Below are 57523 nucleotides of genomic sequence, written 5' to 3' on the forward strand. Positions count from 1 at the left end.
CCCCCACGAAGGACCGGCGGAAGACCAGGTCCTCCACCGGGTACCCGGTCAGCATCATCTCGGGGAAGGCGACCAGTTGGGCGCCGGCGTCGGCGGCCCGGCGGGTCCAGCTGCGGACCAGTTGCGCGTTGCGGGCGAGGTCGCCGACGGTCGGGTTGACCTGTGACAGGGCGATACGCAGGGTGGGCATGTCCTCATCTTGCCCCAGCCCGCCGGGGGCGACACGGTCGGCGGCCGGAGACGCCGGCCACCCCGCAGGTCACCGCCGGGCCCGGGGCGGCGGGACACCGCAGGACGGGTCCGGGTGGGTCGCGTAACGTCGGCGTAACCAGGCACGTGAAGACTGGTTCGTCAGGCCGCACCGGCCCCGCCGGAGGCGGACAAGAGTGTCGCGAGGGGTGGAAGTGGACCGTCAGCAGGAGTTCGTCCTCCGTACGCTGGAAGAGCGGGACATCCGGTTCGTCCGGCTGTGGTTCACCGACGTGCTCGGCACGCTGAAGAGCGTCTCGGTGGCGCCCGCCGAGCTGGAGGCGGCCTTCGAGGAGGGCATCGGCTTCGACGGCTCGGCCATCGAGGGCTTCGCCCGGGTCTTCGAGTCCGACATGGTCGCCATGCCCGACCCGACCACCTTCCAGGTCTTCCCGTTCGAGGGCGGGGTCAGCGGCGAGAGCGCCCGGATGTTCTGCGACATCCTGCTCCCCGACGGCGGGCCGTCCTGGGCGGACCCCCGGCACGTGCTGCGCCGGATGCTCTCCAAGGCGGCCGACAAGGGCTTCACCTTCTACACCCACCCGGAGATCGAGTTCTTCCTGCTCGAGAACGGCCCGCAGGACGGGTCGCTGCCCACCCCGGTCGACACCGGCGGCTACTTCGAGCACACCACCCACGCGGTGGCCCGGGACTTCCGCCGGCAGGCGGTGCTGGCGCTGGAGCGGATCGGCATCTCGGTGGAGTTCAGCCACCACGAGGTGGCGCCCGGGCAGCAGGAGATCGACCTGCGCTACGCCGACGCGCTGACCACCGCCGACAACATCATGACCTTCCGGCACGTGGTCAAGGAGGTGGCGCTCTCCACCGGGGTGCAGGCCACCTTCATGCCGAAGCCCTTCACCGACCAGCCCGGCAGTGGCATGCACACCCACCTGTCGCTCTTCGAGGGGGAGCGCAACGCCTTCCACGACGGCGGCGACCCGATGAAGCTCTCCAAGGTGGCGCGGGCGTTCATCGCCGGTCTGCTGGTGCACGCCCGGGAGTACACCGCGGTCACCAACCAGTGGGTCAACTCGTACAAGCGGCTCTTCCCGCTGGCGCTGCCGGACCGGATCACCGAGAGCCCGGCGTACGTCTGCTGGGGGCACCTCAACCGGTCCGCGCTGGTCCGGGTGCCGGCGTACGGCAAGCCGAACTCGGCCCGGGTCGAGGTCCGTTCGCCGGACTCGGCGGCCAACCCCTACCTGGCCTTCGCGGTGCTGCTCGGCGCCGGCCTCAAGGGCATCGAGGAGGGCTACGAGCTGCCGCCGGGGGCCGAGGACGACGTCTGGTCGCTGACCAGCGCCGAGCGGCGGGCGATGGGGTACGAGGCGCTGCCGGAGAACCTGTCCGAGGCGATCGACGTGATGGCCAACTCGGAGCTGGTCGCCGAGGTGCTGGGCGAGCACGTCTTCGACTTCTTCCTGCGCAACAAGCGGGCCGAGTGGGAGCAGTACCGCCGCGAGGTCACCCCGTACGAGCGGCAGCGCTACCTGTCCCTGTAGCGCCGTCCCCACCGCCGGCGGCGTACGGGGCTGCCGGTGGTGGCGCGCTGCCGCTATCGTCTCGATCACCAACGCCGCCGGCACCCCCGCCGGCCGTATGAGGTCGGGAGGCAGTCGGTGCTGGAGGATCTGTTCAGCGGGGCCTGGCAGAGCGTGGTGTTCGGGGTCGTCGGGGTCGGCCTGCTGGCGGCCGGTTTCCTGCTGGTGGACCTGCTGACCCCCGGCCGGCTGCGCGACCTGATCTGGGTGCAGCGCAACAGCAACGCGGGGCTGCTGCTCGCCGCCAACCAGCTCGGCATCGCCGGCATCGTGTTCACCGCGATCCTGACCAGCTACAGCGACTTCGGCAAGGGACTCGCCTCCACGGTGGTCTTCGGGCTGGTCGGGCTCGGCATCATGGCGCTGGCCTTCTTCGTGCTGGACCTGCTCACCCCGGGCCGGCTGGGCGAGATCATCTGCTCCGACGAGCCGCACCCGGCAGCCCGGGTCAGCGCCGCGACCCACTTCGGCGCCGCGCTGATCGTCTGCGCCTGCATCGCCTGAGCCGGCCGGCGTCGCCTGAGCCGGGCCGGCGTCGCGTGGGCTGGCCGGTTGCGTCGTACCGGGGACGTAGGTTCCGGGAGTGAACCGCACCGACCGTCTCTACGCCCTGGTCGAGGAGCTGCGCGCGGTGTCGCCGCGCCCACGCAGCGCCCGCTGGCTGGCCGCCCGCTTCGAGGTGAGCAGCCGCACCATCGAGCGCGACATCGGTGCGCTCCAGGAATCCGGCGTGCCGATCTGGGCCGAGCCGGGCCGTACCGGCGGCTACGTGCTCGACCGCGTCCGCACCCTGCCGCCCGTCAACCTCACCGCCGGCGAGGCGGTGGCGATGGCGGTGGCCCTGCACCGGCTGCGGGGCACCCCGTTCGCCGCGGCCGCCGGCGCCGCGCTACGCAAGCTGGTCGCCGTGATGTCGCCCGCCGACGTCGCCGACGCGCACCGGCTCGCCAGCCGGGTGCACCTGATCGGCGACGGGCCGGTGGCGCCCGTCCCGGCCACCGTCGCCGACGCGGTGCTCGCCGGGCGGGTGCTGCGCATCAGGTACGCCGACCGCGACGGCGCCGACTCGCTGCGCGACGTGGAGCCGTTGGGCTATCTCGGCAACCCCCGACACTGGTATCTGCTGGCCTGGTGCCGGCTGCGCGGTGGCGTCCGCGCCTTTCGCACCGACCGGATCCGCGCGGTGACCTCGCTGACCGAGCGGGTGACCGAGCGCGAGCTGGACGCCGACTGCCTGGACATCCCGCAGGAACGCGTCCGCCAGCTCAGCCTGGTCTGACCGACGCCACCGGCGGGCCGGTCCGCACAGATCGGCTCGGAAACACCGACAGGGGGTTGTCGCGGACGGCCGCGAGGGTGGTTCCTGACGGCGCCGGCCGACCGGCCGGCGCGCGGAACGGGAGGCCAGACATGACCATCATCAACGCCGTCACCTGGTTCGAGATCGGCACCGAGCAGCCTGACGAGGCCCAGCGGTTCTACGGCGACCTGTTCGGTTGGAGCTTCACCGAGGAGGGCGCCGGCGGTGCGTCGTACCGGACGACCGAGGGTGGCGCCGGGGAGGGCATCGGCGGGGCGATCCGTGGCACCGGTGGGGTCGGGCCGAACTACGCGATCTTCTACGTGCAGGTCGCCGACGTCGCGCAGACCTGCCGGCGGGCCGAGGCGGCCGGCGGCAAGGTGCTGGTGCCGGTGAAGACGAACGACAACGGGCTCACTCTCGCCCACCTGCTCGACCCGGCCGGCAACCACGTCGGCGTGTTCGCGCCGCCGCCGGCCGCCTGACGGGCCCTCGATCGAGCGGCAGCAGGGGCGGGCGCGCCGGGCCCGAACCGGCGGGAAGGGCCGCCCGCACCCGACGGGCGCGGAACCGGCCCGCACCGGCGGGAGCCCGGCCGGGCTCCCGCCGGCCGGGCCCGCGAGCGCAGCGTCGGCGCGGTGCCTGCCGGCCCCGGGCGGGCACCGTGGGGGCGGTGCCTGCCGGCCCCCGGCGCGCAGCGTGGGGGCGGTGCCTGCCGGCTCCCGGCCGCTCCGTGGGGCGGTGCCCGCCGGCCCCGCTGCGGTCACTTGCCGGGCGTACCCGCGGGTCCGCCGTGGCCGCCGTGGCCGCCGCGCATGCCGGGGCCCGGGAAGACGCCGGCCTCCGCCGCCTTGGTGATCGCGTCGGCCTGCTCCTGGGTGAGCTTGCCGTCCTTGACCGCCTGGTCGAGCCGCTCCTTGAGCCGCGCCTGCTGGTCCTCGGTGGACGGGCGCTCCGGCCGGTCGGCCTTCTGCTGCTCGCGCACCTTCTCCAGGGCCGCGGTCACCTTGTCGGTGGAGACCCCGAGCTCCTTGGCCAGCGCCTCGGCGAACTCGGCCTGCCGGTCGGCCCGCTGCTGCTGGCGGTCCCCGTTCTCGGTGGCGCTGGCGCTCGGCGTCGAGCCGTCGCCGTCGGCGGCGAAGGCCATGGTCGGCGCCGCGATCCCCACGCCGAGTACGCCGGCCGTGGCCAGCCCGGCCAGCAGGTGCTTCTTCCTGATCGTGCGGTTCATGCTCTCCTCCTCGGTTGGTGATGCAATGACCTCACCGACAGTGACCAGCCCGGCTGGGCGAGACCCGTGGCGAGGCTGTCAGCCAGCTGGAAATCCGGCTCCGGGACCGGACAATCCGGTTGCATCGGCGCTCCGAGGTGGGCAGAGTCGCCCTCGTTCAGCGCCGGCCGCGCCATCTGGTGGCCGGTCGACCGACCACGGAGAGGCAGATCTCGTGACCGACCCCACGATCCGGGAGATCCCGCTGACCGACCCGGGCTCCGGCCCGTACGCCGTCACCACCGGCCCGGACGGCGCCCTGTGGCTGACGCTGGTCCATGCCGGCGGCATCGCCCGGCTCGGTCCGGAGGGCGCCGTGCGGACCTGGTCGTTGGGGGCGCCGGAGAGCCGGCCTCTGATCATCACGCCCGGCCCGGACGGCGCGCTCTGGTTCACCCGCTCCGGCGACGACCGGATCGGCCGGATCACCACCGACGGCGAACTGAGCGCGGTGGCCCTGCCGAGCGGCACCGCGCCGTGCGGCATCGCGACCGGCCCGGACGGCGCGCTCTGGTATGCCGCGATGGGCGCGGACGCCGTCGGCCGGGTCGACACCGACGGGACGGTGACCACGTTCGCGCTGCCGGTGACCGGGGCGTACGCCTCGATGATCGCCGTCGGGCCGGACGCGACGCTCTGGTGCACGCTCAACCAGGCGAACGCGATCGCGCGGGTCGGCCTGGACGGGTCGGTCACCGTGCACCCGCTGCCCACCGAGGGCGCCGCCCCGGTCGGCATCACCGCGGGCGTCGACGGTGCCCTGTGGTTCGTGGAGATCGCCGCCGGCCAGCTGGGCCGGATCAGCCCGGACGGCCGGGTGGAGGAGTTTCCGTTGCCGGACCGGAGTGCCCGCCCGCACGCGATCGTGGCCGACCCGGCCGGCGGGGCGTGGTACACCGAGTGGGGCGCCAACCGGATCGGTCACGTCGACTCCGCCGGCCGGATCGAGACCTACGACCTCCCGACGCCGAACTCGGAGCCGCACGGCCTCACCCTGGCCCCCGACAACACCGTCTGGGTCGCCCTGGAGACCGGCCACCTCGCCCAGCTCACCCCGTAACGTCGGTGATCAAGAGGTTCGCGTCAGGATCCGCGCCGTCGATGACGCGAAGCTCTTGATCAACCCGCCCGCCCGGGGAGGGGGAAAGGGGGGTCAGCGGACGGCTGGGGTGGTGGTGAGGGTGGCGGTTTCGGTGTCGAGGGTGGCTTCGGTGCCGACGGGGACGGTGAGCTGGCCGACACCGTGGCCGATCGGAAGGCCGCCGAGGATCGGGACGCCGAGGTCGCCGAGCCGCTCGCCGAGCACGTCGGCGATGCCGACCTCCCAGCCGTCCGCGCAGTTGGTGAACTGCCCGACGGCCACCCCGGCCAGGCCGTCCAGCGCGCCGGCCCGGCGCAGCTGCGTGAGCATCCGGTCCACCTTGTACGGCGGCTCCTGCACGTCCTCGATCAGCAGCACCGCCGCGCTCAGGTCCGGCATGTCCGGGGTGCCGAGCGAGGCGGCGAGCAGGCAGAGGTTGCCGCCGAGCAGCGGGCCGGTGGCGCGGCCCGGTACGCGGACCGCGAAGGTCTCCTCCTCGGCGACCGCGGCCACGGTCACCGGTTCGGTGGTCATCAGCGCGGCGTGCAGCGACTCGGCCGAGCGCAGCGGGGTGCGCTCGTCCAGCCAGGCCGCGCCGGGCCCGTGCACGCCGGCCAGCCGGGCCCCGCGCCAGAGCGCGAACTGCAGCGCGGTGATGTCGGAGAAGCCGGCCACCACCTTCGGGTCGCGCCGGACGGCGGCCATGTCGACGGCGTCCACCACCCGCTGCGCCCCGTAACCGCCCCGGGTGCAGATCACCCCGCGTACCTCCGGATCGGCGAACGCGGCGTTCAGGTCCGCCGCCCGCAGCTCGTCGGTGCCGGCCAGGTAGCCGTGCCGGGCGTACACGTGCGGGGCCAGCACCGGGCGCAGCCCCCACCCGGTGAGCAGCTCGACGCCGCGGGCCACCCGCTCCGGTCGGGTCGGCCCGGACGGCGACACCAGCATCACCGTGTCGCCGGGGCGCAGCACCGGCGGTCGGACGACGGCGGGCTGCTCGGGTGGGCGGTGATGAGGCACAGCGGCTGAGCCTAGTCGGGGCCGGCGGGCCACCCGCGACGTACCGCTGGGGAGCGAGGCAGCAAACCACTGGGCGGGCCATCGGCGAACCGGTGGCAGCACGCCGGTGGAGCCGTTCGGTGCCCGGGCGACCCACCGGCTAGCCTCGACGGCGTGGCAACCGCGCTGGTGATCGAGAACGACCCGACCGACGACCTGCGCCGGCTGGGTGAGTGGCTGGCCGAGGCCGGCCTCGAGCTGTGGGTGGTGCGTCCGCACGCCGGGGACGAGCTCCCCGCCGACCTGGAGGGCTACGCGGCGCTGGTGGTGCTCGGCGGCGAGCAGCAGGCGTACCCGCGGGCGGACGGCTCACCCGACGCGCCCTGGTTCCCGGCCGTCGAGGGGCTGCTGCGCAAGGCGGTCCGGCACCGGGTGCCCACCCTCGCCGTCTGCCTCGGCGCGCAGCTGCTCGCCACCGCTCACGCCGGTCAGGTCGAGCGCAGTCCGTCCGGGCCGGAGGTCGGGCCCGCGGTGGTGGGCCGGCGCGACGCCGCCGAGACCGATCCGCTCTTCCGCTACGTGCCGCTGATCCCGGACGTGCTCCAGTGGCACTCCGACGAGATCACCGAGCTGCCGCACGGCGCCACCCTGCTGGCCGCCTCCACCCGCTATCCGCACCAGGCGTTCCGCCTCGGCGACCGGGCCTGGGGTCTGCAGTTCCACATCGAGTGCGACACCGAGATGATCGCCGACTGGGCCACCGACTCCACCCTCCTGGCCGAGCTGGGCTACGACCCCGAGGCGGTGGTGGCCGCCTGCGCCGCGGTGATGGTCGACGTCGAGGAGGTGTGGCAGCCGTTCGCCGCCCGGTTCGCCGCGCTGGCCCTCGGCGAGCTGGACGACGGCGCGGCCCGCCGCAGCCTGCCGCTGCTCGGGCACTGATGAGCCGGCCGACCAGCGCACCCGGGCGGCTCGCCCGGTACGGCTTCGGCACCAGCCAGGGCGACGGCGGCGCCCGCGCCGCCGACCTGCTCGGCCCGGACGGGCTGGACCTGTGGCGGCTCGACGCGCAGGAACCGGTGGACGAGCCGGCGGCGGAGCTGCTCGCCGCGCTCTCCCGGGCGGCGGACCCGGACCTGGCGCTGCGCCAGCTGCACCGCATCGTCGAGGCCGAACGCCGCGCCCGCGCCGGGGCCGGTTCGGAGCTGCTGGACGCGCTGCACGCCGATCCGGGGCTGCGCCGACGCGTGGTCGCCGTGCTCGGCGCCTCGTCGGCGCTCGGCGACCACCTGGTGGCCAATCCGGACCAGTGGACCGTCCTGCGGACCGGGCCGGACGGGTGCGCCCCGGTCGCCGACGGGCGGCTGGAGCCGGCCGGCGACGGCAACCCGGTCGCCGCGCTGCGCCAGGCGTACCGGTTGGCGCTGCTGCGCATCGCGGCGGCCGACCTGACCGGCGGCCGGGCGCTGGAGCAGACCATGGCCGCGCTCTCCGCGCTGGCCGACGCCACCCTGGCCGCCGCGTGCGAGCTCGCCGTGGGGGAGCTGCCGGAGGGTACGCCCCGGCCCCGGCTGGCCGTGGTGGCGATGGGCAAGTGCGGCGGTGACGAGCTGAACTACGTCTCCGACGTCGACGTGATCTTCGTCGCCGCCGAGGACGACGACCTGACCGCGGCCACCACGGTCGCCACCCGGTTGATCCACATCTGCGGGCTGGTCGCCTGGCCGGTGGACGCCGCGCTGCGCCCGGAGGGCAACCGCGGGCCGCTGGTGCGTACCCTCGCCAGCCATCTCGCCTACTACCGCCGCTGGGCCCGGACCTGGGAGTTCCAGGCGCTGCTCAAGGCCCGTCCGGCGGCCGGCGACCTGGCGCTGGCCCAGGAGTGGATCGACCAGCTCGCCCCGCTGGTCTGGCGGGCCGCCGAGCGCCCGGAGGCGGTCGAGGACGTCCGGGCCATGCGCCGGAGGATCATCGACATCATTCCGCCGAAGGAGCTGGACCGCGAGATCAAGCGCGGCCCGGGCGGGCTGCGCGACATCGAGTTCGCCGTCCAGCTGCTGCAACTGGTGCACGGGCGCGTCGACGAGTCGCTGCGCGTGCCGGGCACCATCCCGGCGCTGGGCGCGCTGGTCGCCGGCGGCTACGTGGGGCGGGCCGACGGTGAGGCGCTGCTGCGCGGCTACCGGTTCCTGCGTACCGTCGAGCACCGCCTGCAGTTGCAGGGCCTGCGGCGGACGCACACCGTGCCGGCCGAGCCGGCCGGGCTGCGCTGGCTGGCCGCCGCGCTCGGCTACGCGGCCACGCCGGGGCGCAGCGCCGTCGAGGAGTTCCGCGCCGAGTGGGTCACCCACGCGAGCGAGGTACGCCGCCTGCACGCGAAGCTGCTCTACCGGCCGCTGCTGGAGTCGGTGGCCCGGGTGCCGGCGGACGGGCTGCGGCTCACCCCGGAGGCCGCCCGGCGCCGGCTGGAGATCCTCGGTTTCGGCGACCCGGCCGGGGCGCTGCGTCACCTCCAGGCGCTCACCGGCGGGGTGAGCCGTACCGCCGCGATCCAGCGCACCCTGCTGCCGGTGCTGCTCAGCGAGTTCGCCGACGCCCCGGAGCCGGACCGCGGCCTGCTCAGCTACCGCCAGGTCTCCGACAAGCTCGGCAGCACCCCCTGGTATCTGCGGCTGCTGCGGGACGAGGGTCCGGTGGCCCGCCGGCTGGCCCGGGTGCTCTCCTCCTCCCGGTACGCCGCCGACCTGCTGGCCCGTGAGCCGGAGGCGCTGCGCCTGCTGGCCGAGGAGAACGAGCTGGCGCCCCGCCCCCGGGAAGTGCTCCACGAGGGCTTCGCGGCGGCGGCGGCCCGGCACACCGACCCGGTCGAGGCGACCCGGGCCATCCGTGCCCTGCGCCGCCGGGAACTGGTCCGGATCGCGTGCGCCGACCTGCTCTGCCGGGCCGGCTCGCTGGCGCCGACCCCGACCCGCCCCGACGGCGCCGGCCGACGGACCTCCGGCCTGGCCGACGTCACCGCGGTGGGTACCGCGCTGGCCGACGTCACCGACGCCACCCTGGCCGCCGCCCTGCGGACCTCCCGGGGCACGCAGCCGACGGTGCCCGGGCTGCGGTTCGCGGTGATCGGGATGGGTCGGCTCGGCGGCTACGAGTCGAACTACCTCTCCGACGCCGACGTGCTCTTCGTCTACGACGCCCCGGCGGGAGCGGACGAGCGCGCGGCCAGCGCCGCCGCGCACGGCGTGGCCGAGGAGCTGCGCCGGCTGCTCGGTGTGCCGGCGCCCGACCCGCCGCTCGGCGTCGACGCCGACCTGCGCCCGGAGGGCCGGCAGGGACCGCTGGCGCGCAGCCTCGCCGCGTACGCCCAGTACTACGCGCGCTGGTCGCGGGTGTGGGAGGCGCAGGCGCTGCTGCGGGCCCGCTTCGTCTGCGGCGACGCCGACCTGGGCGCTGAGTTCGAGGCTATGGTCGACCCGGTCCGCCACCCCGTGGACGGGTTGACCCGCGAGCAGATCGTGGAGATCCGCCGGATCAAGGCGCGGGTGGAGAACGAGCGGCTGCCCCGCGGCGCCGACCCGGCCACCCACACCAAGCTGGGCCGGGGCGGGCTCGCCGACGTCGAGTGGGCGGTGCAGCTGCTCCAGCTCCGGCACGCCGGCGCGGTGCCGGCGCTGCGGGGCACGCGTACCCTCGACGCGCTCGCGGCGGCCCGGGACGCCGACCTGCTCGACCCGGCGGACGCCGACGCGATGGCGGCCGGTTGGTCGCTGGCCGCGCAGGTCCGCAACGCGCTGATGCTGGTCCGCGGCCGGGCCGGTGACCAGCTGCCCCGGCACGGGGTGGAGCTGGCCGGCGTGGTACGACTGCTCGGTGCCGACGACCCGGGCGAGTTCCTCGACGAGTACCTGCGGACCGCTCGCCGATCCCGGGCGGCGATGGAACGGGTCTTCGACGCCTGACAGCCGCCGCACCCTGCTCGGCACCCTCGTCGCGTCGGTGCTGCTGGCCGGTGCGTTCCTGCTCGCGCCGCCGATGGGCACCGACCTGTCGGCGCAGGTGGCGCGCGCCCGATTCGCCGAGGAGAACGGTCTCGCCCCGGTCGACTTCTCCTGGTACGGCGGGGCCACCCAGTTCGGCTACAGCCTCTACACCCAGCTGCTCGGCGCGGCGCTCGGCGTACGGGTGGTCGGTGCGATCGCGGCGGTCGTCGGCGCGGTGGCGCTGGCCTGGCTGCTGCTGCGCGGCGGCGCCCGCCGGCCGCTGCTCGGCGGGTTGCTGGGCGCCGTGGTGCTGGTGGGGAACCTGGTCAGCGGGCGGATCACCTTCGCCGTCGGCCTGACCCTGGGGCTGCTCGCGCTCTGCGCCGTCAGCGCCGCCCGCCCGCCGCGGTGGGCTCGCCTGGTGCTGGCCGGGGCGCTGGCGGTGCTCGCCACCTGGGGCAGCCCGGTGGCCGGCCTCTTCACCGGCCTGGCCGGGGGAGCGATGCTGCTCACCGACGCCTGGCGACAGGGGTGGCGGTCGCGTCCCCGGCCGAGGGCGGAGAGCCTGGTGCTCTGCCTGGCCCCGGTGCTGGCGATCGCGCCGATGGCGCTGCTCTTCGGCAACGGAGGTCGGCAGCCGTTCACCGCCGAGTCCATGCGGATCAACGTCGCGCTCGCCGTGGTGGTGCTCGCGCTGGTGCCGGTCCGGGTGCTGCGGGTCGGCGCGGGGCTCACCGCGCTGCTCCTCGTGGCCGCCTACTACCTGCCCAGCCCGATCGGCTCGAACGCGCTGCGCCTGCCGATGCTCTTCGCGCTGCCGATCGTCGCGGCGTTCGTCACGCTCGGCACCCGGTGGCTGGCCGCCCTGCTCGCCGTACTGGTGTGGTGGCAGTCGCCGGTGATGACCAGCGACCTGGCCCGGGCGGGGTCCGCGCCGGTGCACGCCGCGTTCTACCAGCCGCTGCTCGACGAGCTGGACCGCCGGGCGCCGGTCGGTCGGGTCGAGGTGGTGCCGCTGCGGGACCACTGGGAGAGCGCGTACGTGGCGGCGGCGGTGCCGCTGGCCCGCGGCTGGGAGCGGCAGGTCGACGTGGAGCGCAACCCGCTCTTCTACGGCTCGGGGCCGAGCGCCGAGGACTACCGGGACTGGCTGCGCCGCAATGCGGTCAGCTTCGTGGCCGTGGCGCCGGAGACCCCGCCCGACCGGTACGCGCAGGGCGAGGCGGCGCTCGTGCTGGCCGGGCAGCCCTACCTGCGGGAGGTCGCCCAGCCCCAGGGCTGGCGGCTCTATCAGGTGCTCGACCCGGCGCCGCTGGTCTCCCCGCCGGCCCGGCTGGTCGAGTCGGCCGGCGCGGGCGTCCGGTTCACCGTCGACGCGCCGGGCGACGTGCTGATCCGGGTGCGCTGGACCCGCTGGCTGTCCCTGCGGGGCGCGCCGGGCTGCCTAGACCCGGGGCCCGACGGCTGGGCCACCGTGCGGGCCACCGCCGCCGGCAGTTACACCGTCACCAGCAGCCTGTTCCCGACCGGGCGCTGCCGCTCGAACTGAAGCCGCTCCGGCTCGTCGCCGGTGCCCACCTCCGGAACGCGACCGCCGTACTGGCAGCATGTCCGGCGTGCCTCACCACCTCGCGCGCTGGACCGGCCTGGCGGGAGCGGCGCTGCTCGCCGTGGCCGCCGTCCTCGGCGGAGCGCTGCCCGACGGAAACCTGCGCCCCACCCCGGTCAGCATCTGGCAGGGCCCGAACGGCCCGCTGATCCTCTCCTGCTGGCTGGTCGGCACCGGCCTGCTGGCGTACGCCTGGTGGTCGCTGCGGGAGGCGGAGCTCTCCGCCCGGTGGGTCCTGGTCACCGTCGCGCTCTGGCTGCTGCCGCTGCTGTTCACGCCGCCGCTGGGCAGCCGGGACGTCTACGCGTACGCCTGCCAGGGCGCCAGCTACGCGGGTGGGATCAACCCGTACGAGCAGGGCGTCTCCGCGTTGCCGTGCCCCTGGCTGGACAGCATGTCGTTCATCTGGCGGGACACCCCGGCCCCGTACGGCCCGCTCTTCGTGGTGCTCTCCGGCGCGGTGGTGTCGGCGACCGGCTCGCTGATCGGCAGCATCGCGCTCTTCCGGCTGGTCGCGGTGGTCGGGGTGGCGCTGACCGCGGCGAGCCTGCCGGTGCTCGCCCGGCGCTGCGGCGTACCCGCCGGCCGGGCGCTCTGGCTGGCGCTGGCCTCCCCGCTGGTGGCGGTGCACCTCGTTTCCGGGGCGCACAACGACGCGCTGATGGTCGGGCTGCTGGTGGCCGGCCTGGCCGTGGTGGCGGCCCGGCCGGGCCGTACCGGCCCGCTGCTCGCCGGGGGTGTGCTGCTCGGCCTGGCCGCCGCGATCAAGGTGACCGCGCTGGTCGTGGTGCCGTTCGCCGCGCTGGCCGCGATCGTCGGCGGCTACTCGATCCGGGCGCTGCTGCGCTACGGCGGCTGGGTGGTCGGCGGCGCCCTCGGCGTGATCGTGGTGGTGACCTTCGCCGCCGGGCTCGACTTCGGCTGGATCAGCGGGCTGGAACAGGGCGGGCTGGTGGTCGCCTGGACCTCACCGTCGACCGCGGTCGGGCAGACCGTCGGCTACCTGGCGTTGCCGTTCGGTTGGCACGGCGACCCGCTGCCGGTGACCCGGGGCATCGGCATGGCGGTGCTCGCCGTGCTGCTGGTCTGGCTCTGGTGGCGGGCGCGCACCCGGGATCCGCTGCGGTACGCCGGCTTGGCCCTGGCCGCCACGGTCGCGCTGGCCCCGCTCTTCCACCCCTGGTACTGGACCTGGCCGCTGACGGTGCTCGCGGCGACCACGCTGCGCACCCGGTGGGTCGCGTTGGTCGCGCTGATCTCGTCGTTCCTGGTCCTCGCGGACGGCACCGGCCTGCCCCGATACACCAAGACAGTCGGTGCCCCGCTGATGACGCTGTTGGTGATCGTGCTGGTGGTCCGCTTGGTACGGTCGGCTCGGGCGGCCCGCCGGCCGGTCGCCGTCGACGCGGGCACGGACTGAGGAGGTCGTCGCCGGTGACCGGACCCGGCGCACGGCCCACCCCGGCCGCCCGACCCGACCCGCCCGTGGCGGCCGACGGTGCCCGGGCCCGGCTGGCGCGCTACGCAGGTCTGGCCGGCGCGGTGCTGCTCGCGGTCGCCGGCTACCTGGGCGGCGCGCTGCCCGCCGCACCGCTCGGGACCACCCCGGTCAGCATCTGGCAGGGGCGGCACGGGCCGCTGATCCTCGGGGCGTGGCTGCTCGGCACCGGGCTGCTGGTCGGCGCCTGGTGGTCGCTGCGCCGGGACGCGCCGTCGACCGGCTGGGCCTACCGCACCGCGGGGCTCTGGGCGCTGCCGCTGCTGATCACCGCGCCGCTGGGCAGCCGGGACGTCTACTCGTACGCCTGCCAGGGCTGGGCGTACGCGCACGGCGTCGACCCGTACGCGACCGGGGTGGCCGAGGCGGGCTGTCCGTGGCTGGACACGGTGCCCTCGATCTGGCAGGACACCCCGGCCCCGTACGGTCCGCTCTTCGTGCTGCTCGCCGCGCTGGCGGTACTGCTCGGCGGCGATCTGAGCGGCACCGTCGTGCTGCTACGGCTGGTCGCCGTGGGCGGGGTGCTGCTGGCCGCGCTCTGCCTGCCCGGGCTGGCCCGGGCCGCCGGCGTACCGACCCGACGGGCGGCCTGGCTGCTGCTGGCCTGCCCGCTGGTCGGCGTCCACCTGGTGGCCGGCGCGCACAACGACGCGGTGATGCTCGGGCTGCTCATGCTCGGCCTGCTGGTGCTGGTCCGCTTTCCGGGCCGGCCCCGGGGGCTGGTGGTCGCCGGGGTGCTGCTCGGGCTGGCCGTCGCGGTGAAGGCGAGCGCGGTGGTGGTCCTCCCGTTCGCCGCGCTGGCGGCGGTGCTCGGCCGCTACACCGTACGGGCGCTGCTGCGCGACGGCGGGTGGCTCGCCGGCGGGGTGCTCGCCGGGCTGGTGGCCACCTCGCTCGTCTCCGGCCTCGGCCTGGGCTGGGTCGGTGGGCTGACCCACAGCGGGGACTCCGAGCAGTGGACCTCACCGCCGACCGCGGTCGGTTTCGTCGTCGACTACGCCGGGGCGCTGCTCGGCCGGAAACCCGACGCGGTCCCGGTGGCCCGGGTGGTGGCGCTGCTGCTGCTCGTGGCGGTGCTGGCGGTGCTCTGGTGGCGGGCCTGGGTGACGCTGCGCCGACTCAACGACGCCCGACAGCGGGTGGCCCGGCTGGCGGCGGCCCGCCCACGGGTGACCCTGCTCGGCGCCGGGCTGGCCCTGGCCGCCACGGTCGTGCTGTCCCCGGTCTTCCACCCCTGGTACGCCACCTGGCCGCTGGCGCTGCTCGCTGTCGCGGCGACCCGGACCACCTGGTTCGTGCTGCCCTGCGCGGTCGCGTCGTGCCTCACCCTGCCGGACGGCACCAACCTGGCCCGCTTCACCAAGGCCCCCGGCGCGATCGCGATGACCGCCCTGCTCCTCACCCTCCTGACCCTGACCGTCACCCGCCATCTACGCGCAGCCCGCACGCCCACCCCCGAAGCCCCGTCCGGTTGATCATGAGCTTTGCGGCGGAATCCGAGATCGACACCGCCGCGAACCTCATGATCAACGTGCGGTCGACGGGGGGCGGGTTGGGCGGCGGCGGAGGGCGAGCGCCAGCGCCAGCAGCGCGGGGCCGACCACCCCGATCATGACGGCCGTCGCGGCGAGCTCGGACCAGACCGCGACGGTCATGCCAACCCCGTTCAGCGCTCCGGCCAGCGGCTGCAGCGCGAGCAGGCCGATGGGGGTGAGCAGGATCAGCGCCGCCCAGACGCCGCGGTGGTCGGCGCGCAGGGCGAGCCCGGCGGCGAGCAGCAGCGCCACCGCGAGCAGCGCGACGGCGGCACCCGGCAGCACCGGCACCGCCGTCCAGACGTAGTAGCTCCCGGCGAAGGTCTCCGGGGGCAGCAGGTGCAGGTTGGTCCCCGCGAGGGCGACGACGCCGACGGCGATCAGTGGCACCGCCCGCAGCGGCGCCGGCAGCGCGTCCGGTAGGCCGAGCGCGACCAGGCCCAACGCGACCTGCGGCAGCAGGACGAACAGTGGCGGGCGTGGTAGGCCGACGAGCGGGGCGGCGGGGACGAGGGTGAGGGTGACGAGCAGGGCGACCGCGACGGCGCGCCGGGCCCACCGGCCGGGGGTCAGGGCGTGCACCGCCGCGGCGAGCAGCCAGGCGATCCACGCTCCGATGCCGAGCGAGACGAACGGCCCGGCGGCCGGCACTCCGACGTCGGCCGGGGCGGGGCGTAGCTCCAGCAGCGTCCAGGCCGCGGCGAGCGAGGTGGCGGTGAGGAACGCGAGCAGCGCCGCGAGGTGTACCCCGGGGGCGAGGTCGGTGGCGCCGGTGGCGCGCAGGCGCTGGCGGAGGCCGCCGCGCAGGAGGTCCGCGGCGTCGGCGGGCGAGGGCCAACGCCGGCCCGGTGCGGCCAGGTCGAGGTACGTCCCGACGATCTCCGCGCCCCGGGCACGGCGGTAGTCGGCCGGGTAGGCGCGCAGCAGGCGAAGGTAGCGCCGCTCCAGGTCGCTCATGCCAGCCCTCCGGCGGTGCGCGGCGCGGCGGGGCGGGCGGCGCGGGAGCGTTCGCGCAGCCGGGCGGTGGCCGCCTCGACGTTGCGGCGCAGCCGTTCGGTCTCGGCGGTGAGCGTGGCGTCGCCGGCGGGGGAGAGGCGGTAGTAGCGGCGCAGTCGGCCGTCGACCACCTCCTCCCGGTCGACGTCCACCAGGCCGGCGTCGACCAGCCGGTCGAGCGCGCCGTAGAGGGTGCCCGGGCGCAGTGCTACGCGCCCGTCGGAGAGGGTGGCGACCTCCCGGATCAGGCCGTAGCCGTGCATCGGCGCGGCGGCGAGCGCGGTGAGGATCAGAAAGGTGGGTTCGCGCAGCGGTGTGTCCACCGGACCAATATATCGGCTGCGAAGATATATCGGGGGGCGTTACAAGACGAGGGGCGGAAATGGCCGGGCCGGCTCCGCGTGGTGCGGAGCCGGCCCGGGCCGGGATGGAGTGGGTGCTCAGCAGTCGTAGTACATGGCGAACTCGTGCGGGGTCGGGCGCAGACGCACCGGGTCGACCTCGTTGGTCCGCTTGTAGTCGACCCAGGTGGAGATCAGGTCCGGCGTGAAGACGCCGCCGTCGAGCAGGTAGTCGTGGTCGTCCTCGAGCGCGTCGAGCACGGCCGGCAGTGAGCCCGGCACCTGCTTGACGTCGCCCCACTCCTCCGGCGGGAGGTCGTAGAGGTCCTTGTCGATCGGCGCCGGCGGCTCGATCTTGCTCTTGATGCCGTCCAGGCCGGCCATCATCATCGCCGAGAAGGCGAGGTAGACGTTTGCCGACGGGTCCGGCACCCGGAACTCGACGCGCTTGGCCTTCGGGTTGCTGCCGGTCACCGGGATGCGGGTGCAGGCGGAGCGGTTGCGCTGCGAGTAGACCAGGTTGACCGGCGCCTCGAAGCCCGGCACCAGCCGGCGGTACGAGTTGATCGTCGGGTTGGTGAAGGCCAGCAGCGACGGGGCGTGGTGCAGCAGGCCGCCGATGTACCAGCGGGCGGTGTCCGACAGGCCGGCGTAGCCGGTCTCGTCGTAGAAGAGCGGCTCACCGTTCAGCCAGAGGCTCTGGTGGGTGTGCATGCCGGAGCCGTTGTCGCCGAAGAGCGGCTTCGGCATGAAGGTGGCGGTCTTGCCGTTGGCCCAGGCCTCGTTCTTCACGATGTACTTGAAGAGCTGGAGCTGGTCACCGGCGTGCAGCAGGGTGGAGAACTTGTAGTTGATCTCGGCCTGGCCGGCGGTGCCCACCTCGTGGTGCGAACGCTCCACGCTGAAACCGGTGTCGACCAGCCGGCGCACGATGCTGTCGCGCAGGTCGGCGTAGTGGTCGACCGGCGGCACCGGGAAGTAGCCGCCCTTGTACGCGGTCTTGTAGCCGCGGTTGCCGCCCTCCTCCTCACGGCCGGTGTTCCACGCGCCCTCGATCGAGTCGATGTAGTAGAACGCCTGGTTCGCGGAGGTCTCGTGGCGGATCGAGTCGAAGATGTAGAACTCGGCCTCGGCCCCGAAGTAGGCGGTGTCCGCGATGCCGCTGGCGGCGAGGTAGGCCTCGGCCTTCTTGGCGACGTTGCGCGGGTCGCGGGTGTAGGCCTCGCGGGTGAACGGGTCGTGGATGAAGAAGTTGAGCGCGAGCGTCTTCTGCGCCCGGAACGGGTCGATGAACGCGGTGGCGACGTCCGGGAGCAGGAGCATGTCCGACTCGTGGATCGCCTGGAAGCCGCGGATCGACGAGCCGTCGAAGGCGAGGCCGTCGGTGAAGAGATCGTCGTCGACGGACTCCACCGGCAGGTTGAAGTGCTGCATCACGCCGGGCAGGTCACAGAAACGTACGTCGACGAACTTCACGTCCTCGTTCTTGAGGTATCGCAGCAGTTCCTCGGGATTGGCGAACACACGTCCTCCTGGCACGTCCACTGGGTGGCTAGGCTGTTGGCGACGCTATGACCAGGCGGTTGCCCGGCCGTGTCTCCTATGTTTCTGCCGTGTTACGTCCCTCGCGGAGCGTCATTCGTACTGCTCCCGGGCCGCAGGCCGGCCTGGCGGCGGCGTCGGCCTGTGCCATTCTAATGACGAATATTGCTATTAGTCTGAATTGGCGCGCCACGTCGACGCGGCCGGTCCGCCCGTCCTCGGATCCCCTGGATACCCTTGACCGCTGTGACCAACCCGCGTGATCAGCACCCGGTGCCGCCCGCCACCGACCCCGCCTTCACCCCGCCCAGCCTGGGGCGGCGGTTCGGGGCTCTGGTGATCGACTGGGTGCTCTGCATCCTGGTGGCCAACTTCTTCGCCGACCCGGTCCGCGACGGTTGGGCCCCGGTGCTGGTGCTGGTCCTCGAGTACGCCGTCTTCCTCGGCCTGTTCGCCCAGACGCCGGGCATGTACATCACCCGCGTCCGCTGCGTCGCCTGGCTCGACGGCGGCCGGATCGGGCTGGCCCGGGGGCTGCTGCGCGGCGTGCTGCTCGCGCTGGTCGTACCCGCCCTGATCATGGACGAGCACCGCCGGGGCCTGCACGACCGGCTCACCGGCTCGGTCGTCACCGCCGCTCCCGCCCGCGCCTGACCGCGCCTCGCTCCGCCGCGACGGCCTGCTGCCCGCCGCGTCGGTCAGTGCAGGCAGCCCCGAGCCCTCGGGGATGCCTTCGTCGCGGGCGGAAACGGCGAGAGCCGGGCCCGACCGGGCCCGGCTCTCGCACGACGTACGACCGGGGTCAGCGGCCCCGGGTCTGGCGGAACGCGCCGCGTGCCGGCCGCATGTTCTTCGGGATCGCGCCCTTGGGCAGCTGCGGCCGGGCGGTGAGCGCCTTGAGCCGCTTGTCGAGCGAGTTGACGTCCTTGCCGCTGAGGCTGCGGGGCAGCCGCATCAGCGTCATCCGCAGCTTGCGGATCGGCAGCTCGCCCTCCTCCTGCCCGATCACGTAGTCGTGCAGCGGGGCGTTGCCGATGACCTTGGCCAGCCGGCGCTTCTCCTGGCCGAGCAGGCCACGGACCCGCTGCGGGTTCCCCTCGGCCAGCAGGATCACGCCCGGCCGGCCGATGACCAGGTGGACCATGTCCATCTGGGTGGTGGAGCTGACCGCGGGGGTCACCCGCCAGTCACCCCGCATGCTCTCCATGATCTGCGCCGCCGCGCCGGGCTGCCCCTCGGCGGCGTTCATCATCGCCTTGTTGGACCGCAGGTTGAGCACGATCAGCACGGCGAGCAGGGTCAGCAGGATGCCGATCGGCAACCAGATCCAGCTCCAGAGGATCACCGCGACCACGGTGAGCGCGAGCGGGATCAGCACCGCGCCGGCGGCCAGTGGCGCGAACCACCGGTCCTGCTTGGCGGTGAACTTGAACACCATCCCGATCTGCTTCAGCCGCTGGCCGAACGAGACCTTCTCCTGGGGCTTTGCCATGCGGCCAAGTCTAGTGGGCGGCGCTCGTCGAAGGTGATCCGCGCCCGGGGTAGCGGCCGGCTGAGTACCTTACGTCCGCCGAGCGGCCGGTAAGGGGCCGGTAAGGAGGTGGTGACGGCCGAGGATGAGGCGCCGTCCCCATGCCCCGGCACCACCTTCGGGCGAAGAGTCAACGTCAGAAGTTGACCGCATCGCACGACAGGAGCCAGACATGTTCGGCAACGACGCAGACTTCCTGCTCTCCCTGCACCGCACCCACGCCGCCGAGCTGCGCGCCGACGCCGCCGCCGACCGGCTCGCCCGGTCGGTGCCGCGCTCCGGGATGCGCGGCTGGCTCGGCCGCCGGCGTCAGGTCGGCCGTACCGACGCCCGCCGGTGAGCGCCCCCGCCACGGTGAGCGCCCCCGCCGCGGTGACCGCTGGCCCGGCCGCCCCCTCGGCGCGAACCGGGCCGGCCGACGGCGGCCAGCCGCCGGCCGCCACCGTCGTCGACGCGGCCGAGCGCGGTGGTCCGGGGGCCGGCGGCCGGCCGATCGACGGAAACGGTGCGGGCGCGGTCCATGGCATGCTCGGTGCCGTGACCGCACGCGCCGCCAGCACCGTCCTCGTCGGCCGCCGGCGCGAGCTGGCCGCGCTGCGCGACGCGCTCGGCCGGGCCCGCGCCGGAGAGCCCACCGCCGTGCTGGTCGGCGGCGAGGCCGGGGTGGGCAAGACCCGGTTGCTGGAGGAGTTCCGCCGGCTGGCCGTCGACGCCGGCGCCCGGCCGCTGGTCGGCCAGTGCCTCGAACTCGGCGAGGCCGGGCTGCCCTTCGCCCCGTTCGCCGCCGCGCTGCGCGAGGTGCTGCGCAGCGACGGCGCCGAGGTGTTCGCCGGGTACGAGGCCGAGTTCGCCCGGCTGCTGCCGGAGCTGGCCCGGGTGCCGGCGGTCGTCGGCGCGCCGGCGCCCCTTCCGCTCACCGACGCCCCGCGCGGTTACCTCTTCGACCTGGTGGCCGAGCTGTTCCAGCGGCTCGCCGACGCCCGGCCGCTGCTGCTGGTGATCGAGGACCTGCACTGGGCCGACCGGTCGACCCGCGACCTCATCGGTTTCCTGGTCCGGGCCGCCCGTCCCGGCCGGCTGCTGCTGGTCTGCACCTACCGCACCGACGAGCTGCAGCGCGGCCATCCGCTGCGCCCGTTCCTGGCCGAGCTGGACCGCGCCCGCGAGGTCGAGCGCATCGAGCTGGCCCGGCTGGACCGGGACGGCACCGGCGCGATCCTCGCCGACCTGCTCGGCGCCGAGCCGGCCGCCCGCGCGGTCGACGACATCCACGACCGCACCCAGGGCAACCCGTTCTTCATCGAGGAGTTGGCCGCGGCCGGCGACCCGATCGGCTGCGCGACCCTGCCGGACACCCTTCGCGACCTGCTGCTCGCCCGGGTCGACCGGCTGCCCGATCCGGCCCAGCGGGTGCTGCGGATCGCCGCCGCCGGCGGCACCCGGTTCGCCCACCAGCTGCTCGCCCAGGTCGCCGGGCTGCCCGAGGCGGAGCTGGAGGACGCGCTGCGCGCCGCCGTCGCCGCCCAACTGGTGGTGGCCGACCCCGAGGGCGGCTACGAGTTCCGGCACGCGCTGGTCCGGGAGGCCGTGCACGACGAGCTGCTCCCCGGCGAGCACGCCCGGCTGCACGCCCGGTTCGCCGCGGCCATCGAGGCCCAGCCGCACCTCGTCGTCGCCGGCCGTGCCCCCGCCGAGATCGCCCACCACTGGTACGCCGCGCACGACCACCCGCGCGCCCTGGTCACCGCCCGCGCCGCGGCCCGCGCGGCGGCCGACCGGTACGCGTACGCGGAGCAGAGCCGGCTGCTGGAGCGGGTGCTGGAGCTGTGGGAGCTGGTCCCCGACGCCGCCGACCGGCTCGACATGGATCACCTCGCGGTGCTGGAGGAGACCCTCGACGCGACCGTCACCGCCGGCGACTACCAGCGCGCGCTCACCCTCGCCCGGGCCGCACTGGCCGAGGTCGACTCCGCGGCCGAGCCGCTGCGTGCCGCCCGGCTGCTCGACCGGCTGGGTCGGATGCTGTCCATGCTCGGCAAGAGCGACGGCGCCGCCGAGCTGGCCCAGGCGTACCGGCTGGTGTCCGGGGTGCCGGACGGGCCGCAGCGGCTGGAGCTGCTCGCCGCCGTCGCCTCCCAGCTGGCCCGGATCGACCCGGTGGACGGCGTCCGGATCGCCACGGACGTACTGGCTGCGGCGGAGGCCGCCGAGGTGGACACCGCGCTGCTGCCGGTGCAGCTGGCCGTGCTGTGTCACCGCAACGACTCCGCCGACCTCGGGCTGGCCGAGATTCGCCGCGCCGAGGCGGTGGCCCGCGCCACCGACGACGTCCCGACGCTGGTCAGCGCGTTGGTCTACATCTCCGACGTGCTCTTCGAGCTGGGCCGCTACGAGGAGTCCGCCCAGGCCGCCGCCGACGGGGTGGCCGAGGCGCGCCGGGTCGGCATCAGCCGCTCCACCGGCGCGTACCTGCTCTCCAACCGGGCCGAGGCGCTGCTGGCCCTGGGCCGGTGGGCGGAGGCCGAACGGGTCTGCGCCGACGCGGCCCGGATCGACCCGCCCGGCGTCGCGGGGCTGCACTGGCTCCAGCTGCGGGCCGGGCTACGGCTGGCCAAGGGCGATCCCGGCGCGGACGAGGCGGTCGTCCGGGCGCTGAGCTTCCTCACCCGGCCCTACCTGCACCCGCACCTGCGGCTGCCGGTGGACGAGCTGCGGGTGGAGGCGGCCCTGGCGGCCGACGACCGGGTCGAGCTGCGGCGCGCGGCCGAGGCGGCCCTGGCCGACGACTCGCTCCCGACCTACCCCCGGTACGCCTGGCCGTTGCTGGGCGTCGCGGCCCGGGCCGCCCGGCAGCTGGACGACGCCGGGCTCGCGGCCCGGGTCACCGCGCTGGCGGCGACGGTGCCGGTCCGCTTCCCGGCGGAGCGGGCGTACGCCGCCCAGGTCAGCGCCACCGTCGTAGCCGGGCCCGACCCGCTGGCCGCCTGGCGCGCCGCCGTCGCGGCCTGGCGGACCGACGGCCAGCCGTACCCGCTCGGCCGGGCGTTGCTGTCGCTGGCCGAGGCGGCGGCCCTGGCGGGGGAGCGGGACGAGGTGGCCGCCGCGGTGCAGGAGGCGGCGGCGCTGGCCGACGCCCTCGGCGCGAAACCGCTCGCCGAGCAGGCCGCCACGCTGGCGCGCCGGGTCGGGCTGCGCGGCGCGGCCCGGGGCCGGCCCGGTGCGGACCTGCTCACCGACCGGGAGCGGGAGGTGCTGCGGTTGGTCGCCGAGGGGCACAGCAACAGCCGGATCGCCGAGCAGCTCTTCATCTCCCCGAAGACGGCCAGCGTGCACGTCTCGCGGATCATCGCCAAGCTGGACGTCACCAACCGGATCGAGGCCGCCGCCCTCGCTCACCGGCTCAACCTGCTCGCCGACCCCAGCCCACGCTGAGCCCGCGCCGGGCCGCGCCGCGCCGGCTGCCGGGTCAGGCGCGGGACAGGTAGATGCGGTAGCCGTCGACGGTGACCAGGTCGAGGCTGCCGGGGCTGCTGCGCATCCGGTCGTCCAACCGGGACGCCAGCGGCGAGCCGGCCGGCGCCACCCAGGCCGGCACCGCCGAGTCCGCGACCGCCCGCCGGTACGGGGCGTACCGGTCGAAGCCGGGGCGCAGCTCGTCGTCGACCACCGCGCAGATCACGTCCTCGCCGCTGGCGAAGGTGAGCCGGTTGCAGGTCCAGTAGCCGGCGTAGACGTGTCGGACGCCGAGCCCCCGCAGGGTGCCGACCAGTTCGGCGTGCCGGGCCTCGGCGGCCCGCGCGGCCGGTGCGGTGCCGGCCGCCCGGTAGGTCGCGTAGCCGGCGGTGAGCAGGGTCGCGGTCAGCACGGCGGCCGCGCCCACCGCCGCGAACCGGGCGGGCCGGGAGCGTGCGCTGTCCAGCCGGTCACGAGCGGTGCGCCACAGCGGCCAGAGCAGCGCGGGCAGGGCCACCAGCAGGCAGGACAGGTAGCGCGAACTCTCCACCGGGGTGAGGCCGGCGGCGCTGCTCAGCACGTACGCGGCGAGGGTGGCCGCCGCGGCCGCCACCAGGGCGAGCCGGACCGCACCGGCGACCCGCCCGGCCACCGGACCGCCCGGATCGGTCCCGGGGGCGGACGGCGACGCCGGGGCGCGCAGCGCCCGCCAGGCGGTCACCGCGCCGAGCCCGAGCAGCACCGGCAGGGCGACCGCCCACCAGAGCTGCCAGGTCGCGCAGTGGCTCGGCGAGCAGAAGCCCATGCCCAGCGGCGGGCCGAGCAGCAGACCGCCGTGCAGCCGGTCCGCCCAGCCGGCCGGCACGTCGCCCCCGCCGGCGGCCAGCACGGCGTCGAGCGGATTGCGGCCGGTCGCCAGGCTCTGCCCGAGCAGCGGCGCCGCGCCGACCAGGGCCGCGACGACCAGCAGCGCGCCGGCCCGGCCGAGCAGCTCCCGCCCACGGAAGGCGAGCAGCACCGCGCCGGTGCCGAGCACGTACGGCAGCACGAGGGGGTCCACCCAGAGCATCAGCCCGGCGAGGAACCCCCAGGCCGCCCAGCGGGGCAGCCGGCGACCGGCCCGGCGGGCGCAGAGGTCGAACGCGAGCAGGGCCAGCCCCACCGCGGCCGGGTTCATCTCGGGGTAGCCGCCGCCGGCGATCAGCTGGTTCTTGATGATCCGGTCCGAGCCCAGCGCGAGCAGCACCACCACCAGCAGGGCGAACCACCGGTCGCCGGAGAGCCGCAGGGTCAGCCGCCAGGCGAGCAGCACGAAGAGGGCGTACAGCGCCAGCGTGGGCAGGCGCAGCCCGAGCACCGACGGCCCGGTCAGCGCGAGCACCGGCGCGGCCAGGTACGCCTCCAGCGTCCCCATGTACGCCTGGCCGTAGAACCAGACCGGGAACTCCTGCCCCCGGGCGATGTGCAGCGCGGCCAGGCCCATGGTGGCCTCGTCGCTGTTCGTCGGCGGAGCTGCGGACAGCAGCAGGACGAGCCGGTAGGCCACCCCGGCCAGCAGCGCGAGCACGGTCAGCGCCCCCGCCAGCCGGGCCCGGGCGGACCCGAGCAGCGCGCGGGGGGCGTCGCGTGGCTCCTGGCGTACCCCGGCGGTCATGGCCCGATCATGGCACCCACCCGCCGGCGGACCGCGCAGCGGTGCGGCGGGTCAGCCGGCGGTGACCGGGCTGGCGGCGCGGGCGTCGAGGGCCTGGCGGTAGAGCCGGCCGGCCCGGTACGACGAGCGCACCAGCGGCCCGCTCATCACCCCGGCGAAGCCGATCTCCTCGGCCTCCTCGCGCAGCTCGACGAACTCCTCCGGCTTCACCCAGCGGGTGACCGGGTGGTGCCGGGCGCTCGGGCGCAGGTACTGGGTGATGGTGATCAGCTCGCAGCCGGCCTCGTGCAGGTCGCGCAGCGCCTGGGAGATCTCGGCGCGCTCCTCGCCCATGCCCAGGATCAGGTTGCTCTTGGTGACCAGGCCGTCGGCGCGGGCCTGCCGGATGACGTCCAGCGACCGGTCGTAGCGGAACGCCGGCCGGATCCGCTTGAAGATCCGCGGGACCGTCTCGACGTTGTGCGCCAGCACCTCGGGCCGGGACCCGAAGACCTCGGCGAGCTGCTCGGGGACCGCGTTGAAGTCCGGGATCAGCAGCTCGACGCCGCAGCCGGCCTGCAACGCGTGGATCTGGCGGACCGTCTCGGCGTAGAGCCAGGCTCCGCCGTCGGGCAGGTCGTCGCGGGCGACACCGGTGACGGTGGCGTAGCGCAGGCCCATGGTGACCACCGACTCGGCGACCCGGCGCGGTTCGTCGGCGTCGAACTCGGCCGGCTTGCCGGTGTCGATCTGGCAGAAGTCGCACCGACGGGTGCACTGGTCGCCACCGATGAGGAAGGTGGCCTCGCGGTCCTCCCAACATTCGTAGATGTTGGGGCAGCCGGCCTCCTGGCAGACGGTGTGCAGCCCTTCGCGCGAGACGAGCCCACGCAGCTGGGTGTACTCCGGTCCCATCGTGGCCTTGACCTTGATCCACGGCGGCTTGCGCTCGATCGGCGTCTCGGCGTTGCGCGCCTCAATCCGCAGCATGCGCCGCCCCTCGGGGGCGGGCGTCGCGGTACGCGCGGCCGGGCCGGTCGTCGGCGCGGAGTGCTCGATCGTCACGAAAGCGAGCCTACGCCGGACGGCGGCCGTCGATGTACGCCAGGCGACCGGCGTCACGCCCAGGGGCCTGTGACGCCGCACACCCGGGCGGTGCGAAACGGCGTCACATTCGGCGGGGGTGGGTGCTAGGGTCGCCGGCAACAGCGACGACGGAGCCGAGTAGCGCCCCGCCCCGCCAGTGCAGAGAGCCGCCGGTGCTGAGAGGCGGTCTGGCGCCGGGGCCGCGAAGACCCTCCCGAGCTGCGGGAAGAACGGCTGCGGGAGACCGCGCCCAGTAGAGCCCGCCCGGCTGGCCCCGGTCATCAGGCGACGAACGAGGCTCCCGTCCGCGGGGGCGAAGGTGTGGTGGCACCGCGAGGACCCGCTCGCCCACACCTCCCGGGATCGCGTTGCGATCGATCGAGGAGGTAACCGCCGTGCAACGCATCCTCTCCACCCAACTCACCCACCATGTCGGCGAGACCGTCCGGATCGCCGGCTGGGTGCACCGCCGCCGGCTGCTCAAGTCGGTGGCGTTCCTGATCGTCCGGGACTCCGCCGGCCTCACCCAGGTGGTGGTCACCGACCCGGCGGTCCGCGCCGAGGTCGAGGCGCTGACCGAGGAGACCGTCGTCGAGGTCACCGGCACGGTGGTCGCGCGCAGCGGCGACGCCGTTCCCAAGGTCGCGACGGCGACGACGCCCGCCGGGGTCGAGCTGACCGCACCGACGGTACGTCCGCTCGGCCCACCCGCCGTGCCGCCGCCGTTCGACCTCTACCGGCCGGCGCTCACCGCCAGCCTGCCCACCCAGCTCGACAACGCGCCGACCGCGCTGCGGCACCCGTCCCGCTCGGCGGCGCTACGCGTCTCGGCGGCGGCGGTGGCCGGTTTCCGGGCCGCGCTGGACGCTCGGGACTTCGTCGAGATCCACACGCCCAAGGTGGTCAGCTCGTCGACCGAGAGCGGGGCGAACGTCTTCGCGCTGGACTGGTTCGGCCGGCCCGCGTACCTGGCCCAGTCGCCGCAGTTCTACAAGCAGCTGATGGTCGGCGTCTTCGAGCGGGTCTACGAGGTGGGCCCGGTGTTCCGGGCCGAGCCGCACGACACCGTCCGGCACCTGGCCCAGTACACGTCGCTCGACGCCGAGCTGGGTTTCGTCGCCGACCACCGGGACGTGATGGCCGTGCTGCGCGACGTCGTGGCCGGGATGCTCGGCGCGGTCGCCGAGCGGGGCGGCGGCGCGCTGGCCACCCTCTCAGTCGAGCTGCCGGCGGTGCCGGCGCAGATCCCCGAGGTGCACTTCACCGAGGCGCTGAAGATCGCCGGCGCGCCGGCCGACGAGCCGGACCTCGCTCCGGCGCACGAGCGGGCGCTCGGGGAGTGGGCCCGCCGCGAGCACGGCTCGGACTTCCTCTTCGTCACCGGGTACCCGATGGCGAAGCGACCCTTCTACACCCACCCGGACCCGGCCAGGCCGGCCTACAGCAACGGCTTCGACCTGCTCTTTCGGGGGCTGGAGCTGGTCACCGGCGGGCAGCGGCTGCACCAGCACGCCGACTACCTGGCGGCGCTGGCGGCCCGGGGCGAGCCGGTCGAGCCGTACGCCGGCTACCTGGACGCGTTCCGGCACGGGATGCCGCCGCACGGCGGCTTCGCCATCGGCCTGGAACGCTTCGTCGCCCGCCTCACCGGCGCGACCAACATCCGCGAGGTAACCGCCTTCCCCCGCGACCTGCACCGCCTAACCCCCTAACCCCCAACCCCCTGACCCCCTGACCCCCTGACCCGCCCCCCGCCCCACCCCCCGCTCGGACCGTGTCGATCATGAGGTCGGCGGCGGTGATGGAGATCGACATCGCCGTCAACCTCATGATCAACCGCGTAGGCGCGGGGGTGGGGCGGGGCGGGGTCAGGTGGGGGTCAGGCGGGGCCGAGGAGGTCCCAGCGGTTGCCGGCGATGTCGCGGAAGACGGCGACCTGGCCGTACGGCTCGGTGCGCGGTGGGCGGACGAACTCGACGTCGGCGTCCCGCATCCGGCGGTAGGTGGCCGCGAAGTCGTCCACCTCGAGGAAGAAGCCGACCCGGCCGCCGACCTGGTTGCCGATCGCGGCGGTCTGCTCGTCGCCGTCCGCGCGGGCGAGCAGCAGGCCGGTCTGCGCGCCGGGCGGGCGGACCACCACCCACCGCTTGGGCCGGCCGTCGGTGGTCAGCGATGGCTTGTCCTCGACCAGTTCGAAGCCGAGCACGTCGGTGAAGAAGGCGATCGCCGGGTCGTACTCGGCGACCACGACGGTGACGAGGTCGACCCGCATGCGGCTCACTCGGCGGTGTCGGTGACCAGCGTGGCCAGGTGGCGCTCCACCACCGGCAGCACGTCGGCGACGGTGACCGGGCGGCCCAGCTCGGCGGTGAGCGAGGTGACGCCGGCGTCCCGGATGCCGCACGGCACGATCCGGTCGAAGAAGCCCAGGTCGCAGTCGCAGTTGATCGAGAAGCCGTGCAGGGTGACCCCACGGGCCACCCGGATGCCGATCGCGGCGACCTTGCGGGCCGGCCCGCGGTCGTCCTCCGGCACCCAGACGCCGCTGCGCCCGTCGATCCGGCCGGCGGCCAGCCCGAACTCGGCGCACACGTCGATCAGCATCTGCTCGGTGCGCCGCACGTAGGCGACCACGTCCACCGGGTCGGGCAGCCGCAGGATCGGGTAGCCGACCAGCTGCCCCGGGCCGTGCCAGGTGATCTTGCCGCCCCGGTCCACGTCGACTACGGGGGTGCCGTCAGTCGGCCGGTCCCACGGCTCGGTGCGCTTGCCGGCGGTGTAGACGCTCGGGTGCTCCAGCAGCAGCACGGTGTCGCCGCGCTCGCCGGCCACCACGGACTCGTGCAGCCGACGCTGCTCGTCCCAGGCTGCCCGGTAGTCCAGCAGGCCGGCGCGTACGGCCGTCAGGCCGGAAATCGTCGTGGTCACGGCATCCAGCGTAGTCCCGCGACCGGCTTGGATCGCTGGTGAGCCGCCTCACCAGCGGGGCCGGTCAGGCCGGCGGGATGCGCCAGAGCCAGACGTCGTCGACCCGCTGCGGCTGGCCGAGCAGCATGGTCGCGGTACGCCGGACCGCCTCCTCGTCGACGTCGAACTTCGCCCCGTGCACCCGGTCCGGGAGGACCACCGCCTCGACCTTCCAGTAGGCCAGGTCGGCGCGGACCTCACGCATGGTCCCGTCGGTGACGATCGGCACCAGCCCGGTCTTGCCGGCCTGGTCCATCAGCGCGCTGAAGGTGCGGGGCACCGGGCCGATCCGGCCCCGCCCGTCCGGGCCGCCGGGGCCGAGGAAGAAGCCGGCCGGGATGCGGAACTCGCCCTGCCGGTGGGCCAGGGCGTACGCCTGCCAGCGCTGGCCGTCCGGGTAGATGTCCACGGCCACCGGCACCGGGGTGAGCACCCCGCCCGCGGAGACGTGCTCCCGCCAGGTGCCGGCGGTGATGAACCGCGGGATCGGCTCCCGCTCGTGGGTGAGCAACGGGGTGGGCAGCAGCGGTAGCAGGGCCACCGCGAAGCCGAGCGCCCAGGCCAGCTCGGTCGAGCGGTGCCGGGGCGGCGCGGCGCGGAGGTGGTCGACGGCGTACGCCAGCAGCAACCCGATCACCGGAGCCACCACCAGGGCCAGCCGGGCGGGCAGCGCGGCGTTCACCACCGGCAGGTGGCCGAGCAGGTCGAACGGCATCGGCACGTCGGTGCGGTCGCCGTCGACCTTGGCCACCGGCCCCCAGGAGAGCACGCTGAAGACGACCGCGATCACGCCCAGCGCCCAGAGCGTGGCGCGGCGGCCCGGGTCGGCCCGTCGCCAGAGCACCACGAAGCAGAGCACCGCGAAGAGCAGCAGCGGCAGCCCGAAGAAGGAGTTCTCCTCGGTCGGGTTGGGCGCCAGCGAGGTGCCCAACCCGGCCTCGCCGGCCAACGAGCGCCGCGGGTACGCGCCGAACGCGACGATGTCCTCGGAGTGGATCACCGGATCGAAGCCGGTGCCGTGGAACCGTTGCGGGCCGGCGAAGTGCAGCCAGAGCGGATACGCCAGCAGCGCGCCGGCGACCAGTGCGGTCACCCCGAGCCCGCGCAGGAAGTTGGGCAGGGCGGCCCGCGCCTGCGCCCGGCGGGCGGGGTGCAGCGACCAGACGGCGACGAAGACGCCGAGCGCGAGGGCGGTGAAGAACAGCCCCTCGGCGGCGATCGAGAAGGCGACCGCGACCAGCAGGCCGAGCACGATGCCGTCCCGCAGCCAGTGCCCCGGTCGGCGCAGCGCGAACAGCCGCCAGATCAGCAGCGGCACCAGCCAGCCGGCGGTCCAGTTCAGGTGGGCGTTGGCGTGCGACACCATGCCGGGGGAGTAGGCGATGAAGAGCCCGCCGACGGCGGCGGCGAGCCGGCTGCGGACCAGTTGCCGGGAGAACAGCCAGTACCAGGCGACCGCGGTGGCCGCCAGGTTGAGGGTGAGGATCACCAGGAACGTCACCGGCGGCCCGACCAGGTAGGTCAGCGGTGCGAAGACCACCGCGTACACGGTGATCGAGGTGTTCACCGCGAGGTTGACCCCGTCCGGGACGTTGATCAGGTAGGTGAAGAACGGGTTCTCCCCGTGGGTGAGCGCGTTGCCGCCGAAGGCCAGCAGCCACTCGAAGAGCGCCTGGTCGCTGGAGTTGACCGTGACGGTCCGGACGTTCGGGTCGCGCCACAGCCCGCTGGTGACCCAGACGGCCAGCGCGAGCGCGGCCAGCACCACGATCAGGTCGGCCCGGCGGTCCCGGGTGGCGCGTGGCCGGGCGGCGGGCGCGGGCCCGGTGGCCAGGGACGGGGAGGTCGGCACGCAGCGGACGTTACCAACCGGACCTGGACTCGCCGGTCAGACACGGAACCTTCGGGCGGACATCCCGCCGAGCGGAGGCCGAACCGGACACACATCCTCACATCCGTAAATGTGTGAGCGTGGCCCATGTCACACCGCTGACACGCCGACGTAACGTCGCGGCAATTCGCAGGTGACCCAGTTCACAATTCGCCCCGGGAGGCCGCCGTGCGCCGCTCCTCATCCCTGCTCACCCGACTGATCGGCGTGGCCGCCGGGCTGGTCCTCGCCGCCGTGGGCGCCGTCGTCGTCGCCGCACCCGCCCAGGCCGCCAGCCTGACCCAGGTTTCCAGCTTCGGCTCCAACCCCGGCAACCTCGCCATGTACGCCTACCGGCCGGACAACCTGCCGGCCAACGCGCCGGCCGTCGTGCTGCTGCACGGCTGCACCCAGAACGCCTCGGGCTACTTCACCAACTCCGGCTGGCGCAAGTACGCCGACCAGTGGCGGTTCGCGCTCATCGTGGCCGAGCAGAAGTCCGGCAACAACGCCAGCAGCTGCTTCAACTGGTTCGAGACCGGGGACACCGCCCGGGGCCAGGGCGAGGCGCTGTCGATCAAGCAGATGGTCGACCACGCCAAGGCGAACTTCGGGGTGGACGCCTCCCGGGTCTTCGTCAGCGGCCTCTCCGGCGGTGGGGCGATGAGCTCGGTCATGCTCGCCACCTACCCGGACGTCTTCGCGGGCGGCTCGATCATCGCCGGCATCCCGTACCGCTGCGCCACCAGCATGGTCAACGCGTTCAGCTGCATGAACCCGGGCACCGACAAGTCCCCGGCCGCCTGGGGCGACCTGGTTCGCGGCGCGTACTCCGGCTACACCGGGCGGCGGCCCCGAGTGGCCATCTGGCACGGCACCTCGGACACCACGGTCGCGCCGATCAACGCCACCGAGTCGCGCGACCAGTGGACCAACGTGCGCGGCATCTCGCAGAGCCCGACCAGCACCGCCTCGCTGCCCGGCGGCACCAGTCTCGAGGTGTACGGCAACGACGAGGTGCGCCTCTACCGGGTCTCCGGGATGGGCCACGGCACCCCGGTCGACCCGGGCACCGGCGCCGAGCAGTGCGGCAGCACCGCCGCGTACTTCCTGGACACCATCTGCTCGACGTACCGGGACGCGGTCTTCTTCGGCCTGAACGGCGGCGGGACCAACCCGACGCCGACTCCGACCGCCACCCCGACTCCGACGCCGACCCCCACGACGCCGCCGGTCTGCGTGACCGCCAGCAACTACGCGCACGTCAGCGCCGGCCGGGCCCACCAGTCCGGCGGCTACGCCTACGCCAACGGCTCGAACCAGCAGATGGGCCTCTACAACACCTTCTACACGACCGCCCTCAAGCAGACCGGCCCCAACTACTGGGTGATCGGCTGCTGACCCCGACCCGGATACCGGCCCTGGTGATCAAGAAGTTCGCGTCAGATTCGGCCCCCGGCCTGACGCGAGCCTCTTGATCACCGCGGCAATGGGGGGTCAGTCCGTGAGGGCGGCGTGCAGGGCGCTCGCCAGGTCGGGGTGGCGGTAGGGGAAGGCGGCGCGGGTGAGGGCGCCGGGGAGCACGCGGGAACTGGACAGCGCCTCGGTGGCGAAGCCGCCGAGCACCACCTTCAGCGCCACCGCCGGGATCGGCATGATCGCCGGCCGGTGCAGCTGCCGGGCCAACTCCCGGGTGAACTCGGCATTGGTCACCGGGGCCGGGCCGACCATGTTCACCGGGCCGGCCAGGTCGTCGGTCTCCAGCAGGAACACCACCGCGTCCAGGAAGTCGGCCATCGACATCCACGGCCACCACTGCCGGCCGCCGCCGAGCTTGCCGGAGACGCCCAGCCGCATCGGCAGCAACTGCGGCTTGAGCATCCCGCCGGCGCGGTCCAGCGGCAGGCCGATCCGCAGCCGGGCCACCCGGACGCCGGCGTCCTCGGCCGGCCGGGTGGCGGCCTCCCACACCCGGCACACGTCGGCGAGGAAACCCTCGCCGGCCGGCGCGTCCTCCTCCACCGCGCGGTCGCCGGTGTCGCCGTACCAGCCGACCGCCGACGAGTTGAGCAGCACCGCCGGCCGGTCCTGCGCCGGCAGGCCGGCGATGGTGATGGCCAGCGTGGTGGTGCTGTCCACCCGGCTGGACCGGATCAGCTGCCGGTACTCGGCGTTCCACCGCCGGTCGCCCACGCCCGCGCCGGCCAGGTTGACCACCGCGTCGGCCTGGGCCACCACCGCCGGGTCGAGCTGCGCGGCGGACGGATTCCACTGTCGCTCGTCGGAGGCACGCGGCGGGCGGCGGACCAGCCGGGTGACCTGGTGGCCGTCGGCGGTGAGCCGGTCCACCAGCCGGGTGCCGAGGAAGCCGGACACGCCGGCCATCAGGATCCGCATGCCTCCATCTTCGTGCAGGCCGGCGCCGGTGTGCGCGTCGGAGGGCCAATGTCACGGGAAGCGGGCGACGGCTCGATTTTCTGCCGGCCGGCCCGGCACCTGACGAAAGCCCATGTCATCGGCGGTCACCGGCGCGGAAAAAGGCGGCGGGCGGCATCCCGCGCGAATTGTGTTTTCCCAGGTCAGAGGGAAGGTGAATGCGTTGTTCGCATTTGCCCGCGGGGGTGGAATGAATCAGCATGAGTCATCCGGACGGCGTCCCCCATTGGTGGGGAGGATGTCCCCTGCCCGCCGCCGGGTCGATTCCCGAGGAGAGGCCATGCCGATTTTGGTCACCGGAGCGACCGGAACCGTCGGAGGCAGCCTGGTCCGGCAGTTGGTGGCCGCCGGTCACGAGGTGCGCGCGCTGACCCGGGATCCCGCATCCCCGGCGGCGGCCAGCCTGCCCCGCCAGGTGGAGGTGGTGCCGGGCGACTTCGCCACGCCCCGGACGCTGGTTCCGGCGCTACGGGGAGTGGAGCGGATGCATCTGGTCGCGATGGACGGCTACGGGCCGCTGACGACCGGCCCGGAGATCCTGGAGCTGGCCCGGCAGGCCGGCGTACGGCGGGTCACCCACCTCGGCCACAACGATCCCAGCCGGGACGACGACGACCCGATCGAAGCGGATCATCGGCCGCTGCACCGGGCCATCGAGAACTCCGGTCTGGAGTGGACGCACCTGTTCCCCGGCGAGTTCATGGCCAACACCTCGGAGTGGGCGCAGAGCATCCGGGCCGAGGGCGTCGTCCGGGCGCCCTTCGGTGACTGGAGCAGCGCCATGGTCCACGAGGCGGACATCGCCGCTGTCGCCCTCGTCGCGTTGACCGAGGACGGCCATGCCGGGCGGACGTACTGGCCCACCGGCCCGGAGCCGGTCCGCCGCCGCGACGTGGTCCGGATGCTCGGCGAGGCGATCGGCCGGGAGGTCCGGTTCGACGAGCTGACCCCGGAGCAGGCCCGCGAGCACTGGCAGGGCTGGTATCCCGAGGAGGTCATCGAGTGGTTCCTCACGATGGGGGAGCACCCTGACGGCAACGCCTGGGTGGCTCCCGACGTCGAGGAGGTCACCGGCCGTCCCGGGCGCACGTTCCGGCAGTGGGCCGCCGACCACGCCGACGACTTCCGCTGAGCGGGCGGCCACCGCGGCCCGCTCAGCGGCGAGCGGGCCGCGGCCGCCGCGTCGGGTGCGGCGAGCTCAGCGGTGACCGGGGCAGGTCGGCGGCCCGGGCGGTCAGCCGGCGTGCGCCGGGCGCAGGTCGGCCAGCAGCCGTTCGACCTCGGCGAACGCGTCGTCGCCGAGCGGGCCGAGCGCCAGGGTGGCGAAGTTCTCCGTCGCCTGGGCCACCGTGCGGGCGCCGGGGATCGGCACCGTCCGTGGGCTGCGGGCCAGCAGCCAGCCGAGCGCGCCCTGAGCGAGGGTACGGCCGTCGGCGGTGAGCGCCGCCCGGACCTGCTCCACCCGGGCCGCCCACTGGGGAGTCGGCCGGCCGTCGGTGAACCAGACCAGCCACTCCGGTGCCCTCCCGCGCACGTCGTCCGCCCCGACGGCGCGCGTCGAGCCGGTGAGCAGGCCCATTGCCAGCGGACCCCGGTTGAGGCTGGCCAGGTCGTGGCCGTCGCAGACCGCCAGCATCGCGGCGTTGTCGGCCAGCAGCGACTGGTCGTGCTGGATCGCGGCGCAGTGCGGGCCGGCCGCCGCGAACGCCTCCGCCGAGTCCGGGTGATCGGTGCTCCAGCCGTACGCCCCGATCTTGCCCTGGGTGACCAGGTCCTCCAGGGTGTCGACCAGGTCGAGCGCGGCGGGCACCGGCAGGTCGTTGATGTGCAGCTGGTAGAGATCGACGTGGTCGGTGCCGAGCCGGCGCAGCGATTCCTCCAGGCTCCGCACCGCGTACGCCGGGCTGGCGTCGGTGTCGATCCACTGCCGGGTCGCCTCGTCGGAGCGGTTGCCGAACTTGGTGGCGATCACCACCCGGTCCCGGCGGCCGGCGAGCGCCCGCCCGAGGACCCGCTCGCTGTGCCCCGCGCCGTAGTTGCTGGCCGTGTCGAAGAGGGTGACGCCCGCGTCGAGCGCGGCGTGGATGGTCCGGATCGATTCGGCGTCGTCGACCTCGCCCCAGCCGAACGGCTGCCCGCCGTCGCCCCACAGTGGTCCGCCGATGGCCCAGCAGCCCATGCCGATCGCGCTGACCTCGATCCCGCTGCGGCCCAGTCTCCGTGTCGTCGTCATGCGCCCAGCTTCCTCGTTCGAGTGCGCGCGAAGTCAAGCCGGAACGGGCGCCCGTTCCGGGAAGCCAGGGGTACGGGCGGCTGCCGGCCTGATCGACTCCGTGTCGCCGGTATGGCGGTGTCCCGGGCGCGTCGGATACCGCCAGGCCGGCGTCCTGGTGTGGATCAAGTCGGAATGATCTCGAGTCGATCACCGGTGCCGAGTGCCACGCTCGTGTCGGTCAGGTGACGGCGCCGGCCGATCCGGCGGTCGTCGGACGGACCTCGATGACGATCGGGCGCGCGCCCAGGCACTGCGGGGCGAAGTGGGCCACCACGTAGTCCCAGGTCGCCTTGGCCTCGCCGTAGCTGAAGGTCGGTTCACCCTGCAGGTAGACGTTCAGCAGCCCGCGGGGGATGGCCCAGCCACGCCACCAGCTGTTGGTCTTCGGCGAGTACATGATCCGGTCCACCCCGTCGGTGTGGCAGAGCCCGAAGTAGTGGCCGAGTTCGTGGATCGGCACGTACTTCCAGAGCTGGTCCGGGGTGTTGTCGATGAACGAGACGCCGGAGGTGCTCTTGCCGTCCAGCCCGCAGGCGCTGTCGTGCAGGTTGTTCGCGATCCCGCGCAGGCCGTCGGTGTAGCGGAAGACGCCGGCGGCGACCGGATGGCAGAGGTCGGCGGTGGCGCCCGCCGGGTCGGCGGTCTTGTTCCGGCGGCCGAGCACGTCGGTCAGGAAGCCGGTCAGCGCGAGATGGGTGTTCGGCCGGTCGTACCCCGGGTGGACGATGTGGGCGGCGGCGGTGACCGGCCGGGTCTCCTTGTCGAAGTCCAGCATCAGTGCCAGCTCGCGCCCCTTCTCGCTGGCGGTCGAGACCTTGGTGTCCAGGGCGCCGTCGCGCATCGGCAGCACGATGAACGGCGGGCCCTGGGCGCCCCGTGAGCTGAGGTAGGTGTCCAGGTCGTCGGCGGAGATCGGGTTGTCGAACTCCCCGCCGCCCCCGCCGCCCAGCACGGTCCCCTTCTTGAGGGTCTTGTAGCGCTTGCGGTTCCAGAAGCCCTCGTCGTACTCGAAGCCGCAGAGCGCCCGCAGGTTGATCGCGCCCTGCTCGTGCAGCACCACCAGGTTCGGCGCGGTGGGGTCCGCGTCGGTCATCGCCTCGGAGTCGAGCACCGTGCGGTACGCGGTGGCGTGCAGGCGAAGCCCGAACGCGCCGTGGTCGAGGCGGATCGCCGCCTTGATGTCGGTCAGCGTGTCGCCGGAGTACTTCGCCTCCAGCAGGCCGCGTACGTAGCGGCGCAGCCGCTCCTTGTTGATCTCCTCGATGATGTAGTCGAACGTGTCGCCGAGGAAGACGATCCGGCCCAGCCGGATGAGCCCCAGCAGCGCGCCGATCACCATCCGCAGCAGGCCGTCGAGGATCCGCCGCCAGTCGAGCGTCACGATGCCGACGACGACGTCCCACAACCCGCCGACGATGTCGACGAGCGCCTCGACGACCACCCCGACCAGCTTGCAGACGGTGCGGATCACCCATTTGCCGACGATGACGACCACCCACCGGATGACCTTCACGAAGTACGTGACGAACCAGCAGACCCAGCCGCGCGGGTCGTACCAGGGGTAGTCCTTGCACTTCTTCTCCTGCCGCTCCTCCCATTCCTCGACGGGCTTGGAGACCTCCTCCTCGACCCATTCGGTGATTTCGGTGCAGACGAGTGCCATGAGAGATCCCCTCCTTCGGGTCAGGAGGCTGAATGCAGGGAGCGCAGTCGCGCGAGCAGGCGCCTTCGGCTCCAGGCCAGGCCGAGGAGCTTGTCGGCGACCGCCGTCGTGAGACAGCCGGCCGCGGCCACGGCGACGGCCCGGCCGCCGCTCGGCCCGATCAGGACGGCCGCGGCCCCGGCGGCGACGAACGCCACCGCCGCCCAGGTGCAGCCGCAGTCGTTGAACAGGTGCCGAATCGCCCTGGCCGCTCGGTCACGCTCGGTGTCATCGAGCCCGGGCATCGTGACGGTGACCCGGTCGAGATGGGGGCGCTGTAGCCACGAGACCAGCGTCTCCGCCCGATCGAGATCAGCTTGGTCGGCGATCTCGATGTTCACGGTGTGTCACCTTTCCACGACACCTCCAATGTGGGCGTGGGGTGTCGTGGCGTCAAGGGACCGATCGGCTGGCCGTGTGTCGGAAGTGCGGTAGTCAGGACGTCGAGGGCCGGCGGTCAACCCAGTCGGTGATGAGCTGGCGCTCGGCGAAGAGCCAACGATCGCCCTGCCGGACGAAGGTGTCGTGGTACCGGATCGACATGACCATGAGGGTGCGCTGCCCATCCTCGGTCCAGAGGTGGTGCGCCAGGCAGTAGGTCTCCCCGGTGGCCCGGTCACCGTCGAGCTTCACGGTGCTCTGGCCGTTGAAGTGGGTCGTCCGCTCGTAGTTCGCCAGCCCACCGAAGGCGGCCGCCAGCTCGATCCGACCGGTCAGCGCCTGCGTCGGCTCGGTGCTGTCGGGTTCGCCGTCGTACACGGCGACGCGGGCCTCGTCGGTGAAGAGCGCAGCCTGCCCCTCGGCGTCGCGCCGGTCCGCGAGACGGGCGTAGGCGTCGACCAGGTCACGGATCGCGAGCCGGTCAGCTGCCTCGTCGGAAAGTTGTCGGGGAGTGCTCATGGTGGGTCCTTGTGGTCTGCGGGTGAATGAGCCGGTGGCACGTTGCCAGGGACGATACTGGCCCATACAGTTCTAGACCGGCCAACACGGACTACCTGGTACGCCCACAATCTCCGCCTGTGACCCCCGATCCTCGGCGGGCGAGCCTCAGCCGGCGGCGGTGAGGTCCGTGGTGGCGGCCAACTCGGTCACCACGTCCACCACCCGGTGCAGCGCGGGCGAACGGTTCTCGGGCAGCCAGACCATCTCGGTCGGGGTGAACTCCCCGGTCAGCGGTACGAACACCACTCCGGTACGGCGGAGGTTGTGTGCCGAGAAGCCGAGCCGGGTGATCCCGACGCCGGCCGCGACGAGGCCGAGCAGCCCCTGCGCGCTGGCGTCCCGGGCGACGATGTCGGGGACGAATCCGGCGGCTCGGAACTTCTCGTCGAACACCCGGTGCCAGGGTTCCCAGGAGCTGCGCGGGGTCATCACCCAACGTTCGTCCGCCAGCTCCGGCAGGGTCAGTTCGGCGCGTCCGGCGAGTGGGTGACCCTCGGGCAGAACGACGCACACCTGTTCGGTGGCGAGCGTCCGGGAGGCCAGGCCGGGGACCTGCGGCGGACGGGTGAACGCGAGGTCGTAGCGGCCGTCGAACAGGCCCTCGACCAGCGGCCCGACGGTCGTTTCCTCGGTGACGAGTTCCAGGCCGGGGAGGTGTTCCCGGGCGGCCCGGACCACCGGCGGCAGCAGGTGGTTCGCGGTGGTGGCCAGGAAGGCGAGGCGGAGCCGGCCGATCTCGCCGTTCACGGCCCGGCGGACCACGGCGACGGCTTCGTCGGCGCGGTCGAGCACCGCGCGTGCCTCGGGCAGGAACAGGGCCCCGGTGTCGCTCAGTCTGGTGCCCCGGCTGTCCCGGTCGAACAGTCTCGCGCCGAGGATCCGTTCCAGCGCGTTGATCTGCTGGGAGAGCGACTGCTGCGTGATCATCAGCCGGGTGGCGGCCCGGGTGAAGCTCGACTCCTCGGCAACGGCGACGAAGTACCTGAGCTGCCGAAGATCAGGGGTCACAGGCCGAGCCTACCGCCGTGCCAGGCAACCGGTGTTGGCCGTGACCAGCCGCCCGCGGGCAGCATCGTCGCTGTTCACGACGACACGTCATGGGAGCGGAAAAATGCAGGACAACACGCAGGGCCGGGTCTGGTTGATCACCGGTTGTTCCTCCGGCTTCGGCCGGGAACTCGCGCTGGCGGCGGTGGCCGCCGGCGACCGGGTGATGGCCAGCGCCCGTAGGCCGGAGACCCTGGCAGACCTGGTGGAGCAGGGCCGGGGCCGGGTGGACACGGTGGCGCTGGACGTCACCGACCCGGCCTCGATCGACGCCGCGGTGCAGGCCACGCTGGCGCTGCACGGCCGGATCGACGTCCTGGTCAACAACGCCGGTTCGCTGGTCCTCGGCGCGATCGAGGAGGTCACCATGGCGGAGCTGCGCCAGCAGATGGAGGTGGTCTTCTTCGGCGCGGCCGAGGTCACCAAGGCGGTCGTACCGCTGATGCGCGAGCAGGGCAGCGGGACCATCGTGCAGATGAGCTCCCTGGGTGGGCAGAAGACGTACCCGGGATTCGGGGCGTACCACGCCGCGAAGTGGGCGTTCGAAGGGCTGTCGGAGACGCTGGCGGCCGAGCTGGCGCCGCTGGGCGTACGGGTGCTGATCGTGGAACCGGGGGCGTTCCGTACCGAGTTCAACACCAACAAGTACGTCACCGAGGCGATGGCGGCGTACCGGGACACGGCCGGGGCGACCCGGAGGTTCACCGACGAGTTGCTGGGTGCGGAGCCGAACGACCCGGCGAAGGGCGCGGCGGCCATTCTGAAGGCGCTGGACAGCGACCGGCCGCCGCTGCGGCTGCTGCTCGGCGGTGACGCGGTGGACGGGCTCCGCGAGCACCACGGTGCCCTGCTGGCCGACGTCGCCAACTGGGAAGAGCTCAGCAGGTCGACCGCGGTCGCCTGAGGCGTTGCGCTGACGCCGGTCGAGGCCCGTCACGCGAGCGCGACTGCGGAGCCCGCGACGTGCCGGGTCCTTCCGGTGGTCCCTTACGCCGCAGCCATCAGGCGGGGCAGGAAGGCGCCCAGCGGGTCGAGGGCGTCCTTGCGAACGACGTAGCGGGTGACGCCCCAGCGCTTGCGGTGCGCGGCGACCGACGCGACGATCTCGTCCTCCGTGCCGATCAGCACGAACGGGGTGGCGAGCAGTTCGGCGACGCTCAGGCCGGTGTCCTCGGCGGTCTGCGCGGCGGCGGCCTCCGCGTCGTCGGTCACCACGACCTGCTGCACCAACGACTCCAGCTCCGGCGGCTCGGCGCGGCCCTCGGCGCCGGCCGCGACCTGGGCGAGCTGCGCCTCGATGTCCGCCTCCCGCCAGCGCACCTCGTGGGCGTAGCCGTCGGGCAGGGTGCGGCCCAGCCCGGCCAGCCCGACCACGTCGGCGTGCGCGCCGGCCCAGCGCAGCAGCGTGGAGTTCGCCGTGCCCATGGTCAGCGGGATCCGCCGCTGCACCGGGCGCGGCTTCTCCAGCCGGGCGGCGTGCAGGGCCAGCTCGGGGGTGTCGACGGTGACCTCTTCGCCGTCGAGCAGGGCCCGGACCGCCTCGGCCACGGCCATGCAGCGGCGTACCCGGCCTGCCACGTCGGGCCGTTCCCGCCCGACCGCCCGCCACTCGGCCGGGGTGTGGCCGGCGCCGATGCCGAGCCGGGCCCGCCCGCCGGAGACCAGGTCGAGGGTGGCCACGTCGGCGGCGAGCAGCATCGGCTCCCGGACGCCGGCGTTCGAGACGTACGAGCCGAGGCCGATGGTGCTGGTCACCGCCGCGGCGGCGGCCAGGGCCACGAACGGCGTGGCGACCGCGCCGGGGTGATCGGCACAGGTCAGGGCGTCGAAGCCGGCCCGCTCGGCGCGCCGGGCGAGGTCGGCCCAGCTGGCGGCGTCGGACGGGCTGGCCTGAAGGGTGAAGGTGACCATGCGCCCACCCTGCCGGGCGCCGGCCGGGTCGGCCAGCCTGCCAGGGCCGATTCTGCTACCGGCAGACCGTCTTGGTGCTGGTGGCGATGGTGGCGGCCGCAGCACGCCGGCTTGGGCCGTGCTGTCGGCCGCTAGCCGTCGGCGCGTTCGGACCTGTCCTGCGGGGGCTCGTGCCAGGCGGCGCGGAAGGCCACCTCGTGCTCCTCGTGGCTCGCCTTCTCCTTGAAGACCGCCTCCCGCAGGGTCCGCCGGGAGTCGGCCATGACCAGCACCTCGACCGCGACCAGGCCGACGCAGATCAGGGTGAGCAGGACGAGCGCCGCCAGCCCGGGCAGCCAGGCGGCCAACGGGATGGTGCTCCCGAGCACCAGCACCACGCCGACCCGGGTCCAGGAGAGCGTGCGCAGGGTGCGCCACTGGAACAGCATGTTGCCGCAGAAGTAGCAGGCCACCCCGCCGTAGAGCAGTGCCACGCCGGGTCCGTGGGTCGGCTCCAGGAGGCTGATGTGCGGGTCGGCGATCTCCCGGACCACTTCCTCGGCGCCGAGGGCGAAGAGGATGATCCCGGCGATCATCACCAGGTAGAGGTAGGCGTACGCGTCGCGGGCCATGGCCACCCGGGCGCGGCCCTCCGCGGCGTGCTGGGCGATCCGGGCGGCCGGGCCGATCACGTCGTAGTGCGCCCACCAGAGCGCGGCGGTGAAGACGATGCCGCAGACGGCCGCCGCGACGGCTCCCCAGGTGACCGGTTGGCCGAGCAGGTTGCCGCCGACGCCGACCGAGATGATCGACTCGCCGAGCGCGATGATCAGGATCAGGTCGTACCGTTCGGTCCAGTGCTCGGCCGAGGTCACCGTCCACCCCCAGGCTCCGGCGACCAGGCCGCTGCTGTACTGGAGGACCACCACCGCGACCCAGAGCCCGTCGCGTACCAGGGTCGCGCGGCCCGCGTCGGTGATGTACGGCGGGATCAGCGCGGCGCCCAGCAGCAGCAGGGTGCTGAACAGCACCTCCGGGGAGTACCTCAGCAGCAGCCGGCGCTCGCCCGGCTTCTCCTCGGCGATGTGCCAGTAGAGCAGCAGGTGCACGGCGCGGATCACCAGGTAGCTGATCGCCACCACCATCGGCCCGGCCGAGGTCTGGCGTGGGTCGCCGAACGCCTGCGGCAGGGAGAGCGCGAAGCAGAAGAGGGCGGCCATGCCGATCACCATCAGCGCCGGGACGAAGCCCTCGCCGAGCCGGACCCGGGTGGCGACCACGCTGTGCACCACCCAGCACCACCAGAGCACGGCGAGCACGAGCATGGCGTGCAGCAGGCTGGTGCCGCTGATGTTCATCGCGGTGGCACGCGTGATGATGAAGAAGGAGAAGACGAAGACCAGGTCGAAGAAGACCTCGAACCTGTCGACCCGAGCGCCGGGCGCGATCGAGACCGCCGGTCCCAGGCGGTCGCGCCACCGGTGACCCCCCACCGATCGAGTCTGTCAGCGGGCGGGCGGCGCCGGGTCGGATTCGGATCAGTGCGTGGCGCGGTAGCGCAGCCCGTCCATCAGCAGGTCGAGCAGCCGGCGCGCCTGGTCGCGCTGGGCCGGCTCGCCGGCGGCGAGGGAGACCCCGCTGAGGCTGGTCAGCACGTCGGCGGCCGGGACGTCCGCCCGGACGGTTTCCGCCGCGGCGCCCGCCGTCAGCAGCAGGCCGAGCGCGCCGAGCAACCGGTCCCGGCTCTGGGCGTACGGATTGCTGCCGGCGGCGATCACGAGGCGCAGCGCGTCGGCCATGCCGCGCTTGGTGGAGAGGTAGTCGATGAACCGGTCCATCCAGGCCCGGACAGCCTGGTCCGGCGGCAGCCGGTCGAGCAGCTCGTCGGCCGCGTCGCAGAGCTTCGCCAGCTCGTTGCGGTAGGCCGCCTCGACCAGCGCCTCCCGGGTGGGGAAGTGGCGGTAGAGGGTGCCGATACCCACCCCGGCGCTGCGGGCGATGGACTCCAGCGTTACCTCCGGTCCGTCCTGGGAAAACGCTCCTACCGCGGCGTCCAGCAGCCGCTGGCGGTTGCGCTGGGCGTCCGCCCGCAGCGGTCGGGGGCCGGGCTCCGGCACGTCGTCTCCTCGGGGTGTCGGGTCGGCCACTCGGTGGCCGGCTGGCATTCGGAGGGTCCTCCGGTTACGCTCGGCCATAACGGAGGATCCTCCGCTTCCCATCGTAACGGCCGGCCACGCGAGCCTGCCGCCGCCGACAAGGATGGATCATGACCAGCACACGCGTGAACACGCCCTTCTCCCGCGAAACCACGGCGCAGGAGGTGGTCCGCGGCATCGACCTCGCCGGTCGCCGGGCCGTCGTGACCGGGGGCGCCTCCGGCATCGGTGTGGAGACCGCCCGGGCGCTGGCGCAGGCCGGCGCGGACGTCACCCTCGCGGTCCGCAACCCGCAGGCCGGCCAGGAGGCCGCCGCGGACATCACCGCCACCACCGGCAACGACCGGATCCTGGTCGCCCCGCTCGACCTCGCCGACCAGGCCTCGGTGGCCACGTTCGTGGCGAACTGGGACGGCCCGCTGCACATCCTGGTCAACAACGCCGGGATCATGGCCTCGCCCGAGATGCGCACCCCGCAGGGCTGGGAGATGCAGTTCGCCACCAACCACCTGGGCCACTTCGCGCTGACCACCGGCCTGCACCGCGCGCTCGCCGCGGCCGGTGGCGCCCGGGTCGTCGCGGTCAGCTCGGCGGCCCACCTGCGCTCGCCGGTGGTCTTCGACGACATCCACTTCGAGCGCCGCCCGTACGACCCCTGGGAGGCGTACGGGCAGTCCAAGACGGCCAACGTGCTCTTCGCCCTGCAGGCGACCCGGCGCTGGGCCGACGAGGGCATCCTCACCAACTCGCTGATGCCGGGCGCGATCCGGACCAACCTGCAGCGCTACATCAGCGACGAGGAGTTGAACCGGATGCGGGCGCAGAGCGGCGGCGGGGCCGCGTACTGGAAGACCACCGAGCAGGGCGCCGCGACCTCGGTGCTGGTCGCCACCTCGCCGCTGCTCGAGGAGGTCGGCGGGCGCTACTTCGAGGACTGCCAGGAGGCCGGACCGAACCAGCCGGGCACCCGCACCGGGTACGCGCCGTACGCGATGGACCCGGAGGCCGCCGAGCGGCTCTGGCGGGTCTCCGAGGAGACGCTGCGGGCCTGAGTCGGCATTCGCGACGTGGTGGAGACGAAAAAAGTGCGCCCCGGGTCACCCCGGGGCGCACTCTTCGCGTACTCGGCGGATCAGGCCAGGCCCAGCTCCGCCTCGAAGTTGCCGGCCTCCAGCCGCTCCTTGACCGCGACCAGGAACCGCGCCGCGTCGGCGCCGTCGATCAGCCGGTGGTCGTAGGAGAGCGCCAGGTAGACCATCGACCGGACGGCGACGACCTCGCCCAGCTCCGCGTCGTTGACCACGACCGGGCGCTTCACCACGGCACCGGTGCCGAGCATCGCCGACTGCGGCGACGGCACGATCGGGGTGTCGAAGAGGGCGCCCCGGCTGCCGGTGTTGGTCAGCGTGAAGGTCGCCCCGGCGATCTCGTCCGGGCTGATCTTGTTGGTCCGGGTCCGCTCGGCCAGGTCGGCGATCCGCTTGGCGATGCCGCCCAGGTTGAGGTCACCCGCGTTGTGGATGACCGGCACCAGCAGCCCACGCTCGGTGTCGACCGCGATGCCCAGGTGCTCGGCGTCCGGGTAGGTGATCGTCCCGCCCGCCAGGTCCATCCGGGCGTTGACGATCGGGTAGGTCTGCAGCGCCTCGATCGCCGCCAGGGCGAAGAACGGCAGGAAGGAGAGCTTCACGCCGTGCCGCTGCTGGAAGGCGTCCTTCGCCTGCGCCCGCAGCTTGGCGACCTTGGTGACGTCCACCTCGATCACCGTGGTGAGCTGCGCCATCTCGTGCAGCGACTCCTGCATCCGCTTGGCGATGGCCGCGCGGATCCGGGGGAGCTTCTCGGTGCTGCCCCGCTTCGTGCTCGGCTGCGGCTTCGCGGCCGGCTTGCTCGGCGCCGCCGGGGGAGCGGACGGGGCCGGTGCCGGGGCGGCCTTGGCCGCCTTCGCCTTCTCCGCCGCCTCCAGCACGTCCTGCTTGCGGATGCGGCCACCCACGCCGGTGCCGTTGACCGAGGAGAGGTCGACGCCGTGCTCGCTGGCCAGCTTGCGGACCAGCGGGGTCACGTAGCCGGCGGCCTCCTCGCCGCCACCCTGCGCGGGAGCCGACGGGCGCTGCGGGGTCGGGGTCGCCGCCGCGGGCACCGCTCGCTGCTCCGCCTGCACCGGCTGCGCAGAGGTCTCCGCCTCCGGGGCCGGCTCGTTGTAGGACATGCCCGGGGTCGGCTCGGTGGCCGGAGCCGGCTTCGGCTCGGGTTGCGGGGCCGGCTTGGCCTGCGGCTCGGGCTTGGCCTCGGCCGGGGCCGCGCCGGCGGCACCGATCACGGCCAGCTCGGCGCCGACCGCCGCGGTCTCGTCCTCGGCGACCTTGATCTCCAGCACGGTGCCGGCGACCGGCGAGGGGATCTCGGTGTCCACCTTGTCGGTGGAGACCTCGAGCAGCGCCTCGTCGACCTCGACGGTCTCGCCGACCTGCTTCAGCCAGCGGGTGACCGTACCCTCGGTGACGCTCTCACCCAGGGCCGGCATGGTGACCGGGGTGCCGCCGCCGGACGGCGCGGCCTGAGCCGGCGCCTGCGGAGCCGGCTTCTCCTGCTCCGGCTCCGGGCCGGTGCCCTCGGCGGCGGCCGTCGGCTCCGGGGCCGGCGCGGCGACCGGCTGCTCGGCCGGGGCCTGCTGCTGCGGCTCACCGCCGCCGGCCTGCTCGCCCTCACCCGCGATGACGGCCAGCTCGCTGCCCACCTCGGCGGTCTCGTCCTCGCCCACCACGATCCGGGTCAGCACGCCCGCTGCCGGCGACGGGATCTCGGTGTCCACCTTGTCGGTGGAGACCTCGAGCAGGGGCTCGTCGACCTCGACGGTGTCGCCCTCCTGCTTGAGCCAGCGCGTGACGGTGCCCTCGGTGACGCTCTCGCCGAGCCGGGGCATGGTGACCGATACCGGCATCTTCTAAGACTCCTTCATTCCCCTGGTGCGATCTCGCCCGTCTGCCGCCGGACGCCGCGGAATCAATTCTCGATCAGGCGTGCGCGTGCAGCGGCTTGCCGGCGAGGGCCAGGTGCGCCTCGCCCAGGGCCTCGTTCTGCGTCGGGTGGGCGTGCACGAGCTGCGCCACCTCGGCCGGGTAGGCCTCCCAGTTGTAGATGAGCTGCGCCTCACCGATCAGCTCACCGACCCGGGCGCCGACCATGTGCACGCCGACCACCGGGCCGTCCTCGACCCGGACCAGCTTCACGAAGCCGGCCGTCTTGAGGATCTGGCTCTTGCCGTTGCCGCCCAGGTTGTAGTTGTAGGTCTTGACCTTGTCGCCGTACTGCTCCTTGGCCTTCGCCTCGGTCAGGCCGACGGAGGCCAGCTCCGGGTCGCAGTAGGTGACCCGCGGGATGCCGGCCTCGTCGATCACGGCCGGGTTCTGCCCGGCGATCTCCTCGGCGACGAAGATGCCCTGCTGGAAGCCGCGGTGCGCGAGCTGGAGACCGGGCACGATGTCGCCGACCGCGTAGACGTTCGGCACGCTGGTACGCAGCCGATCGTCGGTCAGCACGTAGCCGCGGTCCATCTTCACGCCCTGCTCCTCGTAACCGAGGTTGGCCGTGGTCGGGCCCCGGCCGACGGCGACCAGCAGCAGCTCGGCCTCGACGGTCTCGCCGCCGGCGATGCTCACCTTGACGCCGTTGTCGGTCTTCTCGACCTTCTCGAACGGCTTGCCGACCTTGAAGTTGATCTTCCGCTTGCGGAACGCCCGCTCCAGCGCCTTCGAGGACTCCTCGTCCTCGGCCGCGACCAGCCGGGGCAGGGCCTCGATGATGGTCACGTCCACCCCGAAGGACTTCCACACGCTGGCGAACTCGACGCCGATCACACCGCCGCCCAGCACGATCGCCGAGGCCGGGATCCGGTCCATGGTCAGCGCGTGGTCGCTGGTGATGATCCGCTCGCCGTCGACCTCCAGGCCGGGCAGGCTCTTGGCGTACGAACCGGAGGCGAGCACGACGTTGCGGCCGGTGTAGCGCTTGCCGTCGACCTCGACGACGTTCGGGCCGACCAGCTTGCCGTGCCCCTCGACGATGGTGATCGCCTTGTTGCTCTTGAGCATCCCCTGCAGGCCCTTGTAGAGCCGGGCGATCACGCCGTCCTTGTACGAGTTGACGCCGGCCATGTCGATGCCGACCAGCTCGGCCTTGACGCCGAACTGCTCCGACTCGCGGGTCTGGTCGGCGATCTCGGCGGCGTGCAGCAGGGCCTTCGTCGGGATGCAGCCGTTGTGCAGGCAGGTGCCGCCGAGCTTGCCCTTCTCGATCAGCGCGACGGAGAGATCCAGTTGGGCGGCGCGCAGCGCGGTCGCGTAGCCGCCGCTGCCACCTCCGAGGATGACGATGTCGAAGGTTGCGTCGTTCGGCTCGCTCACGTCCAACTCCCAGGTCGCGTCGCTGCATCGGGGGTCACGGCAGGGCAATGCCGGGCACACCCCACCTCGGTCATCTTGTCACCACCGGGCACAGGGCGCGTAGTGAGGTGCCCAACGACACGTCCCCGACACGTACGCTTGGCACCGTCTTCGATGACGGATTGTGGGGGAGAGCTCCGTGGGGTTGTTCCGGCGCCGCAAGCAGGCGCGCGTGGTGAGCCGTGACCGGGCGGCCGACCGGGCCGATCTGGAGCATCTTGAGGGCTTTGTCCGGACCCGGCGCGGGGTGGAGGCGTTCATCGAGCCCCGGACCACCGTCACCGAGACCACCGTGATGCTCATCGCCGACGACGGCGAGTGGACCCGCCGCCGGATCGACGGCCCGGACGGGGCCCGGCGGTTCGCGTACCGGATGGCGATCCCGATCTACGACGTGCGCCTGATGGGCTACCCGCAGCGGATGCGCGACTTCAACGAGCGCCGCAAGCGCCGCCCCGACCAGTACTGACCGGACGACGTCCGGGGCCCGCGACGGTGGGAACACGGAACGGGGCGCCCCGCTGTGGGGCGCCCCGTTCGTCGTGCTCGTCATCCTCAGCCGTTGGCGGCGACGTCGTCCACCAGCTGCAGCAGGGTGCGGACCGGGACACCCGTGCCGCCCTTGGTCCAGTAGCCGGTCGGCTCGCCCGAGTGGTAGCCCGGGCCGGCGATGTCGATGTGCGCCCAGGCCACCTCGTCGGTGACGAACTCGCGCAGGAACACCCCGCCCTGCAGCATGTGCCCGGCGCGGTCCATCCCGGCGTTGACCTGGGAGATGTCGGCGACCTCGGAGTCCATGCCCTTGCGCACGTCGTCCGGCAGCGGCATCGGCCAGGCCGGCTCGCCGACCGCGTCGCCGGCGACGCGGACCCGCTCGCAGAGCTCCGGCGTGCCCATCACGCCGGCGATCCGCTTACCCAGCGAGATCACCTGGCCGCCGGTCAGGGTCGAGGTCTCGAAGAGGTAGTCGCAGCCGTCCTCGCAGGCGCGGGCGATCGCGTCGCCCAGGATCATCCGGCCCTCGGCGTCGGTGTTGAGCACCTCCACCTTCTTGCCGTTGTACATGCTGATCACGTCACCGGGCCGGTACGAGGTGCCCGACGGCATGTTCTCCGCCATCGGCAGGTAACCGGTCACCGTGACGGACGGCTTGAGCGCGGCCACCGCCAGCATGGCGGCGCCGACCGCGGCGGCGCCGGCCATGTCGGACTTCATCTCCCACATGCCCTGGGCCGGCTTGATCGAGATGCCGCCGGTGTCGAAGGTGATGCCCTTGCCGACCAGCGCCACCCGCTTGCCGGTGCCGCCGCCCTGCGGGGTGTAGGTCAGCTTGACCAGCCGCGGCGGGGCCTCCGAGCCCTGCCCGACGGCGACGATGCCGCCGTAACCGCCGGCCGCCAGGGCCGCCTCGTCGAGCACCTCGACGCCGAGCCCGGCGTCGCGCGCGGCGGCCGCCACCACGTCGGCGAAGGCCGGCGGGCGCAGCTCGTTCGGCGCGGTGTTCACCCAGTCGCGGCTGAGCCGGACCGCACCGGCCACCGCCTGGGCGCGGGCGACCTCGGCCTGGGCGGTGCTGTCGGTGGCGTCCGGCACCGCGATCAGCACCTCGGCCACCGGCTCACGGCGAGCCGGCTGCGGCCGGGTCTTGTAACCGGCGAACCGGTACCCGCCGAGCAGCGCGCCCTCCGCGACCGCGCGCAGAGCGGCCGGGGCGTCGGCGTCGTCCGGCAGCGGCAGGGCCACCGCCACCCGGGCCGCACCGGCCAGGGCGCGGACGGTCGAGCCGGCGGCCCGGCGCAGCGCCTCCGGGTTCGGGGCGGCACCGGTCGGCTCGGGGCCAAGGCCGACCACGGCCACCACCGGAGCGGTGATCGTGCCCAGCGTGGCCAGCTTGGTCACCTCGCCCGGCCCACCGGTGGCGCCGAGCAGCGCCAGTGTCTCGGTGAGCTTGCCGTCGAAGGCGGCGGCGATGCTCTCCGCGCCGCTGGCGAGCAGCAGGGTGCCGGCGAGGCCGCTGGTGGCAACCTGCTCTCCGGTCTGGCTGTGCACGCCGATCACGATGGCGTCGACGGCGAGCTCGGCGGGGTCGGTGTCGACCAGGCTGAGGGTGGTACGGGGCGATGTCACTGAAGCTACTCCGGGCGGGCCGGGCCGGTCGCGAGGCCGCGTACCGGCGGTGAAGGTCTCGGCGGCAACCTACCCGCCGGACGTCGGGGCTGTCCCGCCGACGGCTCCGGCGGGTCCCGCCGATGCTAACCAGCGGGTCCGCCCCCGGTAAGTTGCCACCCATGACCGAGGTGACCACCGACGCCGCCGCGACCCGGCTGCGCCGTTCCCCGCTGCACGAGCGGCACACCGCCGCCGGCGCCAAGTTCGCCCCGTTCGGGGGCTGGGAGATGCCGCTGGAGTACGCCGGTGGCGGCGTCCTGCGCGAGCACACGGCGGTACGCACGGGGGTGGGCGTCTTCGACGTGTCGCACCTGGGCAAGGCGCGGGTGACCGGCCCGGGCGCGGCCGAGTTCGTCAACGCCTGTCTCAGCAACGACCTGGGCCGGATCGGCCCCGGCCGGGCGCAGTACACGCTCTGCTGCGACGACGCCACCGGAGGCGTGGTCGACGACATCATCGCCTACCTGCACGCCGACGATCACGTCTTCCTGATCCCGAACGCCGCGAACACCGCCGAGGTGGTCCGCCGGCTGCGCGCCGCCGCGCCGTCGTCGGTCACAGTCACCGACGAGCACGAGGCGTACGCGGTGCTCGCCGTGCAGGGGCCGCGCTCGGCCGAGCTGCTCGCCTCGCTCGGCCTGCCGACCGGGCACGAGTACATGAGCTTCTCCGCGGCCACCCTCGACGGCTTCTCCGGGGCCACCCTCGACGGCGGCGCCGGCCCGGTGGAGCTGACCGTCTGCCGCACCGGCTACACCGGCGAGCTCGGCTACGAGCTGGTGGTGCCGGCGGAGCACGCCACCGCGGTCTGGGACGCGCTCTTCTCCGCCGACGAGGCGTTCGCGCTGCGCCCGTGCGGGCTCGCGGCGCGGGACACGCTGCGCACCGAGATGGGCTACCCGCTGCACGGGCAGGACCTGTCGCTGGAGATCACCCCGGTGCAGGCCCGCTCGGGCTGGGCGGTCGGCTGGGACAAGCCGGCGTTCTGGGGCCGCGACGCGCTGCGCGCGGAGAAGGCCGCCGGCCCCCGGCGTACGCTGCGCGGCCTGGAGGCGGTCGACCGGGCGATCCCGCGCCCCGGCATGAGCGTGCATGTCGGTGACGCCACGGTGGGCACCGTCACCAGCGGAACCTTCTCGCCGACCCGCAAGCAGGGCATCGCGCTGGCCCTGCTGGACACCGCCGCCGGTCTGGTCGACGGCGACCTCGTGGAGGTCGACATCCGCGGCCGCCGCACCCAGATGCGCCTCACCCGACCCCCCTTCGTCCACCCCTCCGTCAAGTAACCCCACCGCAGCCCCACCGACGGCCCGCGGGGACCGACGGACTGTTGATCAAGAGATTCGCGTCAGGATCGGGGTGATCCGTGACGCGAATCTCCTGACCAACCTGGTTCTGGCGGGGCGGAGCCGGGCAGGGCTGGGGTGGGTGGCTCAGGGGTTGGGGTTGGGGCGTTCGCCGGCGTCCAGGACGGCCTGGGTCCAGCCGCCCTCGATGACGCCGGTGCCGTCGAGCACCGCCCAGTCGACGACGTCGGTCGCCTCGACCACGACCGGGGAGCCGATCCGCACGCTCGGGTCGGAGGCGGCGTCGCTGGCGCTCACGCCGACGATCCGCTCCGCGGCGTCCCAGGAGGTGACCCCGGCCCAGACGTACTCGGGTCCGTCGTCGCCGGGCAGGCCGTACTTCACCACCAGCTGCGCCTCCCGGGGCAGCTGGCCGGCGACGAACCGGTCCCGTACGTCGCCCAGGCCGGACCGGGCGGTGGCGACCGCCCGGCTCATCGCGTCCCCGGAGCGGGCGTACCGCACGTCCGGCTGGATCCCGGCGAAGAGAGTGGCGCAGGCGGCGGCGTAGTAGCGGCCGTCCGGCCCGGGGTGCCCGGCGGGCGGGCGCAGGCTCAGGAACGAGTCGGCGTCCGGGTCGGTCGCCGGGTCCAACTCCAGCCGCAGCAGCACCGGGGCGGTCGCGCCGTGCTGCTCCGGGTTGCCGTACGCCACCGCGATGTCGTGCCCGGTCACCGTGGCGAGCACCGGCAGCTGCACGAACGCCGGCACCTCCTCCCCGGCCAGCCCGTCGGTCCAGTCGCGCAGCAGCCGCCGGGCCGCCCCGGTCATCACCGCGCCCCAGGCCCGGGTCAGGTGGTCCGGCACGCCCTGGGTCTGCAACTCCAGCAGCCCGAACCGGCGTAACCCCTTCGTGGTGAACCAGAGCCCGTCGGCGTCCGACGAGTAGGGCACCAGCACCCAGTCGACCAGCCGGATCCGACCCTGCTCGTCCGGGAGCGACCGGAGCGCCGCGGCCGGGTCCAGGAACTGCAGCCCGAAGACGTCCACCACGTCACCGTCGACCGACTCGGCGACCGCCGCCGCCACCGCCCGCGCCGACCACTCGTGCGCCGGCGGCCAGCCCGGCCGGTACTCGGCCTGCACCACCACCAGATGGCTGGCCGCGGCGAGCCGGTCCAGCTGTGCCTCCGTGGCGCCGAAGGCGGTGAGCAGGTCCGGCGGCAGCTCGGGGAACTCACCGATCGGCCGAATGTCCACGCTCATCAGAGGGCTGTCCAGCATCTGCCGGGCCAGCCCGAACACCGGCTCGGCGAGCCGGCCGGAGAGCGCCGCCACCGCGCTCTTCGTGCTGACCCGCGGCAGACCCGTGACGGGCACCAGGTAGGTCGCGTTGAGCGACTCCGGGACCGGTACGGGCAGGAAGTCGTCCGTGATGAGCATTCTCGTCCCCCGGTTGGCGGCGCCGGTGCTGTCGAGCCGAACGCTACCCGGCGCGCCGTACCCTGTTCAGCCGGACAGCACCAGACCCAGGTAGACCAGCGTGGTGACCAGCTCGACGTTCGCCCCGAGCACGTCACCGGTGATGCCGCCGAGCCGGCGTACCACGTGTGCCAGCAGCAGCGTCGCGACGGCGAGGGCCGCGGCGACGACGAGCGGCCCCTGCCACGGCCGGCCCGGCACCGCGGCGACGGCCACCAGTGCGACGGCGACCGCGCCGAGCGCCGGGGCCAGCGGCCCGACGGTGCCGGCGACCAGCGCGCCGAGCCCGTCCGGCCGGGCCGCGGGAACCCCCCGCCGGCAGGCCAGGGTGACCGCGAGCCGGCCGGCCGCGGTCGCCGCGACCACCGCCGCCAGAGCCGCCGGCCAGGACCGCGCGGCCAGCTCCGCGAGCGCGGCGGCCTGCACCAGCAGGACGACCACCAGCGCCACCACCCCGAACGGGCCGACGTCCGGCTTCTTCATGATTTCCAACGCGCCCGGTCCGCTCCGGTAGGAGCCGAGCGCGTCCACGGTGTCGGCCAGCCCGTCGAGGTGCAGCCCTCGGGTGAGCAGCGCGCCGACGCCGACCGTCACGCCCGCGGCGACCAGCGGCGTGGCGAACGCCGCCAGGAGCAGTAGCACCCCGGCGAGGAGCAGGCCGAGCAGCGCGCCGACCGCCGGGGCGAGCGCCATCGCGGTGCCCGCGACGTCCCGGTCGATCCGGCCGGCGCGCACCGGCAGCGTGCTGAACGTGGTGAGCGCCAGCCGCGCCCCCGCGACGAGCCGCGGCTCAGCCGGCACGCCAGCCCGACGGGTCCACCGGCTGCTCCTCCGGCTCGGTGCTGGTCGGGCCCGGCCCGGCCGGCTCCGGCTCGGTGAACTCGGGCTCGGCGCCCGGGTCCTCCTCGACGTCCGTCTCCTCGTCGTCCGGCTCGGCCGCGCCGCCCAGCGTCGGGTGGACCGGCAGCGAGGCGGCCAGCGACAGCACCGAGCGCAGCAGCGGCAGCGCGGCCAGCGCGTTGACGCCCTCGCCCAGGTCCAACCGCAGGTCCAGCACGGGGGTCAGGCCGAGCACGTCCGCGGCCAGCCGAGCGGCCGGCTGCCCGCCGTGGTCGGCGAGCAGGCACCAGTGCCGGGCCTGCCCGGCCAGGTCGCGGCTGACCATGCCCGCGGCCAGCCCGACCGGTCCGTCCAGCATGACCGGGATCCGCCGGGCCGTCGCGCCGAGCAGCACACCGGTGGCGACCGCGATGTCGCCGCCGCCGAGTTCGGCCAGCACGTCCTTGGCCCCGCGCGGCGAGCGGCGGGTCCGGTGCAGCGCGTCGCGGACCGCCGCGCAGCGGCGCATCCAGGCCGCGTCGTCGATCTCGCCGGCATCGGTGACCACCCGCCCGAGCACCGCGGGCGGCTCCGCGCCGGCGGTCGCGGCCAGCACCGCGGCGGCCGCCGCCTCGGTGCCGGCTCCGCACGCCGCCAGCACCAGCAGCTGTACGCCGGACTCGGCGGCCTCCTCGGCCAGCCGCCAGCCGTAGCGCAGCGCGGACTCGACCTGTTCGCCGGTGAGCGCCGGCTCATTCTCGATCGGGCCGGCGGTCGGGGCGTCCACCACCTGGAGGCTGGCGCCGCTCTCGGCGGCCATCCGGGCCAGCGCACCCTGCCCGGCGCGAGCCTGCCGGGCGCGGCGCGCCGACTCGCCGGGCATGGTGCCGGCGGCGGCCCCGCCCGCGTGGTCGCCGTGCAGCAGCAGCACCCGGGTGGCGCCCCAGGCGGCCGGGGTCGGGGTGCCCTGGGTGGCGGCGGCGAACGCCACCACCCGGTCCAGCACGCCCAGACCGGCGCCGGGCACGTCGAGGGTCGCCAGCCGTTCGATCGCCTGCGGCCCGGCGTACTCGTCGGGCATCGGCAACTCCATGCCGGGCTGGATGACCAGCCCGGTGGCGACCACCGGCAGCGCCATGGTCGGCGCGGACCATCCGCCGCCGCCCTCGGTGACGGGGGGCACCGGCGGGGGCGGGGTCAGCACGTCCGGCAGCGGGACCAGTTCCGGCGTCGGCTCCGTGGCGGTGCCGTTGACGGCGACCGGCGGGGCGGCGACCGGCGGGGCGACGGCCGGCGGGGCGGCGACCGGCTGGACGGCGGCCGGCGTCGCCGCGGTGGCCAGCGCGGCGTTCGCGGCCGGCTTGAGCCAGGACGGCTGGCCGGCGACCACCAGGACCACCGCGTCGCAGGCGTCCGCGACCGCCCGGTTGGTCGCGCCCAGCGCGTCGGTGAAGGCCCGGCCGACCGGGGTGACCGGCACCAGGGACAGGCCGACCTCCGGGCTGACCAGCACCAGCCGGGCCGCGCAGCCACGCACCGCGGCGGCCAGCTCGGCGACGGTCGCGGTGTCGTCCGCCGGCTGGTGCGCCGGGTCGAGCAGCACGGTCACCCAGCCGCCGAGGTCGTCGACGAGCAGCGTCTCGTTCGGCTCGGCGGCGGCGATCACGTCCGCGAGCCGGCGCGGGTCGCCCGCGGTCTCCTCGGTGGTCCAGCTGCCCGGCCGCCGTTCCCGGTGCGCCGCCAACCGGGTGGCCCACTCGGTGTCCTCCGGGTCCCCCTCGGGTGCGGTGGCGACATACCGGACCACCGCCGCCTCGCTGACCAGGGACTCGGCGAACTCGGACTTGCCCGACCGGATACCGCCCAGCACCAGGACCGTGTTCCACCCGTCAACCGACATGCCCGTACCTTAAGGCCGCCAGGGGTGGCGTTGCCTGCCGGCCCGGGCGGTCAGTCGCAGTGCTCGAAGGAGCTGGCATAGCTGGCCCCGCCGGTCGACCCGCCCCACTTCACGCACGCCCCGGCTGCGCTGGCCTTGACCGGCCCCGCGTAGTACTCGAACGAGCCGCTGTCCGTGCTGCGCGCCCGCCCCTGCACCTCCAGGTAGGCCGAGGCCGCGGTCGCGGTGCCGACCGCGCTGTCCTTGAGCGTGACCGTGCAGTTGTAGCCGTTGCCGGCGTGGTAGAGCAGGTAGACCCGCCCCTTGCGTTTGCCGTCGCCGCCGGTGAGCGTCGCCGAGTCGATCACCTGATAGCCGCTGCCACAGACCTGCGTTGCCGTGTACGGGTTGGGCTTGCTCGGCTTGGGGCTGCTGGTGGTCGGTGTCGGCCGGGCGCTGCCACCCCCGGTCGGCGCGGCGCTCGCGGCACCGTCGGCCGGAGCGCCCGGCTCGCCGGCGGTGCCGCTCGGTGCGGCCTGCGCCGAGCGGGTGCCGCTCGGCGTGGCCGTGGGCCGGCGGCCCGGGGTGGTGGTGGCCGGCGCCGGTAGCTGCCCCTGCGGGACGTCCGCCGACTCGGCGCTCAGTGCGGGCGGCAGCTCCTCGCCGCCGGGGTCGGGGCGCAGCGCGATCACGACCACCGTGGCGACCAGGGCGACGAGCACGGCCGCGCCCGCGCCGACCAGCAGGGCCGGCCGCCGGCCGGCCGGTGCGGGTCGGCGCGGATCCTCCCGGGTGTCCGCCGCCGCCACCGGCTCCGGCCACGACGCGACGCCGACCTGGTACCCGCCCGGCCGCTGCGGGCCGGTCGGCTGACCGGCGGAAACCGGCGCCGGGCCGGGATTGCCGGGCCCGGCTGCCGGGTGGGCCGCGCCGGCCGGCCCGACCGCCGGCGGCGTGAACGGGGCCGCCGGGGTGACCGGCCCGCCGGTCGGCGGTGTGAACGGGGCCGCCGGGGTGACCGGCCCGCTAGTCGGCGGAGTCGGCGCACCGCCGGACACCCCCGGTGAGGCCGCCGGCGGCGTCGGTGGGGTCGGCGCGGGCGGCGTCGGCGTCGCCGATGGGGGCGTCGGTGGCACGGGCGGGCCGGCGGGGGCCGGGCCGGCCAGCGCCCACGGTGGCCGGGCGGAGAGCGGGATGGTCGCCAGGGTGGCGTCGCGTGCCTCGGCGGCCGCCCGGGCCATCTCGGCGGCGCTGCCGAACCGGTCCGCCGGCCGCTTCGCCATCGCCCGCGTCACCAGCTCGATCACCGCCGGCGGGGTCCCCGGCGGCAGCGGGGCCGGCTCATCCTGCTGGTGCCGCAGCGCCACCTCCAGCGGGTTCGCGCCGACGAACGGCGGCTGCCCGGCGAGGCAGTAGTACGCGACCGCGCCGAGCGCGTACATGTCGGTGGCGGCGGAGACGGGCTGCCCGGTGGCCTGCTCGGGGGACATGTACGAGGCGGTACCGAGCACCATGTGCGCCGCGGTGAGGCTGGCCATGGCGTTCGACCGGGCGATGCCGAAGTCGACCAGCACGACCCGGCCGTCCCGCTTGACCAGCAGGTTGCCCGGCTTCACATCGCGGTGCACGATGCCGGCGAGATGCGCGGCGTGCAGCGCCTCGGCGGCCTGCGCCACCACGGACATGGTGGAGGCCGGGTCCAGCCGGCCGGCCTGGCCGACCCAGCCGACCAGGGGCTCACCGTCGACGTACTCCATCACCAGGTAGTCGACCCGGCTGCCGTCGGCGAGGGCCGCCTGGCCGACGTCGTGCACCGCGACCACGCCGGGATGCCGTAGGGCGGCCAGCATCCGCGCCTCGGCCCGGAACCGGGTGGTGAACTCGGGGTCGGCGACCAGCGACGGCAGCAGCACCTTCACCGCCACCTCGCGTTCCAGCAGGATGTCGGTGCACCGCCAGACCGCGCCCATCCCACCCGTCGCCACCCGCTCGTCCAGCCGGTACCGGTCGCCGAGCACCACTCCCCGAGTCAGCACCGGGCCACCGTACCGGCCGCCGCCGACGCGTCGATCCACCCCTTGCGCCGCCGCAGGTCCGCCGCTCGTTCCGCGACTATCGCCCTCGCAAGGTCACTCCTCGCGCTCACAGGTCCGCCTTTCGTTCGCGACTGCGGGGCTCGCAAGCTCACTCCTCGCGCTCACAGGTCCGCCTTTCGTTCGCGACTGCGGGGCTCGCAAGCTCACTCCTCGCGCTCACAGGTCCGCCTTTCGTTCGCGACTGCGGGGCTCGCAAGCTCACTCCTCGCGCTCACAGGAGGCGAGCGCGCGGCCGTCGCGCGCCGGGCCGACTACGCTGGCGAGGGTTCGTCCCACGGGGACTTCGGCGGCGAGGGGAGACGCGGCATGGCGTGGAGCTGGCGGTACGAGGGCACGGACGGCCAGTCGGTGCAGGGACCGACGGAGTCGTTCGGCAGCCAGGCCGACGCCGAATCCTGGATCGGTCAGGCCTGGC

General features: G+C 74.1%; 48 protein-coding genes and 1 pseudogene (2 of these 49 running past the window's edge). 21 read left to right on the plus strand and 28 right to left on the minus strand.

The features are described 5' to 3' along the window. Positions 1 to 190 carry the 5' end (the start) of an NAD+ synthase gene (locus AB0C04_RS07530; RefSeq protein ID WP_357049844.1) on the minus strand. Its footprint begins 1571 nt before the window's first position, so the window shows 190 of its 1761 coding nt (coding positions 1-190); the start codon lies at positions 188 to 190; the stop codon falls past the left edge of the window. A 214-nt stretch (positions 191 to 404) separates the two neighbouring features. Between AB0C04_RS07530 and glnA (AB0C04_RS07535) the strand changes: the two genes are divergently transcribed. From glnA (AB0C04_RS07535) to AB0C04_RS07550, 4 genes are all read left to right on the plus strand, one after another. Continuing rightward, positions 405 to 1754, plus strand: a complete 1350-nt coding sequence (gene glnA / locus AB0C04_RS07535) for a type I glutamate--ammonia ligase (protein ID WP_357049847.1) — start codon at positions 405 to 407, stop codon at positions 1752 to 1754. 117 nt (positions 1755 to 1871) lie between these two features. Continuing rightward, the gene (locus tag AB0C04_RS07540; protein ID WP_357049850.1) at positions 1872 to 2297 is read left to right on the plus strand and encodes a DUF350 domain-containing protein; all 426 of its coding nucleotides are present in this window, start codon (positions 1872 to 1874) and stop codon (positions 2295 to 2297) included. Positions 2298 to 2376: 79 nt separating this feature from the next. Then, positions 2377 to 3072 carry a WYL domain-containing protein gene (locus AB0C04_RS07545; RefSeq protein ID WP_357049853.1) on the plus strand — a complete coding sequence of 232 codons (696 nt, stop codon included), beginning with the start codon at positions 2377 to 2379 and terminating at the stop codon, positions 3070 to 3072. 131 nt (positions 3073 to 3203) lie between these two features. Further along, a complete protein-coding gene (locus tag AB0C04_RS07550; RefSeq protein WP_357049856.1) occupies positions 3204 to 3578 on the plus strand; it encodes a VOC family protein in 375 nt (124 codons plus the stop codon). 278 nt (positions 3579 to 3856) lie between these two features. Here the strand turns inward: AB0C04_RS07550 and AB0C04_RS07555 are convergent, their stop codons facing one another. Continuing rightward, positions 3857 to 4324, minus strand: a complete 468-nt coding sequence (locus tag AB0C04_RS07555; protein ID WP_357049859.1) for a hypothetical protein — start codon at positions 4322 to 4324, stop codon at positions 3857 to 3859. 214 nt (positions 4325 to 4538) lie between these two features. Here AB0C04_RS07555 and AB0C04_RS07560 point away from each other — a divergent pair, with 214 nt between their 5' ends. Beyond that, a complete protein-coding gene (locus AB0C04_RS07560) occupies positions 4539 to 5423 on the plus strand; it encodes a virginiamycin B lyase (RefSeq protein WP_357049862.1) in 885 nt (294 codons plus the stop codon). Between the two features lie 93 nt (positions 5424 to 5516). Here AB0C04_RS07560 and AB0C04_RS07565 read toward each other — a convergent pair whose 3' ends face one another. After that, positions 5517 to 6392 carry an LD-carboxypeptidase gene (locus AB0C04_RS07565; RefSeq protein ID WP_357050756.1) on the minus strand — a complete coding sequence of 292 codons (876 nt, stop codon included), beginning with the start codon at positions 6390 to 6392 and terminating at the stop codon, positions 5517 to 5519. 225 nt (positions 6393 to 6617) lie between these two features. On the opposite strand from AB0C04_RS07565, the gene AB0C04_RS07570 reads away from it, so the two are divergent. From AB0C04_RS07570 to mptB (AB0C04_RS07590), 5 genes are all read left to right on the plus strand, one after another. Continuing rightward, positions 6618 to 7385 carry a type 1 glutamine amidotransferase gene (locus tag AB0C04_RS07570; RefSeq protein WP_357049865.1) on the plus strand — a complete coding sequence of 256 codons (768 nt, stop codon included), beginning with the start codon at positions 6618 to 6620 and terminating at the stop codon, positions 7383 to 7385. Continuing rightward, positions 7385 to 10402: a bifunctional [glutamine synthetase] adenylyltransferase/[glutamine synthetase]-adenylyl-L-tyrosine phosphorylase gene (locus AB0C04_RS07575; protein ID WP_357049868.1), complete on the plus strand. Its 3018-nt coding sequence runs from the start codon at positions 7385 to 7387 to the stop codon at positions 10400 to 10402. Before AB0C04_RS07570 ends, AB0C04_RS07575 begins: the two co-directional genes overlap by 1 nt. Positions 10403 to 10439: 37 nt before the next feature. Further along, positions 10440 to 11972: a hypothetical protein gene (locus AB0C04_RS07580; RefSeq protein ID WP_357049871.1), complete on the plus strand. Its 1533-nt coding sequence runs from the start codon at positions 10440 to 10442 to the stop codon at positions 11970 to 11972. Between the two features lie 67 nt (positions 11973 to 12039). After that, positions 12040 to 13452, plus strand: a complete 1413-nt coding sequence (gene mptB / locus AB0C04_RS07585) for a polyprenol phosphomannose-dependent alpha 1,6 mannosyltransferase MptB (protein ID WP_357049873.1) — start codon at positions 12040 to 12042, stop codon at positions 13450 to 13452. A gap of 65 nt (positions 13453 to 13517) precedes the next feature. After that, positions 13518 to 15005: a polyprenol phosphomannose-dependent alpha 1,6 mannosyltransferase MptB gene (gene mptB, locus AB0C04_RS07590; protein ID WP_357050759.1), complete on the plus strand. Its 1488-nt coding sequence runs from the start codon at positions 13518 to 13520 to the stop codon at positions 15003 to 15005. Positions 15006 to 15056: 51 nt separating this feature from the next. Here mptB (AB0C04_RS07590) and AB0C04_RS07595 read toward each other — a convergent pair whose 3' ends face one another. The 3 genes from AB0C04_RS07595 to glnA (AB0C04_RS07605) form a co-directional block, all read right to left on the minus strand. Then, entirely contained in the window at positions 15057 to 16022 is a 966-nt protein-coding gene (locus AB0C04_RS07595; protein ID WP_357049876.1) for a hypothetical protein, read from the minus strand. Further along, complete coding sequence (locus tag AB0C04_RS07600; protein WP_357049879.1) at positions 16019 to 16384, minus strand: helix-turn-helix transcriptional regulator; 366 nt, start codon at positions 16382 to 16384, stop codon at positions 16019 to 16021. Before AB0C04_RS07600 ends, AB0C04_RS07595 begins: the two co-directional genes overlap by 4 nt. Positions 16385 to 16501: 117 nt before the next feature. Further along, positions 16502 to 17926, minus strand: a complete 1425-nt coding sequence (glnA, locus tag AB0C04_RS07605) for a type I glutamate--ammonia ligase (RefSeq protein WP_357049883.1) — start codon at positions 17924 to 17926, stop codon at positions 16502 to 16504. A gap of 291 nt (positions 17927 to 18217) precedes the next feature. Here glnA (AB0C04_RS07605) and AB0C04_RS07610 point away from each other — a divergent pair, with 291 nt between their 5' ends. Beyond that, on the plus strand, positions 18218 to 18598 hold the full coding sequence (locus AB0C04_RS07610) for an RDD family protein (protein ID WP_357050762.1): 381 nt from the start codon (positions 18218 to 18220) through the stop codon (positions 18596 to 18598). 148 nt (positions 18599 to 18746) lie between these two features. Here AB0C04_RS07610 and AB0C04_RS07615 read toward each other — a convergent pair whose 3' ends face one another. After that, positions 18747 to 19436, minus strand: coding sequence for a DUF4191 domain-containing protein (locus tag AB0C04_RS07615; RefSeq protein ID WP_357049886.1), 690 nt, complete (start codon positions 19434 to 19436; stop codon positions 18747 to 18749). A gap of 211 nt (positions 19437 to 19647) precedes the next feature. Between AB0C04_RS07615 and AB0C04_RS07620 the strand changes: the two genes are divergently transcribed. Then, positions 19648 to 19815, plus strand: coding sequence for a hypothetical protein (locus AB0C04_RS07620; protein WP_350872180.1), 168 nt, complete (start codon positions 19648 to 19650; stop codon positions 19813 to 19815). Continuing rightward, complete coding sequence (locus AB0C04_RS07625; RefSeq protein ID WP_357049889.1) at positions 19812 to 22907, plus strand: AAA family ATPase; 3096 nt, start codon at positions 19812 to 19814, stop codon at positions 22905 to 22907. The genes AB0C04_RS07620 and AB0C04_RS07625 overlap by 4 nt, the downstream gene beginning before the upstream one ends. A 34-nt stretch (positions 22908 to 22941) precedes the next feature. On the opposite strand, the gene AB0C04_RS07630 is transcribed toward AB0C04_RS07625, so the two are convergent. Together AB0C04_RS07630 and lipA are read right to left on the minus strand one after the other, a co-directional pair. Next, positions 22942 to 24582, minus strand: coding sequence for a hypothetical protein (locus AB0C04_RS07630; RefSeq protein ID WP_357049892.1), 1641 nt, complete (start codon positions 24580 to 24582; stop codon positions 22942 to 22944). Positions 24583 to 24633: 51 nt separating this feature from the next. Next, on the minus strand, positions 24634 to 25626 hold the full coding sequence (lipA, locus tag AB0C04_RS07635; protein ID WP_357049895.1) for a lipoyl synthase: 993 nt from the start codon (positions 25624 to 25626) through the stop codon (positions 24634 to 24636). 416 nt (positions 25627 to 26042) lie between these two features. On the opposite strand from lipA, the gene aspS reads away from it, so the two are divergent. Next, entirely contained in the window at positions 26043 to 27359 is a 1317-nt protein-coding gene (gene aspS, locus AB0C04_RS07640) for an aspartate--tRNA(Asn) ligase (protein WP_357049898.1), read from the plus strand. A gap of 167 nt (positions 27360 to 27526) precedes the next feature. Here the strand turns inward: aspS and AB0C04_RS07645 are convergent, their stop codons facing one another. From AB0C04_RS07645 to AB0C04_RS07655, 3 genes are all read right to left on the minus strand, one after another. Further along, complete coding sequence (locus AB0C04_RS07645) at positions 27527 to 27919, minus strand: VOC family protein (protein WP_350872190.1); 393 nt, start codon at positions 27917 to 27919, stop codon at positions 27527 to 27529. 5 nt (positions 27920 to 27924) lie between these two features. Next, a complete protein-coding gene (gene lipB, locus AB0C04_RS07650) occupies positions 27925 to 28575 on the minus strand; it encodes a lipoyl(octanoyl) transferase LipB (protein WP_350872192.1) in 651 nt (216 codons plus the stop codon). A 64-nt stretch (positions 28576 to 28639) separates the two neighbouring features. Next, positions 28640 to 30466 (minus strand): DUF2079 domain-containing protein, encoded by a 1827-nt coding sequence (locus AB0C04_RS07655; protein WP_357049902.1) that lies wholly within the window; start codon positions 30464 to 30466, stop codon positions 28640 to 28642. 207 nt (positions 30467 to 30673) lie between these two features. On the opposite strand from AB0C04_RS07655, the gene AB0C04_RS07660 reads away from it, so the two are divergent. Next, complete coding sequence (locus tag AB0C04_RS07660; protein WP_357049905.1) at positions 30674 to 31885, plus strand: PHB depolymerase family esterase; 1212 nt, start codon at positions 30674 to 30676, stop codon at positions 31883 to 31885. A 96-nt stretch (positions 31886 to 31981) separates the two neighbouring features. Here the strand turns inward: AB0C04_RS07660 and AB0C04_RS07665 are convergent, their stop codons facing one another. After that, a complete protein-coding gene (locus AB0C04_RS07665; RefSeq protein ID WP_357049908.1) occupies positions 31982 to 32881 on the minus strand; it encodes a TIGR01777 family oxidoreductase in 900 nt (299 codons plus the stop codon). Positions 32882 to 33200: 319 nt separating this feature from the next. On the opposite strand from AB0C04_RS07665, the gene AB0C04_RS07670 reads away from it, so the two are divergent. Then, the gene (locus AB0C04_RS07670) at positions 33201 to 34052 is read left to right on the plus strand and encodes an NAD(P)H-binding protein (protein ID WP_357049911.1); all 852 of its coding nucleotides are present in this window, start codon (positions 33201 to 33203) and stop codon (positions 34050 to 34052) included. A 102-nt stretch (positions 34053 to 34154) separates the two neighbouring features. On the opposite strand, the gene AB0C04_RS07675 is transcribed toward AB0C04_RS07670, so the two are convergent. The 5 genes from AB0C04_RS07675 to AB0C04_RS07695 all read right to left on the minus strand — a co-directional run bounded on the left by AB0C04_RS07675 (position 34155) and on the right by AB0C04_RS07695 (position 38847). Further along, positions 34155 to 35153, minus strand: a complete 999-nt coding sequence (locus tag AB0C04_RS07675; RefSeq protein ID WP_357049914.1) for an aldo/keto reductase — start codon at positions 35151 to 35153, stop codon at positions 34155 to 34157. Between the two features lie 220 nt (positions 35154 to 35373). After that, entirely contained in the window at positions 35374 to 36858 is a 1485-nt protein-coding gene (locus AB0C04_RS07680; protein WP_357049917.1) for a hypothetical protein, read from the minus strand. 20 nt (positions 36859 to 36878) lie between these two features. Further along, positions 36879 to 37238 carry a hypothetical protein gene (locus AB0C04_RS07685; protein ID WP_357049920.1) on the minus strand — a complete coding sequence of 120 codons (360 nt, stop codon included), beginning with the start codon at positions 37236 to 37238 and terminating at the stop codon, positions 36879 to 36881. Between the two features lie 94 nt (positions 37239 to 37332). Further along, entirely contained in the window at positions 37333 to 37797 is a 465-nt protein-coding gene (locus tag AB0C04_RS07690) for a nuclear transport factor 2 family protein (RefSeq protein ID WP_357049923.1), read from the minus strand. A gap of 147 nt (positions 37798 to 37944) precedes the next feature. Further along, the gene (locus tag AB0C04_RS07695) at positions 37945 to 38847 is read right to left on the minus strand and encodes a LysR family transcriptional regulator (RefSeq protein ID WP_357049926.1); all 903 of its coding nucleotides are present in this window, start codon (positions 38845 to 38847) and stop codon (positions 37945 to 37947) included. Positions 38848 to 38950: 103 nt separating this feature from the next. Between AB0C04_RS07695 and AB0C04_RS07700 the strand changes: the two genes are divergently transcribed. Next, positions 38951 to 39790, plus strand: coding sequence for an oxidoreductase (locus AB0C04_RS07700; RefSeq protein WP_357049929.1), 840 nt, complete (start codon positions 38951 to 38953; stop codon positions 39788 to 39790). An 83-nt stretch (positions 39791 to 39873) separates the two neighbouring features. On the opposite strand, the gene AB0C04_RS07705 is transcribed toward AB0C04_RS07700, so the two are convergent. The 3 genes from AB0C04_RS07705 to AB0C04_RS07715 form a co-directional block, all read right to left on the minus strand. Next, positions 39874 to 40797: an LLM class flavin-dependent oxidoreductase gene (locus AB0C04_RS07705; protein WP_357049932.1), complete on the minus strand. Its 924-nt coding sequence runs from the start codon at positions 40795 to 40797 to the stop codon at positions 39874 to 39876. Between the two features lie 131 nt (positions 40798 to 40928). Then, the gene (locus AB0C04_RS07710) at positions 40929 to 42269 is read right to left on the minus strand and encodes a low temperature requirement protein A (protein ID WP_357049935.1); all 1341 of its coding nucleotides are present in this window, start codon (positions 42267 to 42269) and stop codon (positions 40929 to 40931) included. Positions 42270 to 42314: 45 nt separating this feature from the next. Then, positions 42315 to 42893 (minus strand): helix-turn-helix domain-containing protein, encoded by a 579-nt coding sequence (locus AB0C04_RS07715; protein ID WP_357049938.1) that lies wholly within the window; start codon positions 42891 to 42893, stop codon positions 42315 to 42317. Positions 42894 to 43039: 146 nt separating this feature from the next. Between AB0C04_RS07715 and AB0C04_RS07720 the strand changes: the two genes are divergently transcribed. Further along, entirely contained in the window at positions 43040 to 43984 is a 945-nt protein-coding gene (locus AB0C04_RS07720; protein ID WP_357050765.1) for an SDR family NAD(P)-dependent oxidoreductase, read from the plus strand. Between the two features lie 80 nt (positions 43985 to 44064). Here AB0C04_RS07720 and sucB read toward each other — a convergent pair whose 3' ends face one another. Next, complete coding sequence (sucB, locus tag AB0C04_RS07725; RefSeq protein ID WP_357049941.1) at positions 44065 to 45876, minus strand: 2-oxoglutarate dehydrogenase, E2 component, dihydrolipoamide succinyltransferase; 1812 nt, start codon at positions 45874 to 45876, stop codon at positions 44065 to 44067. A 73-nt stretch (positions 45877 to 45949) separates the two neighbouring features. After that, positions 45950 to 47338 (minus strand): dihydrolipoyl dehydrogenase, encoded by a 1389-nt coding sequence (lpdA, locus tag AB0C04_RS07730; protein ID WP_357049943.1) that lies wholly within the window; start codon positions 47336 to 47338, stop codon positions 45950 to 45952. A gap of 178 nt (positions 47339 to 47516) precedes the next feature. Between lpdA and AB0C04_RS07735 the strand changes: the two genes are divergently transcribed. Next, on the plus strand, positions 47517 to 47846 hold the full coding sequence (locus tag AB0C04_RS07735) for a hypothetical protein (protein ID WP_350872218.1): 330 nt from the start codon (positions 47517 to 47519) through the stop codon (positions 47844 to 47846). 86 nt (positions 47847 to 47932) lie between these two features. On the opposite strand, the gene AB0C04_RS07740 is transcribed toward AB0C04_RS07735, so the two are convergent. After that, the gene (locus AB0C04_RS07740; RefSeq protein WP_357049946.1) at positions 47933 to 49504 is read right to left on the minus strand and encodes a leucyl aminopeptidase; all 1572 of its coding nucleotides are present in this window, start codon (positions 49502 to 49504) and stop codon (positions 47933 to 47935) included. Positions 49505 to 49665: 161 nt separating this feature from the next. On the opposite strand from AB0C04_RS07740, the gene gcvT reads away from it, so the two are divergent. Further along, a complete protein-coding gene (gene gcvT / locus AB0C04_RS07745) occupies positions 49666 to 50832 on the plus strand; it encodes a glycine cleavage system aminomethyltransferase GcvT (protein ID WP_357049949.1) in 1167 nt (388 codons plus the stop codon). 147 nt (positions 50833 to 50979) lie between these two features. On the opposite strand, the gene AB0C04_RS07750 is transcribed toward gcvT, so the two are convergent. The 4 genes and pseudogenes from AB0C04_RS07750 to AB0C04_RS07765 all read right to left on the minus strand — a co-directional run. After that, positions 50980 to 52275, minus strand: a complete 1296-nt coding sequence (locus AB0C04_RS07750; RefSeq protein WP_357049952.1) for a DUF2314 domain-containing protein — start codon at positions 52273 to 52275, stop codon at positions 50980 to 50982. A gap of 66 nt (positions 52276 to 52341) precedes the next feature. After that, positions 52342 to 53115 (minus strand): adenosylcobinamide-GDP ribazoletransferase, encoded by a 774-nt coding sequence (locus AB0C04_RS07755; RefSeq protein WP_357049955.1) that lies wholly within the window; start codon positions 53113 to 53115, stop codon positions 52342 to 52344. Beyond that, complete coding sequence (locus AB0C04_RS07760) at positions 53105 to 55033, minus strand: bifunctional adenosylcobinamide kinase/adenosylcobinamide-phosphate guanylyltransferase (protein ID WP_357049958.1); 1929 nt, start codon at positions 55031 to 55033, stop codon at positions 53105 to 53107. Before AB0C04_RS07760 ends, AB0C04_RS07755 begins: the two co-directional genes overlap by 11 nt. Before the next feature lie 1205 nt (positions 55034 to 56238). Then, positions 56239 to 57048 (minus strand): annotated as a pseudogene (locus tag AB0C04_RS07765) (serine/threonine-protein kinase); the annotation flags it as partial. A 366-nt stretch (positions 57049 to 57414) separates the two neighbouring features. Between AB0C04_RS07765 and AB0C04_RS07770 the strand changes: the two are divergent. Further along, positions 57415 to 57523, plus strand: the 5' portion of a protein-coding gene (locus AB0C04_RS07770; RefSeq protein WP_350872228.1) for a hypothetical protein. The gene runs 92 nt beyond the window's last position; only the first 109 of its 201 coding nucleotides appear in the window; the start codon lies at positions 57415 to 57417; its stop codon lies off the right edge, out of view.

It is taken from the genome of Micromonospora sp. NPDC048909, from assembly GCF_040649635.1.
GTDB lineage: Bacteria > Actinomycetota > Actinomycetes > Mycobacteriales > Micromonosporaceae > Micromonospora.

What these genes read in the sequence shown, in the direction of transcription:
- AB0C04_RS07620 (WP_350872180.1), top strand. Translation starts at nt 19,648, where the DNA reads ATGTTCGGCAACGACGCAGACTTCCTGCTCTCCCTGCACCGCACCCAC.
- AB0C04_RS07760 (WP_357049958.1), bottom strand. Translation starts at nt 55,033, where the DNA reads ATGTCGGTTGACGGGTGGAACACGGTCCTGGTGCTGGGCGGTATCCGG.
- sucB (WP_357049941.1), bottom strand. Translation starts at nt 45,876, where the DNA reads ATGCCGGTATCGGTCACCATGCCCCGGCTCGGCGAGAGCGTCACCGAG.
- AB0C04_RS07555 (WP_357049859.1), bottom strand. Translation starts at nt 4,324, where the DNA reads ATGAACCGCACGATCAGGAAGAAGCACCTGCTGGCCGGGCTGGCCACG.
- AB0C04_RS07550 (WP_357049856.1), top strand. Translation starts at nt 3,204, where the DNA reads ATGACCATCATCAACGCCGTCACCTGGTTCGAGATCGGCACCGAGCAG.
- AB0C04_RS07680 (WP_357049917.1), bottom strand. Translation starts at nt 36,858, where the DNA reads ATGGCACTCGTCTGCACCGAAATCACCGAATGGGTCGAGGAGGAGGTC.
- AB0C04_RS07750 (WP_357049952.1), bottom strand. Translation starts at nt 52,275, where the DNA reads ATGCTCATCACGGACGACTTCCTGCCCGTACCGGTCCCGGAGTCGCTC.
- AB0C04_RS07565 (WP_357050756.1), bottom strand. Translation starts at nt 6,392, where the DNA reads ATGCTGGTGTCGCCGTCCGGGCCGACCCGACCGGAGCGGGTGGCCCGC.
- AB0C04_RS07675 (WP_357049914.1), bottom strand. Translation starts at nt 35,153, where the DNA reads ATGACGACGACACGGAGACTGGGCCGCAGCGGGATCGAGGTCAGCGCG.
- AB0C04_RS07705 (WP_357049932.1), bottom strand. Translation starts at nt 40,797, where the DNA reads ATGGTCACCTTCACCCTTCAGGCCAGCCCGTCCGACGCCGCCAGCTGG.
- gcvT (WP_357049949.1), top strand. Translation starts at nt 49,666, where the DNA reads ATGACCGAGGTGACCACCGACGCCGCCGCGACCCGGCTGCGCCGTTCC.
- AB0C04_RS07690 (WP_357049923.1), bottom strand. Translation starts at nt 37,797, where the DNA reads ATGAGCACTCCCCGACAACTTTCCGACGAGGCAGCTGACCGGCTCGCG.
- AB0C04_RS07630 (WP_357049892.1), bottom strand. Translation starts at nt 24,582, where the DNA reads ATGACCGCCGGGGTACGCCAGGAGCCACGCGACGCCCCCCGCGCGCTG.
- AB0C04_RS07595 (WP_357049876.1), bottom strand. Translation starts at nt 16,022, where the DNA reads ATGAGCGACCTGGAGCGGCGCTACCTTCGCCTGCTGCGCGCCTACCCG.
- AB0C04_RS07670 (WP_357049911.1), top strand. Translation starts at nt 33,201, where the DNA reads ATGCCGATTTTGGTCACCGGAGCGACCGGAACCGTCGGAGGCAGCCTG.
- AB0C04_RS07575 (WP_357049868.1), top strand. Translation starts at nt 7,385, where the DNA reads ATGAGCCGGCCGACCAGCGCACCCGGGCGGCTCGCCCGGTACGGCTTC.
- AB0C04_RS07645 (WP_350872190.1), bottom strand. Translation starts at nt 27,919, where the DNA reads ATGCGGGTCGACCTCGTCACCGTCGTGGTCGCCGAGTACGACCCGGCG.
- AB0C04_RS07615 (WP_357049886.1), bottom strand. Translation starts at nt 19,436, where the DNA reads ATGGCAAAGCCCCAGGAGAAGGTCTCGTTCGGCCAGCGGCTGAAGCAG.
- AB0C04_RS07700 (WP_357049929.1), top strand. Translation starts at nt 38,951, where the DNA reads ATGCAGGACAACACGCAGGGCCGGGTCTGGTTGATCACCGGTTGTTCC.
- AB0C04_RS07665 (WP_357049908.1), bottom strand. Translation starts at nt 32,881, where the DNA reads ATGCGGATCCTGATGGCCGGCGTGTCCGGCTTCCTCGGCACCCGGCTG.